At 57.2% G+C, this 57671-nt stretch carries 39 protein-coding genes (2 of these 39 running past the window's edge); 20 read left to right on the plus strand and 19 right to left on the minus strand.

Going from position 1 to position 57671, the window contains the following annotated elements; all coding sequences use genetic code 11:
- Nucleotides 1-427 carry the 3' portion of an NAD(+) diphosphatase gene (nudC, locus tag K3169_RS13705; RefSeq protein WP_231674649.1) on the plus strand. The gene continues 410 nt to the left of window position 1, outside the view, so the window shows 427 of its 837 coding nt (coding positions 411-837); its start codon lies beyond the left edge, outside the window; the stop codon is at nucleotides 425-427.
- On the opposite strand, the gene K3169_RS13710 is transcribed toward nudC, so the two are convergent.
- The 5 genes from K3169_RS13710 to K3169_RS13730 all read right to left on the minus strand — a co-directional run bounded on the left by K3169_RS13710 (nucleotide 395) and on the right by K3169_RS13730 (nucleotide 4709).
- Nucleotides 395-1174 carry a TSUP family transporter gene (locus K3169_RS13710; RefSeq protein ID WP_027899110.1) on the minus strand — a complete coding sequence of 260 codons (780 nt, stop codon included), beginning with the start codon at nucleotides 1172-1174 and terminating at the stop codon, nucleotides 395-397. The two genes, nudC and K3169_RS13710, sit on opposite strands and share 33 nt — an antisense overlap.
- Nucleotides 1175-1409: 235 nt before the next feature.
- Nucleotides 1410-2177: an SDR family oxidoreductase gene (locus K3169_RS13715; RefSeq protein ID WP_099268824.1), complete on the minus strand. Its 768-nt coding sequence runs from the start codon at nucleotides 2175-2177 to the stop codon at nucleotides 1410-1412.
- Nucleotides 2178-2214: 37 nt separating this feature from the next.
- On the minus strand, nucleotides 2215-3282 hold the full coding sequence (locus tag K3169_RS13720; protein ID WP_231674648.1) for a phosphotransferase family protein: 1068 nt from the start codon (nucleotides 3280-3282) through the stop codon (nucleotides 2215-2217).
- A 361-nt stretch (nucleotides 3283-3643) separates the two neighbouring features.
- Entirely contained in the window at nucleotides 3644-3958 is a 315-nt protein-coding gene (locus tag K3169_RS13725; protein WP_027899113.1) for an SCP2 sterol-binding domain-containing protein, read from the minus strand.
- A 43-nt stretch (nucleotides 3959-4001) separates the two neighbouring features.
- A complete protein-coding gene (locus tag K3169_RS13730) occupies nucleotides 4002-4709 on the minus strand; it encodes a histidine phosphatase family protein (protein ID WP_231674647.1) in 708 nt (235 codons plus the stop codon).
- Nucleotides 4710-4901: 192 nt separating this feature from the next.
- Between K3169_RS13730 and sohB the strand changes: the two genes are divergently transcribed.
- Nucleotides 4902-5924, plus strand: coding sequence for a protease SohB (gene sohB, locus K3169_RS13735; RefSeq protein WP_027899115.1), 1023 nt, complete (start codon nucleotides 4902-4904; stop codon nucleotides 5922-5924).
- Nucleotides 5925-6064: 140 nt separating this feature from the next.
- The gene (locus K3169_RS13740; protein WP_231674646.1) at nucleotides 6065-9682 is read left to right on the plus strand and encodes an NEL-type E3 ubiquitin ligase domain-containing protein; all 3618 of its coding nucleotides are present in this window, start codon (nucleotides 6065-6067) and stop codon (nucleotides 9680-9682) included.
- Nucleotides 9683-10214: 532 nt separating this feature from the next.
- Here the strand turns inward: K3169_RS13740 and K3169_RS13745 are convergent.
- Together K3169_RS13745 and K3169_RS13750 are read right to left on the minus strand one after the other, a co-directional pair.
- Complete coding sequence (locus K3169_RS13745; protein ID WP_027902228.1) at nucleotides 10215-10709, minus strand: DUF934 domain-containing protein; 495 nt, start codon at nucleotides 10707-10709, stop codon at nucleotides 10215-10217.
- On the minus strand, nucleotides 10693-12351 hold the full coding sequence (locus K3169_RS13750) for a nitrite/sulfite reductase (protein WP_231674645.1): 1659 nt from the start codon (nucleotides 12349-12351) through the stop codon (nucleotides 10693-10695). The genes K3169_RS13745 and K3169_RS13750 overlap by 17 nt, the downstream gene beginning before the upstream one ends.
- A 496-nt stretch (nucleotides 12352-12847) precedes the next feature.
- Here K3169_RS13750 and K3169_RS13755 point away from each other — a divergent pair, with 496 nt between their 5' ends.
- Nucleotides 12848-13990 carry an ABC transporter substrate-binding protein gene (locus K3169_RS13755; protein WP_122703659.1) on the plus strand — a complete coding sequence of 381 codons (1143 nt, stop codon included), beginning with the start codon at nucleotides 12848-12850 and terminating at the stop codon, nucleotides 13988-13990.
- Here the strand turns inward: K3169_RS13755 and K3169_RS13760 are convergent.
- The 3 genes from K3169_RS13760 to xthA all read right to left on the minus strand — a co-directional run bounded on the left by K3169_RS13760 (nucleotide 13943) and on the right by xthA (nucleotide 16751).
- The gene (locus K3169_RS13760; protein WP_080238313.1) at nucleotides 13943-14119 is read right to left on the minus strand and encodes a DUF2970 domain-containing protein; all 177 of its coding nucleotides are present in this window, start codon (nucleotides 14117-14119) and stop codon (nucleotides 13943-13945) included. The two genes, K3169_RS13755 and K3169_RS13760, sit on opposite strands and share 48 nt — an antisense overlap.
- A 284-nt stretch (nucleotides 14120-14403) precedes the next feature.
- The gene (locus K3169_RS13765; RefSeq protein WP_231674644.1) at nucleotides 14404-15741 is read right to left on the minus strand and encodes a substrate-binding domain-containing protein; all 1338 of its coding nucleotides are present in this window, start codon (nucleotides 15739-15741) and stop codon (nucleotides 14404-14406) included.
- A gap of 197 nt (nucleotides 15742-15938) precedes the next feature.
- Nucleotides 15939-16751 carry an exodeoxyribonuclease III gene (gene xthA / locus K3169_RS13770; protein ID WP_231674643.1) on the minus strand — a complete coding sequence of 271 codons (813 nt, stop codon included), beginning with the start codon at nucleotides 16749-16751 and terminating at the stop codon, nucleotides 15939-15941.
- A gap of 1027 nt (nucleotides 16752-17778) precedes the next feature.
- Between xthA and K3169_RS13775 the strand changes: the two genes are divergently transcribed.
- From K3169_RS13775 to K3169_RS13820, 10 genes are all read left to right on the plus strand, one after another.
- A complete protein-coding gene (locus K3169_RS13775; RefSeq protein ID WP_231677562.1) occupies nucleotides 17779-18429 on the plus strand; it encodes a GNAT family N-acetyltransferase in 651 nt (216 codons plus the stop codon).
- 66 nt (nucleotides 18430-18495) lie between these two features.
- Nucleotides 18496-20229 carry an autotransporter assembly complex protein TamA gene (locus K3169_RS13780; protein ID WP_231677563.1) on the plus strand — a complete coding sequence of 578 codons (1734 nt, stop codon included), beginning with the start codon at nucleotides 18496-18498 and terminating at the stop codon, nucleotides 20227-20229.
- Complete coding sequence (locus K3169_RS13785) at nucleotides 20226-23915, plus strand: translocation/assembly module TamB domain-containing protein (protein WP_263271960.1); 3690 nt, start codon at nucleotides 20226-20228, stop codon at nucleotides 23913-23915. Before K3169_RS13780 ends, K3169_RS13785 begins: the two co-directional genes overlap by 4 nt.
- A gap of 159 nt (nucleotides 23916-24074) precedes the next feature.
- Nucleotides 24075-24575, plus strand: a complete 501-nt coding sequence (gene tpx, locus K3169_RS13790; protein WP_095093918.1) for a thiol peroxidase — start codon at nucleotides 24075-24077, stop codon at nucleotides 24573-24575.
- Between the two features lie 159 nt (nucleotides 24576-24734).
- Nucleotides 24735-26045: an MdtA/MuxA family multidrug efflux RND transporter periplasmic adaptor subunit gene (locus tag K3169_RS13795; protein ID WP_099268834.1), complete on the plus strand. Its 1311-nt coding sequence runs from the start codon at nucleotides 24735-24737 to the stop codon at nucleotides 26043-26045.
- Nucleotides 26042-29152 carry an MdtB/MuxB family multidrug efflux RND transporter permease subunit gene (locus K3169_RS13800; protein WP_027897984.1) on the plus strand — a complete coding sequence of 1037 codons (3111 nt, stop codon included), beginning with the start codon at nucleotides 26042-26044 and terminating at the stop codon, nucleotides 29150-29152. The genes K3169_RS13795 and K3169_RS13800 overlap by 4 nt, the downstream gene beginning before the upstream one ends.
- Nucleotides 29149-32256: a multidrug efflux RND transporter permease subunit gene (locus tag K3169_RS13805; RefSeq protein WP_099268836.1), complete on the plus strand. Its 3108-nt coding sequence runs from the start codon at nucleotides 29149-29151 to the stop codon at nucleotides 32254-32256. Before K3169_RS13800 ends, K3169_RS13805 begins: the two co-directional genes overlap by 4 nt.
- Nucleotides 32253-33731, plus strand: a complete 1479-nt coding sequence (locus tag K3169_RS13810) for an efflux transporter outer membrane subunit (RefSeq protein ID WP_231677566.1) — start codon at nucleotides 32253-32255, stop codon at nucleotides 33729-33731. The genes K3169_RS13805 and K3169_RS13810 overlap by 4 nt, the downstream gene beginning before the upstream one ends.
- A 324-nt stretch (nucleotides 33732-34055) precedes the next feature.
- A complete protein-coding gene (locus tag K3169_RS13815; protein WP_263271965.1) occupies nucleotides 34056-36143 on the plus strand; it encodes a putative bifunctional diguanylate cyclase/phosphodiesterase in 2088 nt (695 codons plus the stop codon).
- A 259-nt stretch (nucleotides 36144-36402) separates the two neighbouring features.
- The gene (locus K3169_RS13820) at nucleotides 36403-37149 is read left to right on the plus strand and encodes an SDR family oxidoreductase (RefSeq protein ID WP_099268839.1); all 747 of its coding nucleotides are present in this window, start codon (nucleotides 36403-36405) and stop codon (nucleotides 37147-37149) included.
- 5 nt (nucleotides 37150-37154) lie between these two features.
- Here K3169_RS13820 and mapR read toward each other — a convergent pair whose 3' ends face one another.
- Nucleotides 37155-38585, minus strand: a complete 1431-nt coding sequence (gene mapR / locus K3169_RS13825) for a GntR family transcriptional regulator MpaR (RefSeq protein WP_231677579.1) — start codon at nucleotides 38583-38585, stop codon at nucleotides 37155-37157.
- A 353-nt stretch (nucleotides 38586-38938) separates the two neighbouring features.
- Between mapR and K3169_RS13830 the strand changes: the two genes are divergently transcribed.
- On the plus strand, nucleotides 38939-39469 hold the full coding sequence (locus tag K3169_RS13830) for an MgtC/SapB family protein (RefSeq protein WP_099268840.1): 531 nt from the start codon (nucleotides 38939-38941) through the stop codon (nucleotides 39467-39469).
- Nucleotides 39470-39478: 9 nt separating this feature from the next.
- Here the strand turns inward: K3169_RS13830 and K3169_RS13835 are convergent, their stop codons facing one another.
- Nucleotides 39479-39655: a hypothetical protein gene (locus K3169_RS13835; RefSeq protein ID WP_164581897.1), complete on the minus strand. Its 177-nt coding sequence runs from the start codon at nucleotides 39653-39655 to the stop codon at nucleotides 39479-39481.
- Between the two features lie 347 nt (nucleotides 39656-40002).
- Here K3169_RS13835 and K3169_RS13840 point away from each other — a divergent pair, with 347 nt between their 5' ends.
- The 3 genes from K3169_RS13840 to glgB are packed head-to-tail and all read left to right on the plus strand — an operon-like array spanning nucleotide 40003 to nucleotide 47597.
- Entirely contained in the window at nucleotides 40003-42030 is a 2028-nt protein-coding gene (locus K3169_RS13840; RefSeq protein ID WP_263271968.1) for an alpha-1,4-glucan--maltose-1-phosphate maltosyltransferase, read from the plus strand.
- Between the two features lie 12 nt (nucleotides 42031-42042).
- Nucleotides 42043-45366 (plus strand): maltose alpha-D-glucosyltransferase, encoded by a 3324-nt coding sequence (gene treS / locus K3169_RS13845; protein ID WP_027897992.1) that lies wholly within the window; start codon nucleotides 42043-42045, stop codon nucleotides 45364-45366.
- Nucleotides 45366-47597 (plus strand): 1,4-alpha-glucan branching protein GlgB, encoded by a 2232-nt coding sequence (gene glgB, locus K3169_RS13850; RefSeq protein ID WP_263271969.1) that lies wholly within the window; start codon nucleotides 45366-45368, stop codon nucleotides 47595-47597. The genes treS and glgB overlap by 1 nt, the downstream gene beginning before the upstream one ends.
- Before the next feature lie 731 nt (nucleotides 47598-48328).
- Here the strand turns inward: glgB and K3169_RS13855 are convergent.
- Together K3169_RS13855 and K3169_RS13860 are read right to left on the minus strand one after the other, a co-directional pair.
- Nucleotides 48329-49087, minus strand: a complete 759-nt coding sequence (locus K3169_RS13855) for an endonuclease/exonuclease/phosphatase family protein (RefSeq protein ID WP_049827046.1) — start codon at nucleotides 49085-49087, stop codon at nucleotides 48329-48331.
- Between the two features lie 106 nt (nucleotides 49088-49193).
- On the minus strand, nucleotides 49194-50405 hold the full coding sequence (locus K3169_RS13860) for an MFS transporter (protein ID WP_231677571.1): 1212 nt from the start codon (nucleotides 50403-50405) through the stop codon (nucleotides 49194-49196).
- A gap of 173 nt (nucleotides 50406-50578) precedes the next feature.
- On the opposite strand from K3169_RS13860, the gene K3169_RS13865 reads away from it, so the two are divergent.
- Nucleotides 50579-51706, plus strand: coding sequence for a lactonase family protein (locus tag K3169_RS13865; RefSeq protein ID WP_263271970.1), 1128 nt, complete (start codon nucleotides 50579-50581; stop codon nucleotides 51704-51706).
- Nucleotides 51707-51918: 212 nt separating this feature from the next.
- On the opposite strand, the gene K3169_RS13870 is transcribed toward K3169_RS13865, so the two are convergent.
- Both K3169_RS13870 and K3169_RS13875 read right to left on the minus strand, forming a co-directional pair.
- Nucleotides 51919-53505, minus strand: a complete 1587-nt coding sequence (locus K3169_RS13870) for an ABC-F family ATPase (protein ID WP_099268846.1) — start codon at nucleotides 53503-53505, stop codon at nucleotides 51919-51921.
- A gap of 12 nt (nucleotides 53506-53517) precedes the next feature.
- On the minus strand, nucleotides 53518-54720 hold the full coding sequence (locus K3169_RS13875) for a site-specific integrase (RefSeq protein ID WP_263271972.1): 1203 nt from the start codon (nucleotides 54718-54720) through the stop codon (nucleotides 53518-53520).
- Nucleotides 54721-55426: 706 nt separating this feature from the next.
- On the opposite strand from K3169_RS13875, the gene K3169_RS13880 reads away from it, so the two are divergent.
- Nucleotides 55427-56377 (plus strand): HEPN domain-containing protein, encoded by a 951-nt coding sequence (locus K3169_RS13880; protein ID WP_263271973.1) that lies wholly within the window; start codon nucleotides 55427-55429, stop codon nucleotides 56375-56377.
- Nucleotides 56378-56498: 121 nt separating this feature from the next.
- Here the strand turns inward: K3169_RS13880 and K3169_RS13885 are convergent, their stop codons facing one another.
- The 3 genes in view from K3169_RS13885 to K3169_RS13895 are tightly spaced (each overlapping or abutting the next) and all read right to left on the minus strand, a layout consistent with a single transcriptional unit that may run on beyond the window.
- Entirely contained in the window at nucleotides 56499-56678 is a 180-nt protein-coding gene (locus K3169_RS13885) for a hypothetical protein (protein ID WP_263271975.1), read from the minus strand.
- The gene (locus tag K3169_RS13890; RefSeq protein WP_263271977.1) at nucleotides 56663-56989 is read right to left on the minus strand and encodes a DUF4406 domain-containing protein; all 327 of its coding nucleotides are present in this window, start codon (nucleotides 56987-56989) and stop codon (nucleotides 56663-56665) included. Before K3169_RS13890 ends, K3169_RS13885 begins: the two co-directional genes overlap by 16 nt.
- Nucleotides 56986-57671, minus strand: the 3' portion of a protein-coding gene (locus K3169_RS13895) for a DNA cytosine methyltransferase (protein ID WP_263271978.1). 238 nt of this gene lie beyond the right edge of the window; the window shows 686 of its 924 coding nt (coding positions 239-924); the start codon falls outside the window, past its right edge; its stop codon occupies nucleotides 56986-56988. Before K3169_RS13895 ends, K3169_RS13890 begins: the two co-directional genes overlap by 4 nt.

A 57671-nucleotide genomic window follows, 5' to 3' on the forward strand; every position in this document is an offset into this window, starting at 1 on the left:
GCGTTTCTATCCGCGCATCTCGCCGAGCATGATCGTGCTGATTACCCGAGGCGATGAAGTGCTGTTGGCGCGGTCGCCACGCTTCGTGACCGGGGTTTACAGCACCTTGGCCGGGTTTGTTGAGCCGGGTGAATCCGCCGAAGACTGCGTGCGCCGGGAAGTCATGGAAGAGGTGCAGGTCAAGGTGAAAAACATTCGCTACGTGGGCAGTCAGTGCTGGCCGTTCCCGCATTCCATGATGCTGGGCTTCCATGCCGAATTCGACAGTGGCGAAATTGTGCCCCAGCCGGACGAAATCGAAGACGCACGCTGGTTCAATATCAATGACCTACCGCCATTGCCTGCCAGCCGCTCCATCGCCCGGCATCTGATCGAACTGTATCTGGCGCAGCGCTCAGGCGCCCCCGAACCAGTGCTGCCAGGCTAGGCGGGCGGTCAGGCAAAGCACGACCGTGATGAACACCGGGCGAATGAATTTCGCCCCGCCTTTGATGGCGCTACGGGCGCCAAGCGCTGCCCCCAGCATCACTGCGATACCCATGCTCAAGCCGATCAGCCAGTCCACCTGACCGGAAAAGATAAACACCGACAGCGCGGCCGCGTTACTGACGAAATTCATACTGCGTGCCACGCCACTGGCCTTGACCAGATCAAGCGGGTAGATCAGCAGTGAGCTGACCGTCCAGAAGGCACCCGTTCCCGGACCAGCAACACCGTCGTAAAAACCCAGCCCCAGGCCTTGAGGCAACTGCCATTTTTTCTTGATGGGCGCATCGCTGTTCAACGGCGCCTTGGGCGTGCCACCGAACAGCAGGTAGAGCCCGCAACCGAAAACAATCACCGGCAGCATCTGGTTGATCCATTCGCCGGGCAGGTACTGAGCGATCGCTGCACCGATCAGTGCGCCGACAGCGGTCCCGATCAGGGCACGGGTCCATTGCCGAGGATGAAACAGCTTGCGCCGGTAGAAGGTGAAACTCGCAGTCGCCGAGCCGAAGGTCGAACTGAGTTTATTAGTGCCCAGCACCAGATGCGGGGGCAGGCCCGCTGTCATCAGCGCCGGGGTGGTCAGCAAGCCGCCGCCTCCGGCAATGGCATCAATGAAACCGGCAACAAAGGCAACGACAACCAGCACCGCGAGGGTGCCCGGTTCGACACTCAGTTCAAAAGGCATGGGAAGGGCTTACTTGGCAGTCGGGCAGAAAAGGCTGCCCGGAAGCGGCGTATGTTACTGCAGGTAGTGGCGCAGTTGGAAAGGTGGAGCAAGATTACGCAAAACCTGTGGGAGCCGGGCCCGCGATAAGAACACCTTGGTCTATCCGAGAGCTGTTTCCAGCCTGATCGCGGTTCAGCCCGACTCCCACAGAGTTAATCGAAGCGTAGGCAGCGAACGATTTCCCCGCGCGCAGTCAGGACAGAAACCCGCCATCCACATTCAACGCCACACCCGTCGTATAGCTGGACGCCGCACTTGCCAGGTAAAGCACGGCACCGGCCATTTCAGAAGGGTCTGCCACTCGCTTGAGCGGGATCTGCTGCAGGGCGGTCTTGAGTATCGCGTCGTTCTTGACCAGTGCCGAGGCGAACTTAGTGTCGGTCAGACCGGGCAGCAGGGCGTTGCAGCGAATGCCAAAAGGCGCGCATTCCTTGGCGAACACCTTGGTCATGTTGATCACCGCCGCTTTGGTGACGGAATAGATACCCTGGAAAACCCCTGGAGAAACGCCGTTGATCGAAGCCACGTTGATGATGCTGCCACCCCCGTTGTCGCGCATTAATTTGCCAGCTTCGACCGACATGAAGAAATAGCCCCGGATATTCACATCCACGGTCTTCTGAAATGCGCCCAGGTCAGTGTCCAGCACGTTGCAGAATTGCGGATTGGTGGCCGCGTTGTTGACCAGAATATCCAGCCGCCCGAATTGCTCACGAATCTGCGCGAACACCGCGGTGATCTGTTCCATCTCACCAATATGGCAAGCCATTGCCGTCGCCTGACCGCCATCGGCGATGATGGCATCTGCCACGTGCTGACAGCCGTCGATCTTGCGGCTGCTGACAATCACATGTGCGCCTTGCCGTGCGAGCAATCTGGCGATGGCCTCGCCAATGCCGCGGCTGGCTCCTGAGACGAAGGCGATCTTGCCGTCGAGGTCGAACAGCTCGGTTCTGGACATGTTGTTTTCCTTATCGGGTCGCAGTGTCGGGTTGCAGTCAGAGCGTAGATTTGCCAATCACCTGCAGGCTCATGTGCTCAAGCAGCTTGTTCATGTGAATGAACTGCGCAAAGCGCTTGTCCTGTGTCTGGCCGTGGAAAAAGCGATAGTAGATTTGCTGCACGATCCCGGCCAGGCGGAACAGTCCGTAGGTGTAGTAAAAATCGAAATTATCGATGCGGATGCCGGAACGTTCGGCGTAATAGTCGACGAATTGCTGGCGGGTGAGCATCCCCGGCGCATGGCTGGGCTGACGCCGCATCAACTGCACCGGGGCCGGGTCGTCGGCCTGAATCCAGTAAGCCAGCGTGTTGCCCAGATCCATCAGCGGATCGCCGAGGGTGGTCATTTCCCAGTCCAGCACGCCAATGATCTGCATCGGGTTGGCGGGGTCGAGCAGTACGTTGTCGAAGCGATAGTCGTTATGGACGATGGCGGGTACAGGGTGGTCAGCAGGCATTTTATCCGAGAGCCATGCCTTGACCTGCGTCCATTCGGGCGCATCCGGTGTGCGGGCGTTGTCATAGCGCTCCGTCCAGCCGCGAATCTGGCGCTCCACGTAGCCCTCGGGCTTGCCCAGGTCTCCCAGGCCGCAGGCTTGATAATCCACGCGGTGCAATTCCACCAGGCGGTCAACGAAGCTCTTGCACAGGGTTTGGGTCTGGCTGGCATCCAGGTTCAGATCCGCTGGCAAGTCCGAACGTAGAATGATGCCTTTGATTCGCTCCATTACATAGAATTCGGAACCGATCACTGACTCATCCACGCAGTGCAGATAAGCTTTCGGGCAGTATGGAAAGGCATCCTTGAGCTGGTTGATGATGCGGAATTCCCGCCGCATGTCATGGGCCGACCGGGCTTTGTGGCCGAAGGGCGGGCGTCGCAGTACGAACTCCTGATCAGGGTACTGCAGCAGATACGTCAGGTTAGACGCGCCACCGGGAAACTGGCTGATGTGCGGTATCCCTTCAAGGCCGGGAATCTGCGCTTTCAGGTACGGGTCTATGAGCGCGGCATCCAGCTCTTCGCCTGCACGGATCTCTGTGGACTGGTCAGTAAGCGCCATGCTTATCCCTTCTGCTTATTATGGTGCGCGTAGATCATTGACTAATCGAATGTAGCTAACAATGTTCAAACTGTCTTATTGGTCGCCGTGTTGCAGGTTGATCATCGGTTTTGATGGGCTTGATACTGTAGAAATAGCCTTGGTATCCCTGACCCCACGCTGTCACGCAGCAAACGGGTGACCTGTGGAGCTGCCGAAGGCTGCGATCGCGGTGTATCAGGAGAAATGCTTCGCAGCCTTCGGCAGCTCCTACAGAAAATTATTGAAATCAGGTAGTTGTATTTTTATAGAAACCCAGAAAAAACAGCCAAAAAAAAACCGAAGCACGCAGGCTTCGGTTTTCATGTTCAGAGCGTTGCAATCAGGCCGGGAACAATTCGCTGAGCTTCATCGCCAGCATCATGTCGCCTTCAGCGCGCAGCTTGCCGCCCATGAACGCCTGCATGCCGTCGGTCTCGCCGCTGACAATACCTTCCAGCGTTTCGCCGTCCATCACCAGCGTGACCTGCGCATCAGGGTTTTCACCTTCCTGCAGCTCGCAGGTGCTGTCTTTGACGATCAGCGAGAAATGTTTGTCTTCATCGATACGGAAGCCGAAAACCAGGTCCAGGCCAGCGGCGGCACTTGGGTTGAACTTGGCTTTCATGGCTTGAACGGCGTCGGCTACGGAGGTCATGGTTCGGTCCTTTCTAGTGGTTGTTCTGCAAGGTTTGCCTGGATCACCGATAAGTGATGAGTTCCGGCGTATTGATTAGTTGCAAGTGTGCAAAATTGTTGAAGCCTGCCAGGGCAACCTCGTGACCACGAAATTTGAGGTGGCTGAACGAGGTGTTGACGATGTGCCAGTTGAGCTGGAAAGCCTGCTCGGCCGGCATTTGAGTAATCAGGTGGAGCAGGGCGGTAATGGTGCCGCCCGAGGTGAACACGGCAATATGTTCGCCGCGTTCAGCCCGCTCAAGTATTCGACGTAATCCAGCCTGAACCTGAGCAACAAATGCCTGCCAGCTCTGCAAGCCTTCATCGTCGTGGCTACCGCTGAGCCAGCGAGAGACGATCATTGAAAACAGGCGCTGAAACTCGGCACGGTGTTGAGCGGCATTACGCATCACGTGCAACGCTTCGGGTTCGTTTTCAAGAGTGGGTAGCAGGGTGCGGATGACGGATTCCGCGTCGAATTCATTGAACGCTGGATCGATTTCCAGTTCCGGAGCTTTCAGCCCGGCAGCATCAAGTTGACCCAGCGTCAGTTCGGCAGTGTGCTGCTGACGGCGCAAGCTGCCAGTGATACAGCGATCAAACCTGAAGTTGGTCCGGGCGATATGTGCACCGAGTAATTCTGACTGACGAATGCCGATCGGCGACAGCACGTCGTAATCGTCGGCACCAAAGGATGCCTGTCCATGTCGTATCAGATAGATGCTGCCCACGTCCGTTTCCCGGTACGTTGAAGTGTTTGCGAGGTTATGAGGATGCCTAAGGCGTGTCAATGAAAAAACATACGCTTGTTTGAATGGCCATTATGAAACGATTGGCGGCTGGTCGCCATCTGGTCGCACCGGTATGCTTGATCCATCCGCGACCCTTGAATGGTAAGGGCGCAATCCAAGTGAGGAGTCTCTGTGGAGTTTTTAGCCGATTACGCCAGCTTCCTGGCCAAAACGGTCACCCTGGTTGTCGCTATCGTCATTGTGCTGGTGGCTATTGCTTCTATGCGCGGCAAAGGTCGCCGTCGGTCAGCCGGGCAGTTGCAAGTCACCAAACTCAACGATTTTTACAAAGCCCTGCGTGAGCGCCTTGAGCAATCCCTGCTGGACAAGGATCGTCTCAAGGCGCTGCGTAAAGAGCAGGCCAAAAGTCTCAAGAAGGACAAGAAGCAGGCCGAGCCCAAGTCCCGCGTCTACGTGCTGGACTTCGATGGCGATATCAAAGCTTCTGCCACTGAGAGCCTGCGTCACGAGATTACAGCGCTGTTGACCCTGGCCACCGACAAGGACGAGGTGGTTCTGCGTCTGGAAAGCGGCGGTGGCATGGTTCACAGCTATGGCCTGGCCTCTTCGCAACTGGCCCGCATTCGTCAGGCCGGCATCCCGCTGACCATTTGTATCGACAAAGTGGCGGCTAGCGGTGGCTACATGATGGCGTGCATCGGAGACAAGATCATCAGCGCGCCTTTCGCCATTCTGGGTTCGATTGGCGTTGTCGCGCAGTTGCCTAACGTCAATCGTCTACTCAAAAAACATGACATCGACTTCGAAGTGCTGACCGCTGGTGAGTACAAGCGCACCTTGACTGTGTTTGGCGAAAACACCGAAAAAGGCCGTGAGAAATTTCAACAGGATCTGGACATCACCCACGACCTGTTCAAAAACTTCGTTGCCAATTACCGTCCGCAACTGGCCATTGATGAAGTGGCCACCGGCGAGGTATGGCTGGGCGTTGCAGCACTCGATAAGCAGTTGGTCGATGAGCTCAAGACCAGCGACGAGTACATCGGTGAGCGCGCCAAGACCGCCGAAGTGTTCCACTTGCATTATGTGCAGCGTAAAAGCCTGCAAGAGCGCATGGGCATGGCTGCGGCCGGTTCAGTGGACCGACTCCTCCTGGGCTGGTGGAGTCGTCTGACTCAACAACGTTTCTGGTAAAACCTTCGAGCGCCGCCTGCAATTGCAGGCGGCGCTTTTTATTGTCTCGAATAAATCAACGCGCGGTATTTATACAGGCCACTCCGCGCCGCTATATCGACAAGACTGGCAGTCTCTTTGCAATAAGGAAATTGCCTAAAATGCCGACACCCGTCGACTACCTCGCCAACAACCCGCTTCTGGATACTTTCGTCAGCGCTCATGGGGCTGTTATTAAAGGCCCGGCGAGCTTTGCCCGAGATTTGATCAAAGCACACGCCACTCAATACTGGGCGATGGACATTGATCCGGACGCCATTTGCCTGACAACACTTCGTTTCAACTCGCCACCCGCTAACGCTCCTTATCCGGCAGTTGTGCAGACGTCGCTGACGCTGACTGAGGCGCTGCTGAGTCATGTACAGCGTCGTTCAAGTCTGTTCAGGTTTCTGGATGTCGTCCAGGTCTGGAGGCCCGGCGGCATTGCCTTGAAACGGGTCGAGAATCTGTTGCCGAATTTCACGGTGCGTACTTATGAAGGGCTTTACAAGCGAACCATGCCACAGCGCTATGACGCTTCAACTCACATCAGTATCAGCCCTGACCAGTTCAAGCAGTTCGTCAAAGACACGGACCTGCGCACTCTCTACAGTGATTACATCGAGCAGTTGCTCTCGACACATGCGCAGTCATTTCCGGTCCTGGCTAAAGCAGCCTTTATCAAAGCCGCTTTCCTGCAGGTGCGTGAAAAAACATTAAGCGAGGTTGACTGGCAACTGGCACTTGAATCCGCGGGCCTTACGGCAGCGCAGCGTTGGGAAACGCTCACACCGGTAAGGCTTGCCGAGTCGTTTCGAGTCGCAAGTCATATTGTCGTTTCACCGTTGAAAGTCCATCACTACACCGCTACCGACATCCTGCTGATCAAGAACAAACGCAGTAACCGCACGCTGCTGTATATCCCTGGAAATTCATCGCCCCTGCAGGGTTTTGAAAATGAAAGCAAACTCTCGTATTGGCTGGCGACCCAATGCCGCGAGCCCGCCAAACGTCTGGCCCTGGCGGCGCATTTTCAAGAGCGAGACGACAGCGACGGGTTGTTCCTGAGTGGCTTGTATACGGCCCTGGAGGGTGTAGCTGCCTATCCGCACTGGCTTAACAGAGCCACCGGCAGCTGGCCGCCGCACCAATATGTGCACGCGGGCAAACAGATTGTCGGTGATCCCTTTGACGCCGTGCGTGACAGTTTGCAAGCGCGCTTGAGGGCTGACGCCAGGTCGGTTATCCATACCCGCAGCGACGCACACCTCGAGGGATTGGCCGAAGGCCTGACGCGCAGTCTGGTGTTTACAGGGCTGATCGCGCTGATGGTGCCTGAGGCTGTGCCGTTCATTATCGGTCTTTCCACCACGTTGATCGGCGTGGGAGCGGTTCAGGCAAATCAAGGTAAAACCTTTGAAGAGCGCAAACGAGCAGCGCAGCGCATCGAATTTGGCGTCTTCAACGCGCTGCCATTGGCCGCGGAAGGCTTTGTCAAAGTCGCTGTCGGTTTGTCTGATGCAACATCAACCATTGAGCCGCTGACTGTTGTCGATGAGACAGAATCATTGGCCGGGCAACGCGTAGTGCCTGGGAGCGGGCCGCGTCTGCGCTTCGAAATGGCGCCTCCCAATCTGCGATCACTGGATTCCGGCCTGCGTCAGTCCTTGAAATCATTCGAGGCACCGCCCGCGTCATTGCTGGGCGAGCCGACTGTGCATGGGCCCAATGGCATGCTGGATATCCACTATGCAGATGGGCATTACTTCGTGGCGATTCATGACAAGGCTTACGAAGTTTGCTGGGCGCAGTCTGCGCGTCAGTGGCGTATTACTGCTCCGGATGGAACGGGCAGGGTTGGCCCTTTCATCAAGCAGCTGGACACCGATCAGTGGGACATTGATCTCGGTGGCCTCAAGGGTGGAATGGAAGACAACGCCGTATCTCTCGTCAGTACGGGCGCGCCCCAAACTTCATTGCACCAACAGGTCAAGGCGCTTTATCCCGGCTTCACCTCGCAGCAGACCGCTGAGTTTATTTCCGGCCTGCGCGCCAGCGGCACTTCAATCGAGATACAGCTGGCGCGACTGTCGATGGACTTTCAGGCGCTGGACCGCAGCCTTGAGCGCTGGGTCAACGGCCCGGTGGGCTGGCGACCGGTGACTGAAACCCATTCGATTCCGGTATCCAGCATGTCCCGGCGCAATGCGGCTGACATCATCAAGCGCTGCTGGCAGCGCCAAACACCGGTCACAGGCGTTGCTGCCCGGCACCTCAATGGCTATATGATCGACCTGTCTGGTCTGGTGATTGGCGATCTGCCTTATCTGCCCGGCGACTTTAGCCATGTCACGGCTATTAATCTTTCGCGCACTTATATGTCGCAACAGTCGGTAAGCGCCCTTGTAGCTAAATGCCCCGGACTGAGTTGGCTGAATGTCGAAAACAACTTCCTGTCCGTGATACCCGCAGGTATTCGCAATCTGCGACACCTGACTCGTCTGACCCTTGCCAACAACCGCATCGTGCTTACTGCCGACATGGTGCAAACGCTCAGACGTCTGCCTAACCTGCGGTTGCTCAACCTTGACCGAAATCCCATTGGGCCGCTGCTTGATGTCCGGGGCATGCCGCAACTGCTCAATCTTTTTCTGCGCGGGACCGGCCTTGTGGACGCTCCCGCCGGCGTGTTCGATATTCCCGGTCTGGTGGCACTGGACCTGCGCGGCAATCAGGTGACGACGCTGCCTGAGTCCTTCTTCGAAATGCCCGGCGCTGCGGATCACACGCTGCTGGACGGCAATCCTCTTTCCATTGGCACCCGAATCCGTATCGGCTCGGTTGGCGGCCCGATGATTTTTACTGAAGTGGCCGACAACGTAGAGTTCTGGCTGGCTCAGACGCCTGCGATGGAGCGTGTGCATCGGCGAGCTGTATGGAGTCTGTTCTGGAGCGAGATGCATGCCGCTGACTTCTTTGAAATTATCTCGCGCTTGCAGGGCTCTGCAGATTTCAGCTTGAGTCGTGCAGCCGTCACGCAAAGGGTCTGGGATCTTCTGGAGGCGGGGGCCGAAGATGAGCTTTTGCGCTCCAGACTGATCGCGATGGCGGCGTTCCCTGAAACCTGCGTCGACGGTGCGGCCGTGATTTTCAGCAACATGGAACTGGAGGTCCTTGTCAGTCGCGCCCGCTCATTGGCAACTGGCGGGAGAGAAGGTCCGCAATTGCTGAAGCTGTTACGGGGGCTGTTTCGTCTTGAAGAAGTCGATGGTCTTGCGCGCCTGGATGCCGCCGCACGCGTCGGCTTCACCGAGGATGTTGAAGTGCAGTTGGCTTATCGTGTCGGCCTTGCCAGTCGCCTGGAGTTGCCGATCAGCTCCCGCACCATGCAGTTTTCCACCTCCGCGGACGTTACCGATGATGCGCTGAGCAGGGCTGAACAATACGTATTGAGCCGTGAAACGCCCGAGGAACTGACTGCCTTTGCCATAAGACGTGATTTCTGGATTGACTACTTGAAACGCCAGTACGCCGATGAGTTTGTAGCCTGTCAGCGCGCTACTGCATTGCGTATGGAGGCCCTTGATGATCTGCAAAGCGAACGCCCCATGTCGGACGCGGCTTACAAAGATCAGGCGGACGCGATTATGAAACAGCGGCAGCGAGATGAAGAGGAGCTGATGACACAATTGACCCAGGCGGAGTGGGTGGGAGGAGGCCTTGCAGCCAATGGGGTTTGATTGATCGGGGGCCTGTTACAGCGAAGTTCGCCCGTGAAAAACGATAACGCTGTGTAAGAGGTAAATCGCGTCGGCTGATTGGGTGATCCCTGTGGGAGATTCTATGTTCGCCTGCAAGCGTTGATCCCGGTGGGAGCGAATTCATTCGCGAAGACGGCATTCCTGACGGCACAGATACATCGGATGTACCGGCCCCATCGCGAATGAATTCGCTCCCACGGGATTGCGCACGACTCGGCTCATGAAGAGCCTGTGGGACCGAGTTCATTCGGGAAGGCGACGTTCCTGACGGTGCAGATACATCGAATGTACCGGCCCCTTCGCGAATGAATTCGCTCCCACGGATTTGTGTTTGCAGGCCAATATAGAATCTCCCACAGTTCTGGTGATCGGCAGAAGAACCAGTTCGCGAGATGTCGAGCCTGAATGCCGCCTCATGAACAAGGTGGTGTGCTATCCCGGTCGCTCCGACCGAAAAAGAAAAAGCCCAGGCTGGAAATCCAGACCTGGGCTTGATCGTGCAACGAAAAACTTAACGTCTGCGGAACAACGGCAGCGGCTCGTCGGTTGCAGCCTGATAGGTCACCGAAAAGTCCTTCAAGCCTTCGAGTGCTTCGTAGGGATCTTTGTCAGCGCGAATCGCGAACGCATCAAAGCCGCAGCGATGCAGGTAAAACAGTTGATCACGCAGTACGTCACCGATAGCGCGCAATTCACCCTTGTAGCCATAACGATCACGCAGCAGGCGGGCGTTGGAGTAGCTGCGTCCGTCGGTGAAGGCAGGGAAGTTCAGGGCGATGACCTGAAACTTGTCGACATCAGCACCGATTTCTTCAGCTTCTTCATCGCTGTCCAGCCAGACACCCAGGCCGCCGTCACGGGCAGCCAGGGCGTGACCGTGCTCGCGCCACAGCGAAAGCGGGACGATCAGGTCGTCACAATTGGACAACTCATCAAAGGACGTTTCCTTGGGCAGCAAGTGCCAGGTTTCATCGATGACTTCGTTATTCTTAATTATTCGCTGCATAGACGCGCTCCTTGAAAGGGTCGATGCCGATACGCTGGTAAGTGTCGATAAAGCGCTCGTCTTCGTTACGTTTTTCAACGTAAACGTCGATCAGCTTCTCGATCACGTCCGGCATAGCGTCCTGGGCGAAGGAAGGGCCGAGGATCTTGCCCAGACTGGCGTCACGACTCGCGCTGCCACCCAGGGAGACCTGATAGAACTCTTCGCCTTTCTTGTCCACGCCCAGAATGCCGATATGGCCGACATGGTGGTGACCGCATGCGTTCATGCAACCGGAAATGTTCAGGTCCAGCTCGCCGATGTCGAACAGGTAATCCAGGTCGTCGAAACGGCGCTGGATGGATTCGGCAATCGGGATCGACTTGGCGTTGGCCAGCGAGCAGAAATCGCCGCCAGGGCAGCAGATGATGTCGGTCAGCAAACCCACGTTAGGGGTGGCGAAGCCTTGCTCACGCAGTTCCTGCCACAACGTGAACAGTTGAGACTCCTCGACGTCGGCAAGAATAATATTCTGCTCGTGAGAGGTACGCAGTTGGCCAAAGCTGTAACGATCGGCCAGATCAGCGACGCCATCGAGTTGCTTGTCGGTCAGGTCGCCCGGTGCAACACCGGTAGGCTTGAGGGACAGGGTGACGGCGACATAACCCGGCTTCTTGTGGGCCAGGGTGTTACGCGTGCGCCAGCGGGCAAAGCCCGGGTGGTCCTGATCCAGTTTTGCAAGCTCTGCGCTGAAATCTTCCAGCGCTTTGTATTCAGGATCGACGAAGTGTTTGGAGACGCGATGCACTTCAGCTTCGGTCAATGTGGTCTGGCCGCCACGCAGGTGGGCCATTTCCGCCTCGACTTTCTCGGCGAAGACTTCCGGTGTCAGTGCTTTGACCAGAATCTTGATCCGCGCCTTGTACTTGTTGTCACGACGGCCGTAGCGGTTGTAAACCCGCAGGATCGCGTCGAGATAGCTCAACAGGTCCTGCCACGGCAGGAATTCGTTGATAAAGGCGCCAACGACGGGCGTACGGCCAAGACCACCGCCAACCAGAACACGGAAGCCAAGCTCGCCTGCTTCGTTACGAATCGGCTCCAGGCCAATATCGTGAACTTCGATGGCGGCGCGGTCACTGGTGGAGCCGTTGATCGCGATCTTGAACTTGCGTGGTAGATAGGCAAATTCCGGGTGGAACGTTGTCCATTGACGGACAATTTCACACCAAGGGCGCGGGTCAACCAACTCGTCAGCCGCTACGCCGGCGAACTGATCAGTGGTGACGTTGCGCAGGCAGTTGCCGCTGGTCTGAATGGCGTGCATCTGCACCGTTGCCAGCTCAGCCAGGATATCGGGGATGTCTTCCAGCGCGGGCCAGTTGAACTGAACGTTCTGCCGTGTGCTGATGTGCGCGTAGCCCTTGTCATAATCGCGAGCGATTTTTGCCATCATCCGTGCCTGGCGTGAAGTCAGCTGGCCGTAAGGCACAGCCACGCGCAGCATTGGCGCAAAACGCTGGATATAGAGGCCATTTTGCAGGCGCAGCGGGCGAAACTCTTCTTCGCTGAGTTCTCCCGCGAGGTAGCGTCGGGTCTGATCACGGAACTGTTTTACACGGTCCTCGATGATCCGCTGGTCGTACTCGTCGTATACGTACATATAGGTCCTGTTCTCAGGCAATTACCACAGCAAATCTGCGCGCACGGCCGCGCACTCCTTACGGAGCCGGGGGAAGATACCAGTTTGCGGATATACGCAAAAGTGGCGTTTACATATATGCAAATAGCTAAAAGTGATAAGCATTCGGTCTGACGCCCTTAACCCTGCTTGTGGTAAGGGCATACCTCGGCTTTACTAGGGTCGAGTCTGACCTGAAATGACCAAAGACTCATTGTTTGATCCGTGCTGCCACTAATAAAACAGACAAGAGGCAATGTGTATGAGCAATCACCCGAAAATGTCCAGAAAAGATAGCCATGTCGACGCCTGGGCTATCTTCTTCATTATTATCCTCGTTATGGGCGCGGCCTTATTCTGGGTCAGTCACTAATAATCGCCATCAGCTAAATTTCACGGTGCAGACAATCGGGTCAGCGGCCGATAGCTAATCAAAGATCTTCAATTGATCTTTGACTACTTCTCAAGGCTTGTTGGTATGACCCGATTTTTCTGCGGCGTGCTCGCTATTGCTTTAGGTTGCTGGCTGAACTCAGCCAGCGCTGCTTCAGTGGTATTTCTAAGCCCCGGTCCGTCATCGGACGGCTATTGGTCGACTTACGCGCGCTTCATGCAGGCTGCGGCAACCCGGCTCGACATGAGCCTCACCGTGCGCTACAGCAATCGTGATACGCGAAAACTGGTTGAATTGGCGCGGGATGCCCTGCAGGGAGAGAGTCGTCCGGATTATTTGATGTTCTCGAACGAGCTCAATATCGCCCCTGAAATTCTTCGCTTGTCCCAAGGCAGCGATGTGAAGCTTTTTGCCGTAAACAACACGTTGACCGCTGACCAGTTGCGCATTCTTGGCGACCTGCCGCAACGCTATCCAAACTTTATCGGCAGCCTGGTCGGGGATGACGAGGAGGGTGGTTACCTGACGGCTAAACGCCTTATTGGCCTGCATGCGCCGTTAGCCGCAGGCGAAACGATGGAAATGCTCGCCTTCGCGGGTACCAACACCACACCGGTTTCCTTGAAGCGCGAGCAGGGCTTGCACCGTGCGCTGGCCGAGCATCCTGAAATCCGTCTGAGGCAGATCGTTTTGGGCGGATGGCGACGCGATCGGGCTTATGAGCAAGCGCTGATGCTGTTCAAGCGCTACCCGCATATCAGCCTGGTCTGGTCTGCGAATGATCAGATGGCATTCGGCGCTATGGATGCAGCCCGAGCTACCGGCCGGGAACCGGGCAAGAGTGTGCTGTTCAGTTCAATCAACTGGTCGCCGCAATCCCTGGACGCTTTACAGGATGGGCGTATCAGCGCTTTGGCCGGCGGGCACTTCATGCTGGGTGGGTTGGCGATGGTTATCCTGCATGATTACGATGCTGGTGATCTGGCGACTCGGAAAAGTATCGGTGCTCGCCTGGCCCTTGTCATGAAAGAAGTGCGTATCAGTGATTTGAAACAGATCCGTATCGACAGCAAACGCGATGATTACGGCGTTGATTTCCGTGCCTTGAGTCTGGAGGGCAAACCTGCTGGAACAGGTTATTCATTCTTGTCGAGTCAGCCCCATCATGCGCCAGTGTCTTCAGCTCAGGGCGAAGTAAAGGACCAGATGCACGGCACCGAACAATAGCGCTGCAAAGAACAGGGTGAACAACAGCCCTATGACTGCAAAATGTATCGGTTTTCCGTGAGTAAAGTCCTGCTCCCGATTTTTCCCGCCATGCACACCGAATGCGGCGGCCAGAACGCTGTGCAGCATTTGCCAGAATGTGGGTGGCTTGCTGTCTTGAGGCTTTGAAGGCTCATCTTCTGATGATGGGTTCACAATGCCTCCTTTTCTTGCTTTTCTGGTATTTGGGAGGATAGCCGAGCGGGAGTCTTAATGGGGCTTCCAAAGGTTGATCATGATCTCAAGCCTGGATTGCCAGGTGGGATTGATCGGGGCGCCGCTCCACTTCGTCGGGAAGGCGCTTTCGCGAGTGAATTCGCCCACCGGAGTGGGGCAGGCCTGGAGACTCACATCAGATTATCGGCAACACCCCATTAATCCACCCAGACCTCCACCCGCCGGTTCTTGATACGACCGTCATCCAGATCATTGGCGGCCACGGGCATTTCGTCACCGAAACCGACCACTTCCCGCAAGGTAATATTGCTCTTCATCAACTCCCGCCGAACCGCCATGCCGCGCAACCTGGAAAGCAGTTGCGCGCGCTGGGGATCGCTTTTGGCGTCGCCAAAGCCAACCAGGGTAACGCGCCGGTCGAGCTTGCCATGCTGTTTCAGATAATCCGCGACCCGCTGCACGTCCAGCAAAGCCTTGTTATCCAGTTTGGCGCTGCCTTGGGCAAAGCGGAAATTGACCGACAAACGCTCGGCTTCCCGGGTCAGTGTCTGGTATTCACTTGGCATTTGCGCCGTGGCCTGAACCTTGATGGTCTGTACCGTCTGCGCGACAAAGCCGTTTTGCGCGACGATCGCCTGACCTTCCGCGCTCTGGGCAAAATCCACCAGCGCAGTTGCCCAGGGCTGGCGCGCTTCGATCGGCAGATAAAGATACAGACGTCGCGACAACGGATAATCCTCGGTGGCAATCAGGCTCACCGTTGGCAACATCGGTCGCGACTCGCCGTCAGCCACTGCTACAGCCTTCGCGTGTCGAACGTAGGGCAGGCCTATAAACCCGATACCGTTGCGATCCCCACTGACCTCGTCGGAAAGTTGTTCGCTGGACTCAAAGCGCTTCGCACCGGCAGCGAGTGTCTTGCCGTACTTGAGCAGGACCAGTTCCTTGAACGTCTCGAAAGTGCCTGATTGTTCGTCGCGAACATAAAGATGGATTTCCCCATCCTTGCCACCCAACGCCTGCCAGTTACGGATTTCCCCGGCGAACACGCGGGCCAGTTGCTCAGTGGTCAGTTCCCGTATGGGATTGCCGGGGTGCAGGATCACCGCGACCCCATCAATGGCGATGACTTGCTCGGCGCCTGGGCTTTTCAGGTTGCCGATTTCCGCGAGATCCTGGATTTCTTTTTCCTTGATCGGGCGTGAAGACGCGGCGATGTCAGCTGTACTGGCCTTCAGTGCGCTGAATCCGGTGCCGGAGCCATGAGCGGCAATCTCAACCTTGAGCGGCTTGCCATCAGCGCTCGTGCCTACGACCCGCAGTTCGTTAACCGAGGGGCCGGGTTCGGTACGCACGGCACGCAAGCCTTGTTTGCGCATGAGTCCTTCAACCAGTGCGGGGCCCAGCTGCGCGTCGATGGTGTTGGAGCCATGAATGCGTAGCACAGGATCGTCGCGTGTGGATGAGGGGAGACTGGCTGTCGCGTCAAACGCCAACAAGGCGAGGGCGGCCAGCAAAGACACAGCGCGCAGCATGTGCGGCACCTTAAATATCAGGAAAGTGCCGGGAGATTAAGTCGGATTGGTTACGGGAAGATGACAGTTGGGTTCGTGCAGGTGCGTTACGACGTGTGACCGGTTTAAACCGTGAAGAGGCCGATATATATGCTGTACATGTGTCAGCAGGAATGCAGCCTTCCGGCTAACACCGGTCTCACGCCATCAGTTGGGAATCAGCTCAACTCCAGCCAGATCGGCGCATGGTCCGACGGCTTTTCCATGCCACGCAGTTCATAATCCACTCCGCCTGCCTTGATGCGAGGCTGCAATCCATTGGACGCCATGATCAGGTCGATGCGCAGGCCGCGCTTGGGTTGATCCTCGAAACCGCGGCTACGGTAGTCAAACCAGCTGAACTGGTCGATGACTTCCGGGTGCAGGTGGCGGAAGCTGTCCACCAGCCCCCAGTTCTTCAAACGTGCCATCCATTCGCGTTCTTCAGGAAGAAAGCTGCATTTACCGGTTTTCAGCCAGCGCTTGGCGTTGTCCGGGCCAATGCCGATGTCGCTGTCTTCCGGAGAGATGTTCACGTCGCCCATGACAATCAGTGGTTGGTCGTTGCTGAAGCGGGTTTCCAGCAGTGTCTGAAGGTCGCTGTAGAAACGTTGTTTGGCGGGGAATTTGGTCGGATGGTCGCGGCTTTCTCCTTGTGGGAAGTAGCCGTTCATGATGGTAATCGGTTGTCCGTTGTCGTCAGCGAATGTGCCCCAGATGAAACGTTTTTGCGATTCGTCATCATCTGTTTCGAAGCCTTTGTGCATCGCCAGAGGCATTTTGCGGGAGAGCAGCGCGACGCCGTAGTGGCCTTTCTGGCCATGGAAATGCACGTGATAGCCCAGCGCTTCGATATCGGCCTGGGGGAATTGTTCGTCCGAGACTTTGGTTTCCTGCAGGCCAATGACGTCGGGCTGGTGTTTTTCGATCAGTGCTGCCAACTGATGAGGGCGGGCGCGAAGCCCGTTGATGTTGAATGAAACGATTTTCATGGGCAGGCAGTCCTGGCAGATACAAAAAAAGCGATGCTAGCTGACATGGCGTTTCATCTCCAGTGTGGAGTTGGGAACTCAGCGTGGAGTTCTTCACACGTCCTTTCCTGGGTGCATATCCTTTGTAGCGGTAACGGCTGATATTGGTTGCGCTTTTACAGCGCCTCACTTTTGAAAGGAGCCCAAAAGTAAGCAAAAGGCTCTTGCCGGTATGCCCCACCACTGGGTCCCTCGCTGTCGCTCGGCATACCCGTAATCCGACATTGCTGCGTGGGGCCGCCGCCACCGGCCATCCATGGCCTGAGGCGGCTAAACCGGCATCCCTGCCGGTTTGCCCCACGCAGCAATATCGAATTCCGGCCGGCGTGGTTTAACGGGGCGCTTAAGATCAAAATCAGAGCAGATCAAGAGCACGGCCTGGGGACTGGATACACGCGGTTTTATGTGGGAGCGGTGCTTGCCCGCGATTCAGGCGCCGCGGTACGTCAGATATACCGCGGCGCCTGAATCGCGGGCAAGCCACGCTCCCACAAAGTCCGTGTTGGTCGGAGCTGAGGTAGCAAGTTCACACAATCAGGTCGGCTGTCAGGCCGCCGCGCTTTTGATTTTGATCTTAGGCGCCCCGTTAAATCACGCTGGCCGGACGCAGATTCTGAAGCGTGGGTAAACCGGCAAGGATGCCGGGTTAGCCGCATTGGGCCATGGATGGCCCGTTGCGGCGGCCCACGGTTCAGGATCTGCGGGCGGGTACACCGAGCATTAGCGAGGTGCCGAGTGGTGGGGCAAGAGCCTTTTGCTTACTTTTGGGCTCCTTTCAAAAGTGAGGCGCTGTAAAAGCGCAGCCAATATCAGCCCTCACCGCAGAAACGGATATGTACACAAGAATCAAGCAATAAAAACGCACGTCCAACTAAGCCCAAATAGCATCCCAAAAGGATATTGGAACTGTGGCTGCGAGCCATGACTCGAACCCTTATAGCAATGGAGCGCTGCCGTCCGAGCTGCGCCGTTAATGAGAGGTTGTTCCATGCCAGAATCGTCTGCCATCGTGGCTGAAGTGCGTCAGCTCGACAGCGGTTACTCGAGGGAAACCCGCTCTCTGCTTTACGAAGCCTATCGCCACGAACCGAGTTTCGCCTACCTGCTCAACGCTCAACGCAGCGGCTTTGACCAACGCGTACGCGCCACAGTCAAAGCATTGGTCAAACAGCACTTTCTTCAGCAACTGCCCGCGATCGGCCTGTTCATCAATGACCGACTGGTCGGTGCAGCGCTGATCGCACCTCCGCAGCGACGCCTGGGTATTACCGAAAGCTGGGCGTGGCGCCTGCGCATGGTGCTCAGCGCCGGCTTCAACTGCACGCGCCGTTACCTGGAATACTACAACGCAGTCTTGGCGTGTCTGCCTTCAGAGTCCGTGCATGTATTACCTCTGCTCGGAATTCATCCAGAATTTCAAAGTGAACAGCTTGGTGAGCAACTGTTGCAGGCTGTACATAATTGGTGCGCCGAAGATGAAAACTCCCAGGGCATCGTCCTCGATACGGGAAATGCGCGATATCTTGAGTTCTTTAAGCGACAGGGTTACGAGGAAATCGGTGAAGTGGCTGTAGGACCCGTCCGCGAACACGTATTTTTCCACCCAAATCCGCAGGTTTCACTGCAAGCCACGGCATAAAGGCATGAAATTTCAACTGCTTGGCGTGTTCCAGTGATAGCCGTTGCCCGTGTTAGCATTCGCGCCATGAAGTTTCTTGCAATGTTTACCAGCGGTTTGATTCTTGGTGTATCCAGCGTCACGGCGTTCGCCGAAGGACAGCTGGATGTAAAGGTCACGCCTGCCAATTCCGCGCTCAAAGCCAACATCGAAGGCTATGTGGGCAGTCCCGGCGAGCGTGATGCTGACAGCCTGCAGCATTTCAGCATCGGTGCCGAAGAGCAGGCGCAGCGCGCAGCGCAGGCGCTGGGTTATTACCAGGCGAAAATCACCAGTGAAGTAAAGACCGGTAAAGACAATCAGCCACACCTGGTTATCAGGGTTCAGCCGGGTGAGCCCATTCATCTGCGCAACGTCACGGTACGCATTGAAGGCGAGGCCGCTTCACTCAAGGCATTTCGGGTCCCCGAAGGCGATGCGCTGAAAAGTGGTGCGGTGCTGAATCATGGTCATTACGAAGACGCCAAGCGCCTGATCCTGAATCAGGCATCTCGCTATGGTTTCTTCTCCGGTCGGTTCATCCAGCAGCGTCTCTCGGTCGATCCTGCTGCCGGTATTGCCGACATCGATCTGGTTTACGACAGCGGTCCACGCTATTCGCTGGGCAAAGTCAGCTTCAGTGGCGACGCGCCTTTTGATGACGACTTGCTGAAGCGCATGGTGCCGTTCAAGGAAAACACGCCTTACGATTCCGAACTGATTGCCGAACTGAATCAGGCGATGCAAACCAGTGGCTATTTCGAGGGCGTGCGTGTGGATGCGGCGCCGACCGCCGCTGTGGGGCAAGAGATTCCTGTCACTGTCCAGCTGGAGACACGTAAACCTCGCACCATGGGCCTCGGGCTGGGTTATTCAACGGACGTCGGACCGCGGGGCAAGGCCAACTGGACCCGGCACTGGGTCAATCCCCAAGGCCACAGCTACGGCATCGAAAGTGAATTGTCTGCACCGCGTCAGAACGTCGGCCTTTGGTATGACATCCCGCTGGACCCGCCGCTGACTGACAAGCTGCGCTTTGCAGGTGGGTATCAATACGAGGAGATCGCCGGGACTGACACGCTGAGCAAGCTGCTCACGGTTGGCCCGGAATGGCACAGCAAATTACCCAGCGGCTGGGAGCGGGTTGTCTCATTGAAGTGGCAGCGCGAGGAGTATCGACTGGGCAATGATTCGGGCCTCAGCACGCTGCTGATGCCGGGCGTCAGCTATTCCTATCTGCGAAGCGACAATCGTATCGATCCGCATAATGGCTACCGCCTGCAGTTCGATGCTCAAGTCGCCAAGGAAGGGCTGATGTCCGATTCGAACCTGCTGCATGGCAATGTGTTGCTGAAGGGCCTGACCACGCTTTGGGACAATCACCGCTTTCTCGCCCGCGTGCAGTTCGGCGGCAACGCCACCAATGGCTATAAATCGATCCCGCCGTCTCTTCGCTTCTTCGCGGGTGGTGACCAAAGCGTTCGCGGTTATGACTATCAGACGCTTTCACCGGAAAACTCCGACGGTGACCGTATTGGCGGACGTTACATGGTGGCGGGCAGTGTCGAATACCAATACTCCATCGCTGAAAAATGGCGAGTAGCGACCTTCGTCGATCAAGGCAACTCTTTCGATACGCTGGAATTGCCGAGCCTCAAGACTGGCGTCGGCATTGGCGTGCGCTGGGTTTCACCGGTAGGCCCGTTGCGCCTGGATCTGGCTCATGCACTGGACGATGACGGCGGCATTCGGCTGCACTTTTCCATGGGGCCTGAGCTATGAAGCCGTTCAACTGGCGACGTTCGCTGAAGGCTCTTGGGTTGGCACTGGTCGCCATTGTGCTGCTGGTGTTTGTCAGTCTGTGGGGGCTACTGGGCACTGAGACGGGTAGCCGATGGGTGTTGGCACGCGTACCGGGTTTGCAGCTGCAAAACTTCAATGGCCGCCTGGGCGGGCAATGGCAGGCTGATCACTTGATTTGGCAACAAGAGGCCACTCGAGTCGAAATAGACAAACCGGTGTTGGACTGGTCGCCTGGGTGCCTGCTGAAAATGACCCTGTGTATCGAGCAGCTTCACGCTGATCAGGTTCGCCTGCAACTGGCCCCGGCTAACGATGCAGCGCAAAGCGAACCTTTGCAGTTGCCCGATCTGAAGCTGCCTTTGGCGATCCGTCTGGGCGATGTGCGTATCGGCAGTGTGTCACTGGATGGCAACGAGCAGGTCGCCGACCTGAAACTGGCCGCGCACTGGACCGCAGAAGGTTTGCGTCTGGATAACGTTCATGCGCGTCGGGATGATCTGGTGCTGGATCTGGCTGGCCTGATTCAGCCGTCCGGGGAGTGGCCTTTGTCCGCCACCGGTTTAGTGAAACTACCTGACGTCGACGGTCGCGCCTGGACACTCAATCTGGATATCCAGGGTGATCTGCTCAAAACCCTGCAGCTCAAGGGCATCAGCAGTGGCTATCTGCAGGGCTTGCTGGACGGCGAACTGCAACCGCTGGCGGAGAACCTGCCCGCACAGTTAAGGATCAGTGCCGAACCGTTCAAAGCGACCGGCTCATTGCCGGATACCCTGCAACTCAATCAGTTACTACTGGATGCGAAGGGCGATCTTCAAAACGGTTATGAGCTACAGGGCTCGGCCAGTCTGCCTGCCGAGCAAGGTCCTGTGGCTCTGGCACTCAACGGGCGCGTTGATGCCAAGGGTGCAGTGATCGAGGCTCTTGATCTGAATGCCAGTGCCGAGCAGCACTTGAGTCTCAAAGGGGCGTTGAACTGGGAACATGAGTTTCGTGCCGATGCGAAGCTCGACTGGCTTGATTTCCCCTGGCACCGCTTGTATCCACTGATCGAAGAACCACAGGTGGCCTTGCGCAAATTCACTGGGGAAGTGTCCTACACCGACGGTAAATATCTGGGGAATTTCAACGCCAATCTTGACGGTCCGGCAGGTGCGTTCAGTCTTGTGAGTCCATTCAGTGGTGATTTGACTCAGATCTTCCTGCCGCAGTTGGAAATGGTTGCCGGGCAGGGTAAGGCCACAGGGCACCTGAACCTGCAATTTGCCGATGGCATCGGCTGGGATACTGCACTGGACCTGAGCGCCATTGACCCTGCCTATTGGGTCGCGCAAATGCCGGGCACGCTGGCCGGACCGCTGCGCAGCAAAGGGCAGATCAGAAACGAGCAGCTGAGCCTGAGCGCGGATCTGGACCTCAAGGGCCGTCTGCGTGGTCAGCCTGCGGCTTTGCAGGTCAAAGCCGATGGTGCGGGTGACAAGTGGAATGTCGGTGCGCTTGAAGTGCGCCTCGGGGATAACCGGGTTCAAGGCAATGGCAGCCTGCAGCAGCGTCTGCTGGGTCAACTGGATATCAACCTGCCGCGGCTGGGGCAGCTATGGCCAGGGCTGCAAGGGCATGTCAAAGGCCGCCTTGATGTGGCCGGAACGTTGAACGCGCCCCAAGGCCAGTTGGGCATGCAAGGCTCGCAATTGGCCTTTCAGGGCAATCAGCTGAAAACGCTGAACGTGAACGCCAGACTCGATAACGCCCAGCGCGCCAATGTCGATATCAAAGGCAATGGTATTCAAGTCGGCGACAAGCAGCTGGGCACTCTTATTGTTGATGCTCAGGGCGATATCAAACGCCAGCAGATGAAGCTCGACTTGCAGGGACCACTGCTAAAACTGGCGCTGGGTCTGGACGGCAACCTCGACAAGGGCAACTGGCGCGGAAGGCTGTCCAGTGGCGATGTGCAGACGGGGGGGCAACGCTGGCAATTGCAGCAGCCGGCCAGGCTGGAGCGTCTGGCTGACGGCAAGGTGAACTTTGGTGCACATTGCTGGCTCTCCGGCGCGGCCAGTCTGTGTGGTGAAGATCAGCGCCTGATGCCCGAACCGCGTCTGCGTTACCACTTGAAGAATTTCCCTCTCGACAGTCTGGCCCAGTGGCTTCCAAAAGATTTTGCCTGGAAAGGCGCGCTTAATGCTGACGTCCAACTCGATGTGCCTGCCGCCGGCCCTAACGGCCAAATTACGGTGAATACCAGCGGTGGAGCGCTGCGCATCAAAGAGAAGGAACAATGGCTGGACTTCCCTTACGAGAGTCTGGTTCTGACCAGCAAACTGACCCCGAAACTCATCGACAGTCGCCTGGATTTCCGTGGTGGAAAGCTTGGGACGTTGCAGGTAAACGCCCGCATTGATCCACTGGCGCAGAACAAGACCTTGAGTGGCGACTTCAACCTGAGCGGGCTTGATCTGTCCATTGCCCGCCCGTTCCTGCCCGTGGTGCAGAAACTCAATGGTCGCTTGAATGGCAGCGGACGTTTGTCTGGTGGTCTTCTGGCGCCGCAAGTGAACGGCAGCGTAAACCTCAGTGGTGGCGAGGTATCCGGGCCAGAGTTGCCGATGAGCGTGCAGGATTTGCAGATTCAGGCGCTGATCGCCGGAGAAAACGTTCAGCTCGACGGCAACTGGAAAAGCGGCGATACCGGGGTAGGGCGTCTGGCCGGGCAGATTGGATGGAGTCAGGCGTTGGCGGTCGATCTGAGCGTCAAAGGTTCGCGTCTCCCAATCATGGTTGAACCTTATGCCAGACTCGAAGCTGCACCTGACCTGAAAATCTCCATGCAGGGCGGTCGTCTGGGCATCTCCGGCAAAGTATTGATTCCCCAAGGCACGATAACTGTTCGTGAGCTGCCGCCGTCCACAGTCAAGTTGTCAGGCGACACCGTGATCGTTGGGCAGCAAACGGAGGAGGGCGAGCCGCCACTGGCGATGGCCATGGACATCGACGTTCAGGTCGGGCAGGAAAAGCTGAGCTTTACAGGCTTCGGGTTGACCGCCGACCTTGCGGGCCGGGTGCACATTGGTGACAACCTGGACACTCGCGGCGAACTCAACCTCAACAATGGCCGCTATCGCGCCTATGGGCAGCGATTGACGATTCGCAAGGCACGGCTGTTGTTTGCCGGGCCAATCGATCAACCGTATCTGGATGTGGAGGCGATTCGGCAAACAGATGATGTTGTCGCGGGCATCCGGTTGTCGGGCAGTGCCGAGCAACCGACCACTACCGTATTCTCCGAGCCCGCCATGAGTCAGGAGCAGGCGTTGTCCTACCTGGTGCTGGGAAGGCCGTTGAACAACACGGGCGAAGACAGCAACATGATGGCCCAGGCTGCCTTGGCGCTAGGGCTGGCGGGCAGTGAGTCAACCACTGGCAAGCTGGCCAAGGATCTGGGTATTCGTGACTTTGAACTGGACACCTCGGGCTCGGGGGAAAAAACCAACGTCGTCGCCAGCGGTAAAATTACCGACAAGCTTAGTTTGCGCTATGGCGTCGGGGTGTTCGAACCAGCGAATACCATTGCCCTGCGCTACATGTTGAGCAAAAAGGTCTACCTGGAAGCTGCAAGTGGTCTGGCCAGTTCGCTGGATATTTTTTACAAACGGGATTTTTGACAAAACCCATGTATCTGCTGGAATTGTGGTGCTCCCGCAAGCGCACGCGTTCCAGAGCAGTAACGCGATTTTATTAACAACCACCTGCACTCTAGGTCGATCAACACTTTCATGGTTAACTTCTCCGTCTAATCAACCCGTGGAAAAAGGACTCAGTTCATGGCTCAAGTGACTCGCAGAGGCAACCCTGTCCAAATCAATGGCGAACTGCCAAAAGTCGGCGCTGCGGCCCCGGCCTTTTCGCTGGTCGGCGGTGATCTGGCTGACGTGACCCTGGCTGACTTTGCTGGCAAGCGCAAAGTGCTGAACATCTTCCCAAGCGTCGACACACCGACCTGCGCAACTTCCGTTCGCAAGTTCAACGCCCAGGCCAATGACCTGACTAACACCGTCGTGCTGTGTATTTCTGCCGACTTGCCGTTCGCACAGGCGCGCTTTTGCGGTGCGGAAGGTCTGGAAAACGTGAAAAATCTCTCCACCCTGCGTGGCGGCGAGTTCATGGAAAACTACGGTGTTGCCATTGCTGATGGTCCGATGGTTGGTCTGACCACTCGCGCTGTCGTCGTACTGGATGAGAACGATAAAGTGCTGCACAGCGAACTGGTCCCGGAAATCGGCCAGGAACCCGACTACGATGCAGCATTGGCCGTATTGAAGTAACACCTGGCAATACCTGGACGGCCTGAATATGTTCAGGCCGTTTTCGTTTACGCTTCAGCTGTTTAACAAAAGTAAGGACAAAGTAAATTGCCGGTAAAGGCGCTTTGCTTGTCACGCATCTGTGCTTATTGTTCAGCCTCCTGAAAAGCCCCATCCGCAATGGTTGATTTATTCATGCAATCGTCTGGCCCCCGTAGTTCCCGTCGCTGGCTCATCAGCCTGTTGGTCCTGTTGATTATCGTCGGCTTGTGCTGGTGGTTGTGGCCTGCATCTGCGCCGGGCAAAGACGGCGCGCACCGCAAATCAGGCAGTACGGCCGAAAGTGGCGTGGCGCGTCCTGGCTTTGGTGGTTCTACTATTCCCGTGCCGGTTCGGGTGGCTCCGGCAGTGCTGGGCGATTTCCCGATTTACTACAAGGCCTTGGGCACCGTGACCGCGATGAACACCATCAATGTGCGCAGCCGGGTGGCGGGCGAACTGGTCAAGATCAACTTTCAGGAAGGGCAAATGGTCAAGGCCGGGGACTTGCTGGCCGAGATTGATCCACGCAGTTATCAGATCGCCCTGCAGCAGGCGGAAGGTACGCTGGCGACCAATCAGGCTCTGCTGAAAAACGCCCAACTGGACGTGCAGCGCTATCGCGGTCTGTATGCCGAAGACAGTATTGCCAAGCAGACGCTGGATACCGCCGAATCGCTGGTCAATCAGTATCAGGGCACGATCAAGACTAATCAGGCAGCGGTAGGTGACGCCAAACTCAATCTTGAATTCACTCGCATTCGTGCCCCGATTGCCGGACGTATCGGCCTCAAGCAGCTGGACGTCGGGAATCTGGTGGCGGCCAATGACACCACGGCGCTGGTGATCATCACCCAGACCAAGCCCATCACCGTTGCTTTCACACTGCCCGAGAAAGACCTGGCCAATGTGATTACCCGCTACCGCAGTGGCGACAAGTTGCCCGTGGAGGCCTGGGATCGTGGTGACTTGAAACAGCAGGCCCAAGGTGTGCTGGCGAGTCTCGACAACCAGATCGATGTGGCCACCGGAACGCTGAAGTTCAAGGCCCGCTTCGAGAACCAGAACGAAGTGCTGTTCCCTAACCAGTTCGTCAATGTGCATCTGTTGGCCGATACCCTCAAGCAGGCTGTATTGGTGCCTACCGCAGCGATTCAGTTCGGTACCAACGGCACCTTTGTGTACGCGATGGATGGCGACAACAAGGTCAAGATCCGCGCACTCAAGACTGGCGCCAACAACGAACAACTGACAGTGGTCAGCGAAGGGCTGTCTGCCGGGGACCGTGTCGTTCTGGAAGGCACTGATCGTCTGCGGGATGGCGCTACGGTAGAAGTGGTCAGCGACAGCAAGGATGTCCCGACGACCCCGGGTCAGCAGCTACAGGGTAAGCCGGGCAAGAGCACTGATGAGTCGGCGTCGGTTGGCAAGGCGGAAAGCACTCGCGCATGAACATCTCCAGACTGTTCATCCTGCGGCCGGTCGCAACGACCCTGAGCATGCTCGCCATCGTTCTGGCCGGTTTGATCGCCTACAAGTTGCTGCCGGTATCTGCACTGCCGCAAGTCGATTACCCGACCATCCGGGTCATGACCTTGTACCCGGGCGCCAGTCCGCAAGTGATGACCAGCGCCGTCACCGCGCCTCTTGAGCGCCAGTTCGGGCAAATGCCGGGGCTGAGTCAGATGGCGTCCACCAGTTCCGGTGGTGCGTCGGTGATTACCTTGCGATTCAGTCTCGACCTGAATATGGACGTGGCCGAGCAGTCGGTACAGGCCGCGATCAACGCCGCGACCAATCTTCTTCCCACTGATTTGCCCGCACCCCCGGTTTATAACAAGGTCAACCCGGCAGACACCCCGGTACTGACTCTGGCCATTACGTCCAAGACCATGTTGTTGCCCAAACTCAACGATCTGGTCGACACGCGCATGGCGCAAAAGATTTCCCAGATCAGTGGCGTCGGCATGGTCAGCATCGCCGGTGGCCAGCGTCAGGCGGTGCGGATAAAGGTCAATCCCGAGGCACTGGCCGCCAACGGCCTGAACCTTGAGGATGTGCGTACCTTGATTGGTGCGTCCAACGTCAATCAGCCCAAGGGTAACTTCGACGGTCCGACCCGGGTGTCGATGCTCGACGCCAACGACCAGCTCAAATCCCCTGAGGAATACGCCAATCTGATTCTGGCCTACAGCAACGGCGCGCCACTGCGTCTCAAGGATGTAGCGGAAATCGTCGATGGTGCCGAGAACGAGCGTCTTGCGGCCTGGGCCAACGAGAATCAGGCGGTGCTCCTCAACATCCAGCGTCAGCCGGGTGCCAACGTTATCGAGGTTGTGGATCGCATCAAGGCGTTGCTGCCGAGCATCACCGATAACTTGCCTGCGGGGCTGGATGTTGTGGTTCTGACGGACCGGACCCAGACGATTCGGGCCTCGGTCAAAGACGTGCAACACGAATTGCTTATTGCCATCGTGTTGGTGGTATTGGTGACTTTCCTGTTTCTGCGTCGATTCAGCGCCACGATTATTCCGTCGATTGCAGTACCGCTGTCTCTGGTGGGCACCTTCGGGGTGATGTACCTGGCGGGTTTTTCGGTCAACAACCTGACATTGATGGCCATGACGATTGCCACCGGTTTCGTGGTCGACGATGCCATCGTTATGCTGGAAAACATCTCACGACATATCGAAGAGGGTGAATCACCGATGCAGGCGGCGCTCAAGGGCGCGAAGCAGATTGGCTTTACGCTGGTGTCGCTGACGATCTCCCTGATTGCCGTATTGATTCCGCTGCTGTTCATGGCTGACGTAGTAGGGCGGTTGTTCCGCGAGTTTGCGATCACCCTGGCGGTGGCGATTCTGATATCGCTGGTTGTGTCGCTGACCCTGACGCCCATGATGTGCGCCCGGTTGCTCAAGCGTGAACCCAGGGAAGAAGAGCAAAGCCGCTTCTACCGCGCTAGCGGTGCCTGGCTGGACTGGCTGGTTGAAGCGTACGGCAACAAGTTGCGCTGGGTGCTCAAGCATCAGCCGCTGACGTTGCTGGTGGCGATTGCCACGCTGGCATTGACCGTCTTCCTTTACATGGTGGTGCCCAAGGGCTTCTTCCCGGTGCAGGACACCGGCGTGATTCAGGGGATTTCCGAGGCACCGCAATCGATTTCCTTCGCCGCCATGAGCGAGCGACAGCAGTCACTGGCGAAAATCATTCTGCAAGATCCCGACGTGACCAGTCTTTCGTCCTACATCGGTGTGGATGGCGATAACGCGACTCTGAACAGCGGGCGTCTGCTGATTAACCTGAAGTCCCACGGCGATCGGGATGTCACCGCAACCGAGATCATCCAGCGCTTGCAGCCGCAACTGGACAAGCTGTCCGGCATACGTCTGTTCCTGCAGCCTGTTCAGGACCTGACCATTGAGGACCGGGTCAGCCGTACCCAGTATCAGTTCAGCATGTCCTCCCCGGACGCCGAATTACTGAGTCTGTGGAGCGGTCGGCTGGTGGATGCGCTGAGCAAGCGTCCGGAACTGACGGATGTTGCCAGCGATTTGCAGGACAAGGGTTTACAGGTCTATCTGGCAATCGACCGTGATGCGGCGAGTCGTGTCGGCGTGACGGTGGCAAACATCACCGATGCGTTGTATGACGCGTTTGGTCAACGGCAGATTTCGACGATCTACACTCAGGCCAGTCAGTATCGGGTGGTGTTGCAGGCCGCATCTGCCAGCGAATTGGGGCCTCAGGCGCTAGAGCAGATTCACGTCAAGACCACCGACGGTGCACAGGTCAAACTGTCGAGTCTGGCCCATGTGGAACAACGTCAGGCGCAACTGGCGATAACACATCTGGGGCAGTTCCCGGCAGTCATGATGTCTTTCAACCTGGCGCCGAATGTTGCACTGGGGTCAGCGGTGGAGATCATTCAGCAGGTCGAGAAAGACATTGGCATGCCCATTGGCGTACAGACCGAGTTTCAGGGGGCAGCGCAAGCCTTCCAGGCTTCGTTGTCCAGCACCTTGCTGCTGATCCTCGCGGCTGTCGTGACCATGTATATCGTGCTGGGCGTGCTCTACGAGAGCTACATCCATCCGATCACCATTCTTTCAACATTGCCGTCAGCGGCGGTGGGGGCCTTGCTGGCGTTGCTGATCAGTGGCAACGATCTGGGCATGATTGCGATTATCGGCATCATCCTGTTGATCGGTATCGTCAAGAAAAACGCCATCATGATGATCGACTTCGCCCTCGATGCAGAGCGCAACCGGGGTGTGGATCCTGAAACAGCCATTTATGAGGCGGCTTTGCTGCGCTTCCGGCCGATTCTGATGACGACAATGGCGGCGTTGTTCGGCGCTGTGCCGCTGATGCTGGCCAGCGGCTCTGGCGCTGAACTGCGTCAACCGTTGGGGCTTGTGATGGTCGGCGGCTTGATGTTGAGCCAGGTGTTGACCTTGTTTACGACACCGGTGATTTACCTGTACTTCGATCGTATGGGCCGCCGCTGGGGCCGGAAACCGGACGCTGATGCGCGTCTGGAGCAGGCCGACGCATGAACCTGTCCGGTCCTTTCATACGCAGGCCGGTAGCAACCATGCTGCTGAGCCTGGCGATCATGCTGTTGGGCGGCGTCAGTTTCGGCTTGCTGCCCGTCGCACCGCTGCCAAACATGGATTTCCCGGTCATCGTGGTGTCCGCCAGTTTGCCGGGTGCCAGCCCCGAGATCATGGCATCCAGTGTCGCGACGCCGCTGGAGCGTTCGCTGGGATCGATTGCCGGTATTAACACCATGAGCAGTCGTTCGAGCCAGGGCTCCACGCGGGTGATCCTGCAATTTGACCTGGACCGCGACATCAACGGCGCGGCGCGGGAAGTGCAGGCGGCGATCAATGCCTCGCGAAACCTGCTGCCCAGCGGTATGCGCAGCATGCCCACCTACAAAAAGGTAAACCCGTCCCAGGCGCCGATCATGGTCCTGTCGCTGACGTCCGAGGTGCTGGAGAAGGGCGAGCTGTATGACCTGGCGTCCACCATCCTTTCCCAAAGCCTGTCTCAGGTCAGCGGTGTGGGTGAAGTACAGATCGGCGGCAGCTCATTGCCCGCAGTGCGCATCGAACTTGAGCCGCAGTTGCTTGACCAGTATGGCGTGTCCCTCGATGAGGTGCGTACGGCGGTCAACAACGCCAACGTCCGTCGTCCGAAAGGGGCAGTGGAAAACTCCCGGTATAACTGGCAGGTTCAGGCTAACGACCAGCTGGAAAAAGCCTCGGATTATGAGTCGCTGATCATTCGTTATCAGGATGGCGCAGCGCTGCGGCTCAAGGATGTCGCGAAAGTCAGCGATGGTGTGGAGAACCGCTACAACTCAGGCTTCTTCAACAAAAAACCTGCCGTGCTGCTGGTTATAAACCGGCAGGCGGGGGCCAACATTATTGAAACCGTGGCGCAGATCAAGGCGCAATTGCCGGCCCTGGAGGCTGTCTTGCCCGCCAGCGCCACGCTCAAGCTGGCGATGGACCGTTCGCCAGTCATCAAGGCGACGCTGCACGAAGCAGAGATGACGCTGTTGATCGCGGTGATTCTGGTGATCCTCGTGGTGTACCTGTTTCTCGGCAACTTCCGGGCTTCGCTGATCCCGACCCTGGCAGTTCCGGTGTCCCTGGTGGGCACTTTCGCGATCATGTACCTGTACGGTTTTTCCCTGAATAACCTGTCGCTGATGGCGTTGATTCTGGCCACCGGGCTGGTGGTCGATGACGCCATTGTGGTCCTGGAAAACATTTCCCGACACATCGATAAAGGCGTTGCCCCGATGCAGGCGGCGTACCTCGGTGCCAAGGAAGTGGGCTTCACGCTGTTGGCCATGAACGTGTCGCTGGTGGCGGTGTTCATCTCGATTCTGTTCATGGGCGGGCTGGTGGAAAGCCTGTTCCGCGAGTTCTCCATTACGCTTTCGGCGTCGATCATCGTCTCGTTGCTGGTTTCCCTGACACTGACGCCTATGCTGTGCGCGCGCTGGCTCAAGCCGCATGTGCCGGGCAGCGAGAACAGGCTGCAACGCTGGAGCAACCGGGTCAATGACCGCATGGTGGCAGGCTACGACCGCAGTCTCGGCTGGGTGATGCGTCATCGACGTCTGACGCTGTTGAGCCTGTTGGTCACAGTGGTAGTCAACGTTGCGTTGTATGTGGTGGTGCCCAAGACATTCCTGCCGACTCAGGACACCGGGCAACTGGTGGGTTTTGTAAGGGGTGATGACGGCCTTTCGTTCACGGTCATGCAGCCTAAGATGGAAATATTCCGCGATGCGATACTTACCGATCCCGCCGTAGACACGGTGACAGGCTTCATCGGTGGTACCAACGGCACCAATAACGCGTTCATGCTGGTGCGGCTCAAGCCCATATCCGAGCGCAAACTCAGCGCCGAACAGGTCGTAGAACGTTTGCGCAAGGAAATGCCCAAGGTGCCGGGCGGGCGGGTGTTTCTGGCCCCTGATCAGGACTTGCAACTGGGCGGTGGCCGCGAGCAGACCACATCGGCCTATCAATACATTCTGCAAAGCGGCGACCTGAATGCGTTGCGTGAGTGGTATCCGAAAGTGGTGGCAGCGCTCAAATCCCTGCCGGAGCTGACTGCCATCGATGCCCGGGAAGGACGCGGTGCCCAGCAGGTCACGTTGCAGGTTGACCGCGACGCCGCCAAACGTCTGGGCATCGACATGGACATGGTGACTGCGGTGCTTAACAACGCTTACAGCCAGCGTCAGGTGTCGACGATTTACGACAGCCTCAACCAGTACAAGGTGGTAATGGAGGTCAATCCCCGATTTGCTCAGGACCCAGCGACTCTTGAGCAGGTTCAGGTGATTACTGCGGACGGCAATCGCGTGCCGCTGTCGAGCATCGCACGCTATGAGCGCAGTCTGGCCGACGACACGGTTTCCCATGACGGTCAGTTTGCTTCGGAAAACATCTCATTCGATCTGGCCGAAGGCTATAGCCTCGATCAGGCCACAGTTGCCATTGAGCGCGCCGTCGCGGGGGTCGGCTTGCCTTCGGATGTGATCGCGAAGATGGCCGGTACCGCCGATGCGTTCGCCGCGACCCAGAAAAGCCAGCCGTGGATGATTCTCGGTGCCTTGCTGGCGGTTTATCTGGTGCTGGGCATCCTGTACGAAAGCTACATTCATCCGCTGACGATTCTGTCCACGCTACCGTCGGCCGGAGTAGGGGCCTTGCTGAGCATTTACGTGCTGGGTTCGCAATTCAGCCTGATCTCGTTGCTGGGCCTGTTCCTTCTGATTGGGGTCGTGAAGAAAAACGCGATCATGATGATTGACCTCGCGCTGCAACTTGAGCGCGACAGTGGCATGAGTCCCGAAGCGTCGATTCGCGCCGCCTGCCTGCAGCGTCTACGGCCTATTCTGATGACGACCATGGCAGCCATACTCGGGGCTCTGCCGCTGCTGTTGAGCACAGCGGATGGCGCTGAAATGCGTCGTCCACTGGGTCTGTGCATCATCGGCGGTCTGGTGTTCAGCCAGGTCCTGACCCTTTACACCACCCCGGTGGTTTACCTCTATCTCGACCGTTTACGCCATCGTTTCAATAAATGGCGTGGCGTGCGCACCGATGCCGCTCTGGAAACTCCGCTATGACCGCACAGCAGAAGATCAAATCCTTCAAACACCGGCCTGGACGCACGCTGTGTCTGGCGTTGTGTGCTGCGCTATTGAGTGCCTGCGCGGTCGGCCCGGATTATCAAAAGCCTGAAATGCCGACGCCTGCGCAGTTCAAGGCGGCTGAAGGCTGGACCCAGGCTGCGCCCAGTGATGCGATGGCCCGGGGCGCCTGGTGGGAGGTTTACGGCGACACGCAACTCAATGGCCTGGTAGAGAAACTCAACAGCTCCAACCAGACCGTCGCCCAGTACGAGGCTCAATACCGTCAGGCCAGGGCGCTGGTTCGCAGTTCTCGCGGGGCGTTCTTCCCGACTCTCGATTTCTCCGCTGGCAAAACCCGTTCAAGCCAAGGCACAGGCAGCAGCAGTTCGAGCCTGAGCAGTTCCAGCAGCGGTATTCGTGACACGTACAACACTCAGTTGGGCGTGAGCTGGGAAGCCGATATCTGGGGCAAGTTGCGCCGCGGACTGGAAGCCGATACTGCCAGCGCCCAGGCCAGTCTTGGCGATCTCGCTGCCATGCGGTTGAGCCTGCAATCAGAGTTGGTGCAGAACTACCTGCAACTGCGGGTGATTGACGAGCAAAAGCGTTTACTGGAGGCCACTGTCGAGGCTTATCAGCGCTCATTGAGACTGACCCAGAATCAATACCGCGCGGGTATTTCCGGGCGTGATTCTGTGGCTCAGGCGCAAACCCAACTGAAAAGTACTCAGGCTGATCTGATCGATCTGGTCTGGCAGCGTGCGCAGTTCGAGAACGCCATTGCCGTGCTGATGGGGCAGGCGCCGGCGGACTTCAATCTGGCGGCCAGCACCTCTATTCCGGCGTTGCCAGCGATTCCTCTGGAGTTGCCGTCGCAGTTGCTTGAGCGTCGCCCGGATATCGCCGCAGCCGAGCGTTCGGTGATGGCGGCCAACGCCAACATCGGAATCGCCAAGGCGGCGTATTACCCGGACCTCACCCTGAGCATGAGTGGTGGTTACAGCAGCAGTACATTCTCCAACTGGATCACCTTGCCCAATCGTTTCTGGTCGGTGGGCCCACAGCTGGCGATGACGCTGTTCGATGGCGGTCAGCGTTCGGCAGAAGTGGACCGCACCGAAGCGGTGTACGACCAGACCGTGGCGCAGTACCGCCAGACTGTCCTGACTGGCTTCCAGGAAGTGGAAAATTACCTGACCCAGCTGAAAGTCTATGAAGACGAAGCCAGCGTGCGCGCCGAGGCACTGGACGCTGCCCGTGAATCTCTGCGCCTGACCAGCAATCAGTACAAGGCTGGCCTCATTGGTTACCTGGACGTGGTCAACGTCCAGGCCACCGCCCTGAGCAATGAGCGCAGCGTGCTGACCTTGCTGCAAAGTCGTCTTATTGCCAGTGTTCAACTGATCGCTGCACTGGGCGGTGGATGGGATGCGCAGAGTGGTCTGGATATGCAGGCGGACAAGGATTGAGGGGACTGATTTTGCTCTGGTTATTCAAAGAGTGTGAATTCGAATGCGATCAAGCTGTGGGGGCAGAGCTTGATCTGGGCGGCATCTCGGCGATAAACGATAACGCGGAATGTCTCTAAGCTGCGTCTCATGCATCGCGGGCAAGCCCGGCTCCCACAAGGGATATGCGCCCACTCGTTCCAACAAATCCGTTACTTTAAAACCCCAGCTGATGGCTATGCGCCATATTTTCGACGAGTGACCGCCACAACCCATTGAACAAACGGTAGAATCGGGTTTTTGACTGGGCATGGATACGCTCATTTATCCAGGTCGCGGTCATCCATGCTGATTGGCAGTTACACCTCGTCGTTGGTTCTGGTTTCAGTTTTCGTCGCCATCCTCGCTTCCTACACCGCACTTGATCTCGCCGGGCGCATTGCATCCGCGAAAGGCCGGGCCGCTGCCTTCTGGATATCCGGCGGTGCCTGTTCCATGGGCGTTGGTATCTGGTCCATGCATTTTATTGGCATGCTCGCCTTTGACCTGCCTATAGAGCTGGCCTTCGATCTGCCCATCACGTCTCTGTCACTGCTGATTGCGGTCCTGTCTTCGGGGTTTGCGCTGTGGCTGGTCAGCCAGCCGCAGATGCCTCTGTCCGTGCTGGGCCTGGGGGCTTTGTTCATGGGCGCAGGCATCAGTGCCATGCACTACACCGGCATGGCCTCGCTTCGTATGTATCCCGGAATCACCTACGACCCCGCCACGGTGCTGGCCTCACTGGCTATTGCCGTTGCCGCTTCGGCCGCTGCACTCTGGATTGCCTTTCGCTTGCGCCGACAGACGCCCCATGTACGCCTGGCCCGTGGTGCAGCGGCGGTGGTGATGGGGATGGCCATTGTCGGCATGCATTACACCGGCATGGCGGCGGCAGGATTTTCCGAGGACAGCTACTGCGGCGCACTCGCTGACGGCATTCACTACAACGGCCTGTTCTCGCTGGTATTAGTGGGAAGTCTCGCGGTGCTGACCTTCACCTTGCTGACGTCGATACTCGATGCAAGGCTTGAGGCAAGGACTGCCGAGCTGTCGCAGTCCCTGATTCAGGTCAACCGTGAACTGCAGCATCTGGCCCTGCATGACACATTGACGGGGTTGCCGAATCGGGTGTTGCTGGCGGAACGGATCGAGGAGGCCATGCAGCGCGTTGACGCTAAAGGCGGGGGTTTCGCCCTGATGTTCATGGATCTGGATGGCTTCAAACCCGTCAACGACGCCTTTGGTCATCACGTTGGCGATCAACTGCTGCGGGATGTGGGTTTGCGTTTGCGGGCCAACCTGCATCGTCGGGATACTCTGGCGCGGATCGGTGGCGATGAGTTCGTTCTGCTGGTGGATGTGGAGGATATTCATGATGCGCCCTGTATCGCTGCACGTCAGGTCGATGTGATTGCACAGCCGTTTCATATCGCGGATCAACTGTTGCAGATATCCGTCAGCATTGGCATCGCGCTTTATCCAGGGTGCGGACAGACTCAGGAAGAGCTACTGATGAACGCCGATGCCGCGATGTACCACGCCAAGGCAGCGGGTAAAAATGGCTACAGCTTCTTTGATCCGAGTATGAATACCAACGCGCGCAATCAGTTGGAGCTGTTGCAGGAACTGCGTGTTGCGATCAAGTACAAGCATTTCAGTCTTTACTATCAACCCAAATTCGATGCTGTCAGCGGTGAGCCGGTGGGGGCCGAAGCGCTGTTGCGCTGGAATCACCCGCAAAAGGGGCTGCTGTTGCCCGATGCCTTCATGGGCCTGGCCGAAAAGACCGGGCTGATTGTCAGTATCGGTGAATGGGTACTGGACGAAGCCTGTCGCCAGATGCGTATCTGGGCGGACATGGGTTATGGCCACTGGCGTGTCGCGGTGAATCTTTCGACGCTTCAGTTCTGTCATTCCAGCCTTGTGGAAACCGTTGCCAAAGCGCTCGAACTGCACCGCTTGCCGGCCAATAACCTGACCCTGGAAATCACCGAAACCACGGCCATGAGCGACACTGAGGCGAGCATCAGCGTATTGCAAAAGTTATCGGAAATGGGCGTCGACCTGTCCATTGACGATTTCGGCACGGGCTATTCGAGCCTGATGTATCTCAAGCGACTGCCTGCCAATGAACTGAAGATTGATCGTGGCTTCGTTCGTGATCTTGAGCATGACAGTGACGATGCAGCGATCATCTCGGCCATCGTCGCAGTAGGGCAGGCGCTGAATCTGCGGATCGTTGCCGAAGGGATCGAGACGGACCGTCAGCAGAGTTTCCTGACGCGTCTGGGCTGTGATGCACTGCAGGGTTATCTGCTGGGCCATCCACAACCTGCCGAACGCTTCATGGCTGACATCCATGCGGCAAGAGGCGCTACCGTTCTGGCAGGCTGACTGGTAGTCTTCGAGCAATTTCTGACACCTCGCTGTCGCTAAGTAAACACGGACCCTGTAGGAGTGAGCTTGCTCGCGATTCGATTTCATGGTTAACGAATTTATCGCTTTAACTGACGCCATCGCGAGCAAGCTCACTCCTACAGGCCAATGGCTGCCTCAATGCAGCGCCGTGTCAGCTCTCACGGCAAATGCATTTCAATTCAGAGTACTGAGTTTCGTTTGATCAGCGTCATGCGTACCTCTACAGGAGACATTTATGGATAAAGTTCTCATCATCACCGGTGGCTCACGAGGTATCGGTGCCGCCACTGCATTGCTTGCCGCAGCACAAGGCTATCGAATCTGCATCAACTACCACTCCGATCATCAGGCCGCCGAAACGACCTGTGAGAAGGTCCGGGCCATGGGCGCTTCGGTGATGGCCGTTCAGGCTGACGTCAGCAATGAAGATGAAATCATTCGCCTGTTCGCCCGGGTCGATGCCGAGTTCGGGCCTGTGACCCATCTGGTCAACAACGCTGCAACAGTGGCCCATGCCTCTCGTGTCGAAGAACTGACCGAATTCCGTTTGCTGAAAATGATGATGACCAATGTGGTCGGTCCGATCCTGTGCAGCAAACACGCGCTGCTGCGCATGTCCCCGCGGCATGGCGGTAAAGGCGGCAGCATCGTCAATGTCTCCTCGGTCGCGTCGCGTCTTGGCTCCCCCGGTGAATACGTCGACTATGCAGCCTCCAAGGGCGCGCTCGACACCTTCACCACGGGCCTGGCTCGTGAAGTGGCAGGCGAGGGCATTCGCGTCAACGCCGTTCGACCGGGTTATATTTTCACTGACTTCCACGCCCTGAGCGGTGATCCCTACCGGGTCAGCAAACTGGAGTCCGGGATTCCCATGGGCCGTGGCGGCGTCGCCGAAGAAGTTGCTGAAGCCATCGTCTGGCTGCTGTCGGAAAAAGCTTCGTATGCAACCGGCACATTCATCGATCTGGGCGGCGGTCGCTGATCCGTTCAGTCCGCAAGCAGTGAGTGAATGATCCGTCCCAGGGTCTGCATGGCCTTATCCGACGCGTCGTTCCAGGCACCACCGTAGTTCAAGCGAATACAGTGACGAAAACGTCGGGTCGGAGAAAAGATCGGGCCCGGCGCGATGCTGATTCCCTGGGCCAGCGCTGTCTTGAATACCTGCAATGAATCGACTTGCTCTGGCAGCTCCAGCCACAGGAAGTAGCCGCCCTCTGGCCGACTGACTCTGGTCTGCGCCGGGAAGTAGCGCGCAATGGCACCCAGCATTGCCCGTTGCTGATCCTCAAGGGCGTAGCGCAATTTGCGCAAATGCCGGTCGTAACCGCCGTGCTGCAAGTAGTCCGCAATTGCCGCCTGGGCGGGCATCGATGCGCAGAGCGATGTCATCAGCTTCAGGCGTTCGATTTTCTGCGCATAGCGCCCGGCCGCCACCCAACCGATCCGGTAACCCGGCGCAAGGCTTTTGGCGAACGAACCGCAGTGCAACACCAGACCTTCCGTATCAAACGCTTTGGCAGGTCTGGGCGCGTGAGGACCGTAATACAGTTCCGCATAGACATCGTCTTCAATCAGCGGCACTTGATGTTCGCGCAACAGCTCTACCAACGCTTGTTTACGGGCTTGAGGTACCAGCGCGCCGGTGGGGTTCTGAAAGCTGGTCATGCACCAGCAGGCCTTGATGGGATGTCGTTGCAGTGTCTGCGCGAGGATGTCCAGGTCAATGCCGTCCCGAGGATGGACCGGAATTTCCACCGCCTTGAGTTTGAGGCGCTCCAGCACTTGCAAGCAGGCGTAAAAAGCCGGCGCTTCGATGGCAACCAGATCACCCGGCTCAGTGACGGCCTGCAGGCAAAGGTTCAGCGCTTCCAGTGCGCCGTTGGTGATCAGCAGTTCTTCCATGGGCAGTGTCAGCCCGCCAACCCTGTAACGCAGGGCAATCTGCTGCCGCAGTTGTGGATGGCCCGGAGACATGTCAGTGACCACCATCCGCGGGTCCATGTCCCGGCTGGCGCTGGCCAGTGATCGCGACAAGCGCTGCATGGGAAACAGCATCGGGCTGGGGAACGCTGAGCCAAAAGGCACTGTGTCCGGGTCTTTGATAGAGCTGAGCACCGAGAAGACCAGTTCGCTGACATCTACTTCAGTGGACTCGCCCACTTGAGCGTCCTTCAGCGGCTCATTGAAGCTGTGGCCGGGCTGATCCAGCGCCTTTGGGTTGACGAAATAACCGGAGCGGGGCCGGGCACTGATCAACCCGCGGCGCTCCAGCAGGTAATAGGCCTGGAACACGGTTGACGGGCTGATGCCGTGGGTCTGGCTCGCATAGCGTACCGACGGCACTCGCTGCCCGGGGGCCAGAACGCCAGTCCGGATCAGCTCGGCGATAGTATCGGCATACTTCTCGTAGCGCTTCATGGCGTCTCGCGGGCTCTGTTCGATCATGTCGGACGCTCATATCTACGGCTTGGCGGATAGCCATAGGGTGAGCGGCGGAGGGAATGGAGAACAGCGTCAGCTTAACGATAAAAAACCGGATCAGATAGCGGGTGACTGCTGCACTCTTGCAGAGTGCTGCTGTCCATTTCTGCACTTGAACCCTATTGCGACGAACGTGCAGCAGCGCGCCGACATTTGCGCCTGAAGCATGACATGCCCTTCTCCAGGAGCTGCCGAAGGCTGCGAAGCAATTATCCTGATACACCGCATCGCAGCCTTCGGCAGCTCCTACAGATTCGATATATGTCCGCTACACATTCCAAGGAGCAACAATGACCGCATGGTGGCAAGAAGTCTGGGTAACGCTGCAATCCGAATTCTCCGATATCACTGATGCCTCACAGTTGACCCGGATCACGGTTCGCCTCACGCTCGCGGCCTTGCTGGGCGGGATTCTGGGGTTTGAACGGGAACACAAGGGCAAAGCTGCCGGGGTACGTACGCACATGCTGGTGGCCATGGGGGCGGCTTTATTTGTCCTGGCTCCGCACATGGCGGGTGCTGATGACGCCGCGCTTAGCCGGGTCATTCAAGGCATCGTCGCGGGGATTGGCTTTCTGGGTGCCGGAACGATCCTAAAGGACCGCGCGCAACATACTGATCAGGTCAAGGGCCTGACCACGTCGGCAGGGTTGTGGATGACCGCCGCGATCGGAATCGCGGCGGGGATGGGGCGTGAGGCTACAGCGGTATTAAGTACCATCCTGGCGTTGGGAATCCTGAACCTGATGCCCATTGTCGTCGGCAAGATTGACCCGGCAGAAGACAATCCAGACAAAAAGGACGGTTCGGAAAAACCCTGATAAGCAAATCTATTCAGGGAAGTCCTCGCCCAACACAGCCGGTGGCTCGTTCGGTGGCGGGTCACCTATAGGGCCTGGCGTTACCTCGGGTGGAGTCGAGGGCGGCTCCTGATCGGGTGGCGGCTCAGGCAAGGCTGGATCATCGATCATCGGATCGGGGGTTTCAGCTGGGACAGGAATGCTCATTGGCGTCACCTCTACGTTTGGCAAATGCACAGGGGCAAGTGCGTTTTCAATATGACATTTTCTGGACACGCCTCTTTGGACCGCAGGTAATCACGGATGGCTCAAGCGATTAACAGGCGCGGCCCGGATCTGCGTCTAAGCTGACACACGGCATGTGTGCATCGACTGCAAACCTCTTTGAACTTTTCCCGTCCAGGACCGCTCGGAAACCAGTAGGCCGGATTCAGTCAGTTGACTGTGGCCGCTCAAAAATTCTTGCTCAGGTAGCCAGCGGTAAGGCGGCCTGACCATCGTCAATGCATGGATTGCACAGGAGCGTCCCCGTGGGGCGTGAGGAGTGATGCTCGATGAATGTGACCGCTGATCAGCCGTACGGCCCGGATTCCCTGGCCCGTGATGTTTCCAACCCGACTCGACCTCTACCTTTGACCCAAGCCCTTCAGCTGCCGCGGATCGTGATTGAAGACACGACTCCGGTTATTGAGGGTGGGTTGTTTGCTGTCAAAGGCATTATTGGTCAACCCGTGACAGTGACCAGCAAAGTGTATGCAGACGGCCACGACAAAATGGCCGTACATATCCGTTGGCGTTCTGTCACCGAGGACACTTGGCACAGCGCGCCCATGCAGGAACTGGGCAATGACAGCTGGACCGGTGAGTTCACGCCGACCAGCGTCAGCCGGTACATTTTCCGTCTCGAAGCGTGGATCGATCAGTTCGCCAGTTATCGCTATGAGCTTGAGAAGAAGTTTGGCGCGGGCGTTTCCATCGAGCTGGAATTGACTGAAGGCCGTATTCACCTTGAGCACGCTGCCGAACGTAGTTCCGGCGAGCTCAAGGCGCAAATTCTGGGTGTCTTGGGCGAGCTGGAAAAAGCTGAACCCGAAGCCCGCGTGGCGTTGCTGTTGAACAGCGAAACGTCGGCGCTGATGAGTCAGGCCGACAACCATGCGTTCCTCAGTCGCAGCATTGAGTTCCCGCTGGATGTAGAGCGCGAGTTGGCGCAATTTGCCAGTTGGTACGAGCTATTCCCGCGTTCGATTACTGATGATCCCGAACGCCACGGCACCTTCAACGATGTGCACAGCCGGTTGCCGACAATTCGTGACATGGGCTTCGATGTGCTGTATTTCCCGCCGATTCATCCCATCGGTCGTTCCCATCGTAAAGGTCCTAACAACTCCCTGACGGCTGGTCCGGATGATCCCGGCAGTCCGTATGCCATCGGCAGTGAGGACGGCGGCCATGACGCGATACACCCACAACTGGGCAGCCGCGAGGATTTCCGAAATCTGGTGGCTGCTGCGGCCGAGCACGGTCTGGAAATCGCCCTTGATTTCGCCATTCAGTGCTCTCAGGACCACCCGTGGCTCAAGCAGCATCCGGGCTGGTTCACCTGGCGTCCGGACGGCACTATCCGCTACGCGGAGAATCCGCCGAAGAAGTACCAGGACATCGTTAACGTCGATTTCTATGCGCCTGATGCGATTCCGAGCCTGTGGCTGGAATTGCGCGATGTCGTGTTGGGCTGGGTCGAGGAGGGTGTGAAAATCTTCCGTGTCGACAATCCCCATACCAAGCCTTTGCCATTCTGGCAGTGGATGATTGATGACGTCCGCAGCCAGCATCCGGATGTAATGTTCCTTGCGGAAGCCTTCACCAAGCCAGCGATGATGGCTCGGTTGGGCAAGGTCGGTTATTCCCAGAGCTACACTTATTTCACCTGGCGCAACACCAAGGCCGAGCTGTCGGAGTACTTCACCGAGCTTAACCAGGCCCCTTGGCGTGATTGCTACCGGCCGAATTTCTTCGTCAACACCCCCGATATCAATCCGCACTTTTTGCACGAGTCCGGGCGTGCCGGATTCCTCATCCGCGCTGCGTTGGCAACCATGGGTTCGGGTCTGTGGGGCATGTATTCCGGCTTCGAATTGTGTGAGTCGGCGCCAGTGCCGGGCAAGGAAGAGTATCTGGATTCCGAGAAGTACCAGTTGCGCCCTCGGGATTACACCGCGCCGGGCAATATCATTGCCGAGATCGCGCAGCTCAATCGCATTCGCCGTCAGAACCCGGCATTGCAAAGCCATCTGGGCCTGAAGCTGTACACGGCCTGGAATGACAATATTCTGTACTTCGGCAAACGCAGTGCTGACGGCAGCAACTTTGTGCTGGTTGCCGTCAATCTTGATCCATTCAATGCGCAGGAAGCGCATTTCGAATTACCCCTGTGGGAAATGGGTTTACCCGATGATGCGGCCACTTCCGGTGAGGATTTGATGACCGGACACCGCTGGACCTGGTATGGAAAGACCCAGTTCATGCGTCTCGATCCTTCGTACCAGCCTTTCGGCATCTGGCGTATCCAGTCCAATTAACAGGGAATGACCATGGCAAAGAAACCCAAGAGCGCGGCCTTTATCAAGGACCCGCTCTGGTACAAAGATGCAGTGATCTATCAGGTCCATGTGAAGTCGTTTTACGATTCCAACAACGACGGCATCGGTGACTTTCCAGGGCTTATTTCCAAGCTGGATTACATCGCCGAACTGGGCGTGAACACCATCTGGTTGCTGCCGTTTTATCCGTCGCCGCGGCGTGATGACGGCTATGACATTGCTGAATACAAAGGGGTGCACAGTGATTACGGCACCATGGCTGACGCGAAGAAATTCATCGCCGAGGCGCACAAACGTGGTTTGCGGGTTATTACCGAACTGGTGATCAACCACACCTCGGATCAGCACCCGTGGTTTCAGAAGGCTCGAAAGGCCAAGAAGGGTTCCAAGGCACGAGACTTCTATGTCTGGTCTGATACCGACGACAAGTACGACGGCACGCGGATCATTTTTCTCGATACCGAGAAGTCCAACTGGACCTGGGATCCGGTCGCTGAGCAGTATTTCTGGCACCGTTTCTATTCCCACCAGCCGGATCTGAATTTCGATAACCCGCAGGTTATGGAAGCAGTGCTGGACGTGATGCGTTATTGGCTGGATATGGGTATTGATGGCCTGCGTCTGGATGCGATTCCGTACCTGATCGAGCGCGATGGCACCAACAACGAAAATCTGCCTGAAACCCACACGGTGCTTAAGCAGATTCGTGCCGAGATCGACGCCAACTATCCGGATCGTATGCTTCTGGCAGAGGCCAACCAGTGGCCGGAAGACACCCAGCTGTATTTTGGCGACACCAAGGGTGACAACGGCGACGAATGTCATATGGCGTTTCACTTCCCGTTGATGCCGCGCATGTACATGGCGCTGGCTCAGGAAGACCGCTTTCCGATTACAGATATTCTGCGCCAGACCCCGGAAATTCCGGCCAACTGCCAGTGGGCGATCTTCCTGCGCAACCACGATGAATTGACCCTGGAAATGGTCACTGATCGTGAGCGTGATTACCTGTGGAATTACTACGCCGCGGATCGTCGCGCCCGGATCAATCTGGGCATTCGTCGTCGTCTCGCACCGCTGATGCAGCGCGATCGCCGCCGCGTCGAACTGCTCAACAGCATGCTGCTGTCGATGCCAGGTACGCCGACGTTGTACTACGGCGACGAGATTGGCATGGGCGACAACATCTACCTCGGTGACCGGGACGGGGTGCGCACGCCGATGCAGTGGACCATCGACCGCAATGGCGGCTTCTCGCGCGCCGATCCGGCGAGCCTGGTGCTGCCACCGATCATGGACCCGCTGTACGGCTTTCAGTCGGTCAACGTCGAGACCCAGAACAGTGATCCGCATTCGCTGCTGAACTGGAACCGGCGCATGCTGGCCGTGCGCAAACAGCAGAAGGCGTTCGGGCGTGGCGTGCTGAAAATGCTGTCGCCGAGTAACCGACGCATCCTGGCTTATACCCGTGAGTACACCGGAGCGGATGGCAAGACCGAGATCATTCTGTGCGTCGCCAACATGTCCAGCGCGTCCCAGGCGGCCGAGCTGGAGCTTTCTGCCTACGCGGGCACGGTGCCCGTGGAAATGCTCGGCGGCAGTGCCTTTCCGCCTATTGGTCAATTGAATTATCTGTTGACGTTGCCGCCTTACGGCTTCTATTGGTTCTTGCTGGCCGCAGAAAACCAGATGCCTTCCTGGCATGTGGAACCTGCGCAAAGCATCCCGGATTTCCCCACTATGGTCCTGAAAAAACGCCTCGAAGAATTGCTCGACGAACCTTTGCGCACGGTGATGGAACAGAATTCACTGGCGCAGTACCTGCCCAAGCGTCGCTGGTTTGCGGCCAAGGACAAAGCCATCGACAAAGTACACATCGCTTATGCAGTGCGTTTTGGCGACGCCGCGCATCCGGTGTTATTGAGCGAAATCGAAGTCACCGCGGGCGACCATCACGCACGTTACCAGTTGCCGTTTGGCATGCTGGCTGAAGACGATATCAGCAGCGCCTTGCCTCAGCAGTTGGCTCTGGCTCGCGTGCGTCGAGGTCGTCAGGTGGGTTTGGTCACCGATGCATTCACACTGGAAACCTTTATTCGTGCGGTGGTACACGGCATGCAAGTGCAGACCGTGCTGCCTAGCAGTGAAGGGGAGTTGCGTTTCGAGCACACCTCTCAACTGCAGCCGCTGGGTCTTGGCAGTGAATCTGAAGTTCGCTACCTGTCGGCCGAGCAGTCCAACAGTTCCGTGGTCGTCGGCAGCAGCCTGGTGCTGAAGATGATTCGCCGGGTCAACCCGGGCATCCATCCGGAGCTGGAGATGGGCGCTTATCTGACCAACGCCGGTTACAAATACATCTCGCCATTGCTGGGCTCCGTGGTGCGCGTCGGCAACGATGGTCAGCATCACTTGCTGATGATTGCACAGGGTTATCTGAGCAACCAGGGCGATGCGTGGGAATGGACGCAGAACAATCTGGAACGGGCTGTTCGCGATGAGATGTCCCACGGTATTTCCGGCCAGGAGCAGCACTACAACGCGCTGCTGGAACTGGAGGATTTCGCGGGCAATCTCGGCAAGCGTCTGGGTGAGATGCACCAGGTTTTGGCGGCGTCCACCGACAACCCGGACTTTGCTGTGGAAGTCACCAGTGTCAAAGACAGCCAGGCTTCCGGTAAAAGCGTCACTGCTCAAATGGAACACGCGCTGAAGTTGCTGGAGCAGAACAAAGCGGCGCTGGAGCCGGTGGATCAGCAACTGGTCAGTGATTTGCTGGCCAACCGCAAGAAGGTGCTGGCCCACGTGCAAGCGTTGGCCAAGCGTTCGGTGGGTGGTCTGCGCATCAGGGTTCACGGTGATCTGCACCTCGGGCAAGTATTGGTGGTCAAAGGCGACGCTTACCTGATCGATTTCGAAGGTGAGCCGGCGCGATCTGTTGAGGAGCGACGTGCCAAATACAGTCCGTTCAAGGATGTCAGCGGCGTGCTGCGTTCCTTTGATTACGCGGCGGCCATGGCCGTACGCAGCGCACAAAGCGTCGACACGTCGCCGGAGGCCGCAGAGGCGCGCCGCCGTGTGGCTGAAACTTATTTGAACCAGGCCCGTGCTGCCTTCATCGAAGGTTATGGTTCGGCCACTGCCGGACTGGCCCATGCCTGGAAAGACGCCAAGGGTGAAAAAGCAGCGCTTGAGTTGTTCACTCTGGAAAAAACCGCTTATGAAGTAGTCTACGAAGCTGAAAACCGCCCGACCTGGTTGTCCGTGCCGTTGCAAGGTTTGCGTGGTCTGCTCAATCTGTCTGATGGAGAGTCTTGATGAATGCGCCTGACAAAACTGGTGCGGGTCTGCAACTGATGCCCGCTGCCGTAGACATGGATGCATTGATCCGTGCCGAACACCGTGATCCGTTCTCGATCCTGGGCCCACATGGCGATGGTGCCAACGGGCAGATTATCCGGGCTTATCTGCCCGCAGCGTTGAGCGTGACAGTGCTTGCCCGTGAAGGCGGGCATGAGCTGGGCGCGCTGGAAATGAGCGAGGTGCCGGGCTTTTTTGTCGGGCGCTTTCCTGACGTCCAGCCCTACCTGTTGAAGATCAACTGGGCGGGCGGTGAGCAGATCACTGAAGACCCTTACAGCTTTGGCCCGCTGCTGGGCGAGATGGACTTGTACCTGTTTGCCGAGGGTAATCACCGCGATCTGAGCAGTTGCCTGGGCGCGCAAGTGACCACGGTCGAAGGCGTTCAAGGGGTGCGCTTTTCGGTTTGGGCACCTAACGCCAGACGCGTCTCGGTGGTCGGCAGCTTCAACAATTGGGACGGTCGCCGTCACCCAATGCGCTTGCGCCATCCTACCGGCGTCTGGGAAGTGTTCGTTCCCCGACTGCAACCGGGTGAGCTGTACAAGTTCGAGATTCTGGGCGCTCACGGGATTCTGCCACTCAAGTCTGACCCAATGGCGTTGGCAACCACTCTGCCACCGGATACCGCGTCCAAAGTGTCGGCACCGCTGCACTTTGAATGGCACGACAACGACTGGCTGCAATCCCGTGGCGACCGTCACGGTGCTAACGCGCCGTTGTCGATCTACGAGCTGCACGCCGGTTCTTGGCAGATGGAGCAGAACGACGAAGGCCAATGGCGTCAGTACAACTGGCGTGAGCTGGCAGATCGCCTGATTCCGTATGTGAAGGAGCTGGGCTTCACGCATATCGAATTGATGCCGATCATGGAGCATCCGTTCGGTGGTTCGTGGGGCTATCAACTGCTGGCGCAATTTGCCCCGACGTCGCGCTACGGTTCGCCCGAAGATTTCGCTGCGTTCGTCGATGCCTGTCACCAGGCCGAGATCGGTGTGATCCTGGACTGGGTGCCTGCACACTTTCCTACCGACACCCACGGTCTGGCGCAATTTGACGGCACGGCACTGTATGAGTACGCCAACCCGCAGGAAGGCTTCCATCAGGACTGGGACACCCTGATCTACAACCTGGGCCGCACTGAAGTGCACGGCTTCATGCTGGCGTCCGCACTGCACTGGCTCAAGCATTACCACATCGATGGTCTACGCGTGGATGCTGTGGCCTCGATGCTGTATCGCGATTATTCGCGTAAAGCCGGGGAGTGGGTGCCTAACCGTTTCGGCGGTCGCGAAAACCTGGAAGCCATTGATTTCCTGCGCCACCTCAATGACGTGGTCGCGCTGGAAGCACCGGGTACGCTGGTCATTGCCGAAGAATCCACCGCATGGCCAGGTGTCAGTCAGAGCACCCAACAGGGCGGTCTTGGCTTTGCCTACAAGTGGAACATGGGCTGGATGCACGACACGCTGCATTACATCCAGCAGGACCCGATCCATCGCGCCCATCACCACGGCGAGCTGAGTTTCGGTCTGATGTACGCCTGGTCGGAGAAATTCATCCTGCCGATTTCCCACGATGAAGTGGTGCACGGCAAGCATTCCCTGATCGACAAAATGCCCGGTGATCGCTGGCAGAAATTCGCCAACCTGCGCGCCTACCTGACGTTCATGTGGACCCATCCGGGCAAGAAACTGTTGTTCATGGGCTGCGAGTTCGGTCAGTGGCGCGAATGGAACCACGACGAACAGCTGGACTGGTACTTGCTGCAGTACGCCGAGCACATTGGCGTGAAAAAGCTGGTGAGCGATCTCAACCGTGTGTACCGCCAAGAGAAGGCGCTGCACGAGCGTGATACCGAGCCAATGGGCTTTCAGTGGTTGATCGGCGATGACGCTGCCAATAGCGTGTTTGCGTACATGCGCTGGAGCAAGGAGGGCGAGCCGCTGCTGGTGGTAGCCAACCTGACACCGGTACCGCGTGAGGGCTATCGCGTGGGCGTGCCGTTCGGCGGCAACTGGACTGAGCTGCTCAATAGCGATGCTGAAATGTATGCAGGTTCGAACCTGGGTAATGGCGGCGGCGTGCACACGGACGAGGTCAAGAGCCATGGCCAGCCAGTGTCACTTTCGCTGAATCTTCCGCCGTTGGCGGTGTTGATTCTCAAGCCTAAGGCGAGTGAGGGGTAATCGCATAATCTGAAAGACCGCGCTGCACTTATCGCGGGTAAGCACCGCTCCCACAGATGGACCTCGATCTCCTGTGGAAGTGGTGCTTGCCCGCAATGCAGACGCTGCGGTGTTGCAGTTGAACCGAGTCGTCCATATCGCGGGCAAGCCCAGCTCCCACAGGGTTATTTGCCGGCTGCGCGATAGCATCCTGCGAAGTACGCCGTCGCTGGCCAACTTTGCTTCGGCAGGTGTTGGCTTGTGGGAGCCGGGCTTGCCCGCGATGCAGACGCTGCGATTTTGCAGTTGAACCGAGTCGTCCATATCGCGGGCAAGCCCAGCTCCCACAGGGTTATGGGCTGGCTGCGCGATAGCGACCTCTGAAGTATGCCGTCGTTGGCCAACTTTGCCTCGGCAGGTGCTCGCTTTCACTTGTGGGAGCCGGGCTTGCCCGCGATGCAGACGCTGCGATGTTGCAGGTGAACCTAGTTGCCCATATCGCGGGCAAGCCCAGCTCCTATCAAACAAAATATAACTATCTGATTTAGAATGCTTTTTACTGTAGGAGTGAGCTTGCTCGCGATAGCTCCAGTGCAGGCAATATATTCATCGACTGACAGGCCGAATCGCGAGCAAGCTCACTCCTACAGGGTAGGTGTTTGCTGCGCGACAGCGTGGTGTCAGGGACACCGGGGCGACTCCCACAGAGTTATGGGCTGGCTGCGCTACAACCTATTTTCAGACGTTCGCAGTTACAGATGCACTTCAACCGCTAAAGGCAGATGGTCAGAGAGGTGCGTCCAGGGCTTGTTACCTAGAATCCTCGGCTCATGACTGCTCGCATTGCGCAGGTAAACCCGGTCCAGACGCAGCATCGGGAAGCGTGCCGGATAAGATTTGGCCAGCGCGCCGTGATGACGTTCGAACACTTCGTGCAGATACTCACAGCGGGCAAGGCGCTTGTTGCCGCGCAGTTGCCAATCATTGAAATCCCCCGCGATGATCACCGGCGCATGACTGGGCAGTGAATCCAGCAACTTGCACAGCAGGTCGAGCTGCAATTGCCGATGACTTTCAAGAAGACTCAGGTGCACGCAGATCGCATGGACTTCATCGTGGCCGGGCACTTGCAACACGCAGTGCAGCAGGCCTCGGCGCTCGGGACCGGTGATGGAAATATCCAGATTGCGATGCTGCAGGATCGGGTATTTCGAGAGTATGGCGTTGCCATGGTGACCGTCGGGGTACACCGCGTTGCGACCGTAAGCGAAGTCGCTCCACATACTGTCAGCGAGGAACTCGTAATGTGACGTTTCTGGCCAGTCAGCGTGTCGCGACGCGTGGCGCTCATGGCTACCCAGCACTTCCTGAAGAAACACCAGATCAGCACTGGTGCTGCGCACGGCTTCGCGTAGTTCGGGGAGGATGAAACGTCGATTGAGCGCAGTGAAGCCTTTGTGCGTATTCACCGTGAGCACGCGCAAGCGATGAATATCGGGAATATCACTCATGTCCATGATGTCGGCGCTTACGCCAGCTGGGTCAGGGGGCACGCGGATGCTCCTATAAACGGGGTATGTAGATCGGACTGGTGCGTGATGCTCCAGTTCATCTTTTTTATGCCCCGCTAACCCTGACCTGCGCGCGTCGCGACAGCAGTACCGTCAGGCCCAGCCCGCCAATTGAAAGCAGTGAAGCGAAGAAGAAAATCCACGAATAACCCAGTCCCAAAGCAATCGCGCCCATGATGGGCCCGGCGATGGCCAGCGCCAGATCAAAGAACACAGCGTAAGCACTCAGCCCGGCGCTACGGCTGCTGGACGGCACTTGCTTGATCGCTTCGACGCCCAGCGCAGGATAAACCAGCGATAGCCCGAGACCGGTCAGACCGGCACCGGTCAAGGCGAATGTCGTGTTGGGCGACACCCAGAGCAGCACCAGTCCCAGAGTTTCGACGCCCATACATAGGATGGCCGAGGTGAAGCCGCCGAGTCGATTGATCGCGCCGATGAACAACAGCCGCGCGGCGATGAAGCACACACCGAATACACTCAGACACCAGGCTGCACCTTCCCATCCGCGGCTGACATAAAACAGGGTGATAAACGTAGTCATCGTGCCGTAGCCAATCGACGCCAGGGTCAGACTCAGCCCGTAAGGTGCAATCCGGCCAAACACCGACCAGAAGGGCAGGCGCTCGCCCTTGATCACCGGCGGTGCCGTTTGTTTTCGGATGACCAACAATGACAGGGAGGCCATCACCGTCAACGCGATACCGAGGGTGAAGAAGCCCAGCTCATGGCTCATGAGGTAGCCCAACGGCGCGCCGATGGCGATGGCGCCGTAGGAGGCGATACCGTTCCAGGAAATCGCCCGTGCCGTATGCTCCGGACCCACCTTGCCGATGCACCAGCTGATGCTGCCCACGCCGATCAGGCCTTGCGAGACCCCCAGGAACAGCCGGGAGACGATCAGAATAGTCAGGCTGACTTCAGGCAGGTGTTCGAGCAGCGCTGCGGCCAGGGTCAAAACGCCGCTGATCGCGATACCGGACATGCCGTACACCACGGCGAGCTTGGTGCCGATGGTGTCGCATATCTTGCCTGCCGTTGGGCGGCTGAGCAGGGTGGCCAGGTATTGGGAGCCGATCACAAGGCCCGCAACGACTGCGCTGAAGCCTAGCTGGTCATGCACATAACCGGGCAACACCGCGATCGGCAAGCCGATACAGAGGAAGGCAACGAAGGTGTAGAAAACCACTGAAACGATTTGCAGGGTGATCGTCATGGAACTGGGCTGTGCAACGGGCGGCGGGGAGGCAGCAGACATTGGGCTCTTTCGCTGGCAGGCGGTAGGGAGTGACCACATCATGGCCTTGCACGCAAACAAATGAAAGCATGCTAACGATGTAAAGGCGCAACAATTTGTAAAACAGTAATTGCTGGAACTCTCAGGTGGTCATAGGATGACTGACCACAATCATAAAAACAAAGGATCCTCCTGTGAGCAAACCTCTTCTCATGGCTGCGGCCGTTATCTGCGGATTAAGCATGAACGCCAATGCGTCAACCTTCGCTTATATCTCAAGCCCTGTCGACGGAATGATTTCCCAATACAGTCTGGATGAAGCCAGCGGGAAGCTGAACCTGGTGGAGCAGACAAAGGCAGGAGACATGGTCAATCCAATGGCCATCAGTCCGGACGGGAAAGTGTTGTACGCCGCGTTGCGGGTCAAACCTTTTCAGGTAGTGGGCTTCAGCATTGACCCCAAAAACGGGCACTTGACTGAACTGTCCCGGGGCCCGCTGGCTGAAAGTCTGGCTTATCTGTCGACTGATCGCAGCGGCCGCTTCCTGATGGGGGCTTCTTATGGGGCTGATGCCATTACCGTGCAGGCCATCGACGAAGCGAAAAAGCCCGACGAAAAAATTCAGACCTACAAAACCGGCCCGCACGCCCACTCGGTCCGCACCGATCCCAGCAACCGCTTTGCTTACGCCGGCAACCTCGGTGCTGATCACGTGCTGCAATACCGACTGGACGACAAGACCGGAGCGCTCGCTCCGATAGGCACTGGTTTTGTCAGCGTTCCCGCGAAAACCGGCCCGCGGCATCTGGCGTTCTCCAGCGACGGCAAGTTTCTGTTTGTCGACGGTGAGATGAGCGGCACCGTCACTGCGTTTTCCATTGACGACAAGACCGGCGCACTGACTCAAGTCGCCCAGGCCAGCGGCATTCCAGAGCGTCTGAAACTGGCCCATGGTGAAGTGCGGGATGCGAGCAACAACGACCTGAAGGATGACCCGACGCCACGCATCTGGGCGGCTGATCTGCGTTTGTCGCCAGACGGCAAGCTGCTGCTCATGACTGAGCGCACCACCAGTTCGGTATCGGCCTTCGCGGTCGATGGTGCAACCGGTGCACTGACCTTTCTCGATAACTACCCAGTGGAAGAGAAACAGCCACGTAACATTGCTTTCTCGCCAAACGGCAAGTGGTTACTGGTAACCGGTGAAAAATCCGACAAGGTGGGCGTTTACGGGGTAGGCGACAAAGGCGCACTGAAGCGCGTCAGCGAAGCAGAGTCGGGCAAAGGCGCGTTGTGGATTGAAGTGCTGCAGATCAAGTAGAGCAGAGCTGGAAATAAAAAAGCCCGGTCAGATTGACCGGGCTTTTTGCGTTTTGAGGCTGTGTGCAAGCCCTCGGAACTGTAGTGCTATCCCGGTAGGAGCGAACTTGTTCGCGAAGCGCTATTCCAGTAACAGCCTTGCTGCCTGACACTCCGCCTCGCCAACAAGTTGGCTCCTACCGGTTTCGCAAGCTCAGAAATTAAGCAGCCTTATCAGAACACCACACCCTGGCTACGCAGGTAGTCATCGTAGGTGCCGCTGAAGTCGGTTACGCCGTCCGGGCTCAGCTCGATGATGCGGGTGGCCAGTGAGGAAACGAACTCACGGTCATGGCTGACGAAGATCAGCGTGCCCGGATAGTTTTCCAGCGCCAGGTTCAGCGCTTCAATGGATTCCATGTCCAGGTGGTTGGTCGGTTCGTCCATGATCAGCACGTTTGGCTTTTGCAGGATCAGCTTGCCGAACAGCATGCGGCCTTGCTCACCACCGGAAATCACCTTCACCGACTTCTGGATCTCGTCGTTGGAGAACAGCATGCGCCCCAAGGTCCCGCGGATCATCTGCTCGCCCTGAGTCCACTGGCCCATCCAGTCAAACAGCGTGACATCGTTTTCGAAGTCGTGAGCGTGATCCTGAGCGTAGTAACCCAGTTCTGCCGCGTCGGTCCACTTGATGCTACCGGCGTCCGGAGTCAGCTCGCTGACCAGGGTGCGAAGCAGGGTGGTCTTGCCGATACCGTTCGGGCCGATGATCGCCACGCGTTCGCCAGCTTCAACCTGGAAGCTGAAGTCCTTGAACAGAGGCTTGCCGTCGAAGCCTTTAGCCATGCGCTCGACGATGACCGCCTGACGGTGCAGCTTCTTGGTTTGTTCGAAACGAATGAACGGGCTGACACGGCTCGAAGGCTTGACTTCGGCCAGCTGGATCTTGTCGATTGCCTTGGCGCGGGAGGTGGCCTGCTTGGCTTTCGAGGCGTTCGCCGAGAAGCGGCTGACGAACGATTGCAACTCGGAAATCTGTGCTTTCTTCTTGGCGTTGTCTGACAGCAGTTGCTCGCGGGACTGGGTCGCCACGGTCATGTACTCGTCGTAGTTGCCCGGGAACAGGCGCAGCTCGCCGTAATCCAGGTCAGCCATGTGGGTGCACACGCTGTTCAGGAAGTGACGGTCGTGAGAGATGATGATCATCAGGCTGTTACGCTGGGTCAGGATGTTTTCCAGCCAGCGAATGGTGTTGATGTCCAGGTGGTTGGTCGGTTCGTCGAGCAACAGCACTTCAGGATCGGAGAACAGTGCCTGAGCCAGCAGCACGCGCAGTTTCCAGCCCGGCGAAACTTCGCTCATCGGGCCGTTGTGCTGCTCGATTCCGATACCCAGACCCAGCAGCAATTCACCGGCACGGGATTCGGCGGTATAGCCGTCCATTTCCGCGAATTCGGTTTCCAGTTCGGCGACAGCCATGCCGTCTTCTTCGGTCATTTCCGGCATCGAGTAGATGCGGTCACGCTCTGCCTTGACCTTCCACAGCTCTTCGTGGCCCATGATCACGGTATCGATCACGGTAAATTCTTCGTAGGCGAACTGGTCCTGACGCAATTTACCCAGACGCACATTCGGCTCGAGCATCACTTGCCCACCAGAAGGCTCCAGATCGCCGCCCAGGATCTTCATGAAGGTGGATTTACCGCAGCCGTTGGCGCCGATGAGGCCGTAACGGTTACCGGCACCAAACTTGACCGAGACGTTCTCGAACAAGGGTTTGGCGCCGAACTGCATGGTGATATTCGCTGTGGAGATCAATTACCTTACCTTTCAATTAGTTACGCGGCTCTGGTTTGTGCCTTGGACCAACTCTGGACCAATATTAAGCTTTTCCATCTCACCCCAATCGCCACTTGAGCTAAGCCAGCGCGCATATGTCGAGAGCAGCATCTGGACTGAGTGTCCGAGCTGTTGGGCGATAAAAGAGGGATTCATTCCAGACATTATGCATATTGTCGCATAAGTGTGACGACAGTTGTACGGCGGGCGATGTCGCACCCCCAATTTCATGAGCGTAGGAATCCATTGCTTATGAAGGTCGGAGGTCTGGCGGATGTGCACAGTGTTCTTTGACGGGGGGAAGCAGTACGGGAAGTCCTTTAGCTTGCCTTTCCCATTTTTCCTGCGTTCCAGATAGGATTGTGCAAAGCGAAGAGCATGAATTGCCCGATCGTTAAGCAGTACGTAGCGGTTTTTTCGTGTCTTGGTGCGCTCCTTGATCTCGCCCCGTACGATTACTCTGCATACGCGGGCCTGGCGTTTTTCGAAATCAATCTCGTCCCAACGCAGCGCGATGACTTCCTGAAGTCGCATGCCGGTGAAAAAAGCAAACTCGAAGAACGCCGCATAAATGTGGCTGGGCCAATGCTCGGCATCGTACAGGCTGGCGATAATCTGGTTGGCCTCTTCTATGGTCAGTGGGTCAGGGTTGGGTGCCTTCCGCTTTGGCATGTCCAGAAGCTCGGCCGGGTTTTTGTCCAGCAGATCCTCGCGAACGGCATCATCCAAAATGGTTTTCAGTTTGGTGATCGCGTTACGCTTCACTCCTTGTGAGAACCAATCAATTTTGCCAATGATGCGCCTGAGCATCATGGTGGTAATGGTGCTGACCGGAGTCAGCACCAAGTGAGGCATCCAGTACAAATTCATGGTGCCCACATAGTTGCTGCGTGCACCTTCCTCGATCTCTCTCCCATCAAGCCAGAGCTGGACGTATTCGCCGAATAGAACTGTCGCATCGGCAGCAATCGCCGAGTCAGGAAAAAGCTCGGCGTATTTTTGGTCCGTCATCAGGCCATGCTTGATCAGCCCGACTACTTGATCTCTAAAACGGGTGGCAGCCTGGATCCCGGCTTTCGTGGGGGGATACGTGAGCGTTTCGGAGCAACGCCTCCCGTTCCAACTGAACCTGAAACGGAATGTCTCCCCCCTGAGATCAAGCCCGGCGGGGAGACCCATAGACTTTCTAGCCATTCGTCATATCTCCTGACGCTGTAAATGATGTGGTTTCCGATCTTGTTCCAGATGCCATTGGGTATTTGCCCGCGACTACGCCTTGCCTGGAGTGCTTTAACGGTCGTACCGAGGCGGTCGGCCATTTGCTTCTCGGTGAGTTTGTCCGGTTCTGGTAAGTCGCTGATTTTCTGTTGGGCGGCCATGATTGCGTCCTCGTTGGTCTGGAGGCGTGCTGCTCCAAGCCGCCCTATGGCGGCAGAAGGGGTTAGGGTTTAGCGATCTTGTTCCAGCCGCCACGACGATGTGTTTCGTGGTACGTATCCACTCCGCGATGCCGTCCATGGCTTAAACGACAGATTGTGCAAGTCCGGCAGTCACCGAAATCGCCGTACTTAACAGCCTCGAACCTTGTCCATCGATGCCCGAAAGGCTTACAAATTAAAAATCGTCCCGTAAGCACGATCGCGTTCCAGAGCTTCGGGTAGTTGGAGTGCAGGTCATTGCGGATGTGGTTAAGCCGCATCCCCATGCGCCACCGCAGCGGACGGGTTGTGTCGCCTTCACGCAGCGGTTCGGTTATGAGCTTTCCAAGTTGTTTGAGCATAGGAAGACCTCGCCCGCCGATCACCGGCAGGATTTAGTTCAGGGAAGTGAAGTTTGTATCCGCGTTCTGAGGCTATAATGTTTGAAGTAGCTGAACCGTTTTATATTAAAAGGAGTGAGTATGAGGGAGGTTTCATTAATTACAACGTTCAGGTGGCTGAAGGTGTCTGCTCCGCCAGGGGTCTATGAGATCATGCCAACAGTAAATATTATTGTTGGGGATGAGTTGGTCGCGAAATATTTGAATGCGGAGTTTCAGAAGGCTGCTGGTGAAATTGAGTATCAGCATTTTAAGCAGGCCAACCATCTTGTAGTTAGTCTTCCGGAAGAAGTCGAGTATTGGGACGACTTTGTTAGTGGTGAAGAAATTTTGCATTGTTGGATGGTGTGGGTTGATTGGGCTTTACAGGATTCATGGCTTGTTAAGGATAATTGTTTTATCTCTGAAGTCGCATATTGTAGGTCAAAGCTAAGTGGCGAATATAGATGGTCTAACAACAGTTTATATACTCAGGCATCAGCCTCTGATGGGGATAGGCAGCGTTCTGTCGAGTTTGTTGAGTCCGATATAAAGTACTGGTCTGAAAGACTTAACTCGCTTCGCTCTCATCTTGACGGGAAGGGATACTCAATCCTTACGCCGGTGCTGTCAAAAAAGGCCACTCGTTTTGACAGATTTTTAAGTTTTACCCAAATCGCCCGTAGATCCAGTACTCCAGCAATGAAAATTGCTCAAATGTGCAGTGCGCTAGAAAGCCTTTTTTCTACGAGTACGACAGAATTGACGCATAGACTATCTGAACGGGTCGCATTTTTTGCTGGAGAGAATCCGGAGGACAAAGAATTAATTTATCAACTCATGAAGAAAGCCTATGGGGTCCGCTCTCAAGTTACCCATGGTTCTCACATTAGCAGTGCGCTTTCCGGATTAGCTCCAGAGCTAAGTTCGAAACTGCTAGACTTGCTACGAAAAATCACATTCAAAGTCTTGGAGGACCCTCACTCAGCTGATGTTGTGTATGGTGACGATGAGTTCATCGAAAATCATTTCAGGCGGTGCTTGTTTTTCTGACTTGCAGGCCAGATTTCGCGAAGCGGGGGCGCAGGAGATAGAGTGTAAACGTTAGCTCGGTAAGCAGCTCTCCATCGCAGTGTCAGGCTGCCTGCCGATGACGACCGTTATGATTTTTCACTCATACAGCCTCCTGCGGATAAGTCTGCTGACCCTTTGCGCCCTGCAGCGCATCAATGCCAGCCTGTTGAATGGCGCGACCGAGCAGCAAAGCCTCTTGAGGCGTAACGCTGCGTGGCAGTTCTTCGAAGATGATCAGCTGTCGGTTGTGGGCGTGGGTGACAGTCAGAGGCTTGAGCATGGTTGCACCTGGTATTCGGTGATGGTGTGCGCCGGGCTGTCGCGAATGCCCAGGCGATTGGCGATGTATACTTCCAGCTGTGCGCCATGCGATTTGTCCCAGCCTGGCAGGGTGGCCACGTGGTCGCAGGTCACGAGCAGGGCCACGTCGCGGCGCATGCATTCCTCCCACGTTCCGCCGTCCGGGTTGATCTCGGCGGGGTTGACCACATCGAAGCCCAGGCCGCGAAGGCGTTCGGCCTCGGCGAAAAAGTCGGGGAAGTTGTATTCGGGCAGGCCAGTCATCGGCCCGCTGATATAGATTCGCTTCATGCTGCCTCCATGAGAGCCTCGATAACCCGTTGCCCTGCCAGTGGCGGTACTGCGTTGCCAGCCATGTGCATGGTTAGGCGGTGGCTGGCAGGGCGAAGGGTGTCTACCGGAAAGGACTGGGCGGCCAAGGCCTCGTTGGCGCTTAGCATCCTCATCTCATCGCCGCGAACCAGAGCCCAGCGGTCTAATGTGGTGATCGTCCCGATCGGGCGCGCCATGTCTCTTCCGGTCAAGCCAGAACCTTTTCCGTAGTAGGGCATGATGAACTGGTCGCCGAATCTGGCCCGGCCGTTGCGCACTCGGTCAAGAGTCGCTTGGGCGCGGCCAGGCTTTTCAATTGCTGACCAGCGGCCGGCATCAAATTCCAGGAAGCTCGCCGCAGGAACGTGCCGCTCACGCATAAGATTCAACATCAGTGGCGCTCGGCTTCTGGTCAGCACCAGAAACAACCTGACGCGATGCTGGGGCACCCCGAGGTCAGCGCAGTCAAAAATGTGCGGCGCAACCTGATAACCGAGCGCCTGGACAGCGGCCAGCCATGCCGGGTAAAGAGTCCACTCGAGAAACTCGACTACGTTTTCGAGAAGTCCGGCTTCGGGCCGGTGAAATTCCAGTGCCGACACAACCGCCCATGCAGTTGATCTGCTGGAGTCATGATTTGGATTACCTGACTTCTTGCCTC

The organism is Pseudomonas phytophila, from assembly GCF_025643095.1.
Lineage (GTDB): Bacteria > Pseudomonadota > Gammaproteobacteria > Pseudomonadales > Pseudomonadaceae > Aquipseudomonas > Aquipseudomonas quasicaspiana.

Excerpts from the sequence above, each read along its gene's own strand:
- K3169_RS13810 (WP_231677566.1), top strand. The coding sequence starts at position 32,253 with ATGACCGCACAGCAGAAGATCAAATCCTTCAAACACCGGCCTGGACGC.
- K3169_RS13885 (WP_263271975.1), bottom strand. The coding sequence starts at position 56,678 with ATGCTCAAGCCTCTGACTGTCACCCACGCCCACAACCGACAGCTGATC.
- K3169_RS13875 (WP_263271972.1), bottom strand. The coding sequence starts at position 54,720 with ATGGCTAGAAAGTCTATGGGTCTCCCCGCCGGGCTTGATCTCAGGGGG.
- K3169_RS13815 (WP_263271965.1), top strand. The coding sequence starts at position 34,056 with ATGCTGATTGGCAGTTACACCTCGTCGTTGGTTCTGGTTTCAGTTTTC.
- treS (WP_027897992.1), top strand. The coding sequence starts at position 42,043 with ATGGCAAAGAAACCCAAGAGCGCGGCCTTTATCAAGGACCCGCTCTGG.
- K3169_RS13890 (WP_263271977.1), bottom strand. The coding sequence starts at position 56,989 with ATGAAGCGAATCTATATCAGCGGGCCGATGACTGGCCTGCCCGAATAC.
- K3169_RS13830 (WP_099268840.1), top strand. The coding sequence starts at position 38,939 with ATGACCGCATGGTGGCAAGAAGTCTGGGTAACGCTGCAATCCGAATTC.
- K3169_RS13835 (WP_164581897.1), bottom strand. The coding sequence starts at position 39,655 with ATGAGCATTCCTGTCCCAGCTGAAACCCCCGATCCGATGATCGATGAT.
- K3169_RS13715 (WP_099268824.1), bottom strand. The coding sequence starts at position 2,177 with ATGTCCAGAACCGAGCTGTTCGACCTCGACGGCAAGATCGCCTTCGTC.
- glgB (WP_263271969.1), top strand. The coding sequence starts at position 45,366 with ATGAATGCGCCTGACAAAACTGGTGCGGGTCTGCAACTGATGCCCGCT.
- K3169_RS13855 (WP_049827046.1), bottom strand. The coding sequence starts at position 49,087 with ATGAGTGATATTCCCGATATTCATCGCTTGCGCGTGCTCACGGTGAAT.
- K3169_RS13740 (WP_231674646.1), top strand. The coding sequence starts at position 6,065 with ATGCCGACACCCGTCGACTACCTCGCCAACAACCCGCTTCTGGATACT.
- K3169_RS13795 (WP_099268834.1), top strand. The coding sequence starts at position 24,735 with ATGGTTGATTTATTCATGCAATCGTCTGGCCCCCGTAGTTCCCGTCGC.
- K3169_RS13765 (WP_231674644.1), bottom strand. The coding sequence starts at position 15,741 with ATGCTGCGCGCTGTGTCTTTGCTGGCCGCCCTCGCCTTGTTGGCGTTT.
- K3169_RS13745 (WP_027902228.1), bottom strand. The coding sequence starts at position 10,709 with ATGCAGCGAATAATTAAGAATAACGAAGTCATCGATGAAACCTGGCAC.
- K3169_RS13785 (WP_263271960.1), top strand. The coding sequence starts at position 20,226 with ATGAAGCCGTTCAACTGGCGACGTTCGCTGAAGGCTCTTGGGTTGGCA.
- K3169_RS13760 (WP_080238313.1), bottom strand. The coding sequence starts at position 14,119 with ATGCTGCACAGCGTTCTGGCCGCCGCATTCGGTGTGCATGGCGGGAAA.
- K3169_RS13820 (WP_099268839.1), top strand. The coding sequence starts at position 36,403 with ATGGATAAAGTTCTCATCATCACCGGTGGCTCACGAGGTATCGGTGCC.
- K3169_RS13805 (WP_099268836.1), top strand. The coding sequence starts at position 29,149 with ATGAACCTGTCCGGTCCTTTCATACGCAGGCCGGTAGCAACCATGCTG.
- K3169_RS13755 (WP_122703659.1), top strand. The coding sequence starts at position 12,848 with ATGACCCGATTTTTCTGCGGCGTGCTCGCTATTGCTTTAGGTTGCTGG.
- K3169_RS13775 (WP_231677562.1), top strand. The coding sequence starts at position 17,779 with ATGCCAGAATCGTCTGCCATCGTGGCTGAAGTGCGTCAGCTCGACAGC.
- mapR (WP_231677579.1), bottom strand. The coding sequence starts at position 38,585 with ATGAAGCGCTACGAGAAGTATGCCGATACTATCGCCGAGCTGATCCGG.
- K3169_RS13860 (WP_231677571.1), bottom strand. The coding sequence starts at position 50,405 with ATGTCTGCTGCCTCCCCGCCGCCCGTTGCACAGCCCAGTTCCATGACG.
- K3169_RS13780 (WP_231677563.1), top strand. The coding sequence starts at position 18,496 with ATGAAGTTTCTTGCAATGTTTACCAGCGGTTTGATTCTTGGTGTATCC.
- K3169_RS13725 (WP_027899113.1), bottom strand. The coding sequence starts at position 3,958 with ATGACCTCCGTAGCCGACGCCGTTCAAGCCATGAAAGCCAAGTTCAAC.
- tpx (WP_095093918.1), top strand. The coding sequence starts at position 24,075 with ATGGCTCAAGTGACTCGCAGAGGCAACCCTGTCCAAATCAATGGCGAA.
- K3169_RS13880 (WP_263271973.1), top strand. The coding sequence starts at position 55,427 with ATGAGGGAGGTTTCATTAATTACAACGTTCAGGTGGCTGAAGGTGTCT.
- K3169_RS13800 (WP_027897984.1), top strand. The coding sequence starts at position 26,042 with ATGAACATCTCCAGACTGTTCATCCTGCGGCCGGTCGCAACGACCCTG.
- K3169_RS13750 (WP_231674645.1), bottom strand. The coding sequence starts at position 12,351 with ATGTACGTATACGACGAGTACGACCAGCGGATCATCGAGGACCGTGTA.
- K3169_RS13720 (WP_231674648.1), bottom strand. The coding sequence starts at position 3,282 with ATGGCGCTTACTGACCAGTCCACAGAGATCCGTGCAGGCGAAGAGCTG.
- K3169_RS13840 (WP_263271968.1), top strand. The coding sequence starts at position 40,003 with ATGAATGTGACCGCTGATCAGCCGTACGGCCCGGATTCCCTGGCCCGT.
- K3169_RS13710 (WP_027899110.1), bottom strand. The coding sequence starts at position 1,174 with ATGCCTTTTGAACTGAGTGTCGAACCGGGCACCCTCGCGGTGCTGGTT.
- xthA (WP_231674643.1), bottom strand. The coding sequence starts at position 16,751 with ATGAAAATCGTTTCATTCAACATCAACGGGCTTCGCGCCCGCCCTCAT.